Source organism: Paenibacillus sp. FSL H8-0034, assembly GCF_038000305.1.
GTDB lineage: Bacteria > Bacillota > Bacilli > Paenibacillales > NBRC-103111 > Paenibacillus_S.
Window position 1 is genome coordinate 4304504 of record NZ_JBBOBS010000001.1, and the last position, 57671, is coordinate 4362174.

Below are 57671 nucleotides of genomic sequence, written 5' to 3' on the forward strand. Positions count from 1 at the left end.
GCAGCACCTGCGCTCTTTCCAGCTTCAGTTTATTGACGTAGCTGGTAAAGGTTTCGCCTTTTTCTTTTTTAAACCATGTACTGAAATAGCTAGGATTCAAGTGGACATGCTCGGCAACCTGAGAGATGGAGCAATTTTCCAAATAATGCTCTTGTATAAAGTGCAAAGCCCTTTGAAATATCGTTTTGTTGCTGTTGGCGCTGTCCCTCCATTCATTCAATCGATCAAGGAATTCCGTACAATGCCCGTGCAGCCAGCTCTGCACCTGTCCTACAGCCTGAAGCTGCTGTACCTGCTCAAGTATTGAGTTCACAGAGTAGGTATGTGATGAAGCAGGGAACAATATTTCTGCAGTTTCTTGCAGCGCCATCACATGATGGATTGCAATTATTTTAATCTCGGATAAAGGATGATTCTGTAAGGATAAGCAGCATTCGCTCAAATAGTCCGCCAGGGAATCGGCTTCGCCGGACACAATCAGGGACATCATTTTCTTTCTGTAGCTTTCTGCTTGTTGAATGGGAGCAGAGTAGGGCTGGTTCAAAAGTCGGGAAGCATGACCAATTAAAGGGCCATACACCGCATAAGCTGATAGCAGGGCTGGAATATCAGTGCAGTTTCCTAAAGGGAAAACATGAAGTTGGACACTCAAATATGCATGTACCGTGTTGATCATGGTGGTCTTCCAAACGGATAGGTCTGTGTCGTGAGAAGTGGACAATACGAATTGATCAATGGTTAATACCATGAGTTCCCAGGGAAGGGATGTTTTCTCGATCAGCTCCTGCACAATGTTCAGAATTCCATATTGGATGAGATACACATCCTCTTCACGGTAGTTTCTGTCGGCAGGGAAATAATCTTCGACAGAAATAAGCCATAAATGACGGTTGTTGAAAGTCTTGAGCATTTGTGAGGCCGACTGCTCGTTTAATTGTAATCGGAGCAGGACGGATCTTAAAGTATTTTCCTTGGCAGTTATTAGGGCATGCCGGTTTTTTCTTTTTTCCTCCAGCCTGTCATAGGCCGATAGCAGGATGCGGGAGATGTCTTCATCCGAGCAAGGCTTCAGCAGGAAATCCAGTGCTCCATAACGCAGCGCAGATCGTGCATATGAGAAATCCTGAAAGCCGGTTATGATAACAAACATCGTATCTATTCGATTTGAAAACATCCATTCGGCCAATTCGATTCCATTCCTGACAGGCATATGAATGTCCATTAAGACAAGATCTGGCTGAAGCGCTTTAATTTTCTCCATACCCTCCTCACCATTTTCGGCTTCTCCTATCACTTCCCACCCAATGGATTCCTGTTCAATAAACATACGTAACCCCTCACGAAAATTCGGCTGGTCTTCAACGATCAGTAGGGTTCCTTTCATTCCTGTACCTCCTTTTTTATCGGTAAAAGGTAGCTGGCTGTCGTTCCTGCACCTTCCACGCTTAACAATTGCAGACCAAAGGGCGATCCGTATACCAATTCGATTCTGCGTTTAACATTCTGAATACCCAGGTGCTCACGATGATTGTCGCGGTCAGGCTGCTGCAGCTTATGAAGCAATGGTGAGGGGATCCCTTTGCCATTATCGGTAATATCAATACACAGTACATTTTCCTGCTCATAAGCATGAATCGTCAGACGCTTCTTGTCTACATTCGTTCTGAGCGTGAATGCATGTACAAATATATTTTCGATCGTTGGCTGCAGAATCAGCCGCTGAATTTCATTAGGCAATACAAGAGGGTCAATGTCCATCAACAGCTCCAGATCGGGATGAAACAGCTCCATCTGAATATTGATGTAATTATGGATTTGCTCCAGCTCTTCCTTCAGTGTAGTTGCCTGCTCGATGGGCTTTAAGGAATAACGGAGAATTGTCGACAGCGATTTGATAATTGCGGCAGTGTCACGAACATTTTGTACATACAGCTTCCAGTAAATTTCATTGAAAATGTTGTAAAGAAAATGAGGGTTCAGCTGAGCCTGAAGCGCTCTCAATTCAGCTTCCTTTTCGCGCAATTGCTTTACATAAACCTCGTTTATCAGTGTATTGATGTGGTCAATCATATCATTAAAGGATTCTCCGAGAAAAGCAAGCTCGTCTCGGGTTCTTACGACAATACGAGTCTTTAACTGGCCTGTACGGATTTTCCTCATGCTGATCACCAATTCATTTAACGGATGCAGCAGCCGGGCGCTCACAATGGACAGCAGCAAGCCGGTTAAGACAATACTGATCAGGCCTGAGAAAGCAATCATTTTGAAAATGTCAGCGTTTTTCTTTTCTATTTCCTTCAGTGACAGCCCGCTGATCAGTTTGAAATGCACTGAAGCCGATTCCTTGCGCACAAACAGGTATTTCCCTTGCCCGGTCATGGTGATGGCGGAGATATCATCGGTGAACTGGAGGGGAATTGCGGACGGATCAGGAGTATTTTGTTCGGTGAATAGCAGCCGATTTTTGCGATCCAGCAGGTAAACCTGACCAGTGGCCCCTTCAAGCTCCCGGGTCACCTCGTAAAAGAACGATTCATCCAAAACCAGAATCAGTGTGCCATAGGTCTCCTGCCAGGTGCTTTTCATTTGTCGGGCGGCCACGATCATGCTGCGGACCCCTTCAGGATCAGCGGAGCTTGCCAATTTCAATCTGAGCCAGACCAGCGCACCATTAGAGCCCTCAAGCTGCTGCTCGATATGTTGGCGTGCGGAAGGTTCAAGCATCGCAATAGCTCCATTGTTGGCGTTGTAATAATTGTCTCCGTTGAGATTGTAAATAAACATAGCCCGCAGATAGGGTGCGTCGAGTCTAGCCTGGGATACCAGATCATACATCTGCTGCAGCTCCGAGTAGGGAGGAACCTCTCTGGCAGCCGTGGAGCTGGTGAGGATCGCTGTGACCGAAGGCTGGAACACGATGGACTGGGTAATCCGCTCGACCTCCTGAATTTTCAGACTCAGTCTCTCCATGGTCTGTTCATTGGTTTTGAAGAACTGGCTTTTGATTTCATTTTGAAACAGCGCCTGGTTGGAATAGTAGATCATGGCTCCTGTAAGCAGGGAGGTGACAATAATGATCAGGGAGAAGCTGACAATCAGCTTCACAACGAGACTGCGGGTCAATGAAAAGGTAGTGGGCACGATAGAACCTCCTTGAATAAAAGCGACGGCTGCCAGTGATTATAAATAACCTTTGTCCGGGGAAATGCTGCATCAACCTAAAAAAAGTAAAGATTCATCCAATTTAAATTAAAGAAAGCGGTTTGTAAAGCGGGTACAATCTAGAAGTCAGGTGAATAAAGACTATTTTATAATCAACGGAAGGAAAGGAGTCAACAGAGAATGAACGCAGTCAAACGAATGCCCCGAATCAAGAAAAACATGCCGCTGTACATCATGTTCATTCCGGTAATTGCATATTACCTGATCTTCAGGTATTTGCCTATGGGGGGATTAATAATCGCATTTAAGGATTACAACTTTTTTGACGGCATCCTGCATAGCCCGTGGGTGGGACTGCAAAATTTCAGGATGCTGTTTAGCAATGATAAAACCCTGCACATTATCTGGAATACGTTTTGGCTCAGTTTTTTGAATCTGGGTGTTGGGTTCCCGGTTCCGATCATTTTGGCTTTGATGCTCAATGACCTGAAGCAGATGTGGTACAAGAAAGCGATCCAGACGATTGTCTATTTACCGCATTTTTTTTCATGGGTCATCGTGGGGGGGATGATTGTGACGATTTTTTCCTTGGAGTCCAGTGCCCTCAATCGCTGGGTTGCCGAGCAATTTGGAGCACCTTATCCCTTTTTGTACCAGCCTGTATCCTGGGTGACGATATTCGTTGGTTCAGGTGTATGGAAGGAAATGGGCTTCAGCACGATCATTTATTTGGCTGCACTGTCTTCCATCGACCCTGCTCTCTATGAGGCCGCAGGCATGGACGGAGCCAGCAAGTGGAAACAAACGTGGCATGTGACTTTACCGGGAATCAGCGGCACGATTATTTTACTGCTGATCCTCTCGATGGGGAGAATCCTGGAGGTAGGCTTTGATCAGGTTTACAATTTGCGCAATGCGATGGTCTCACAGATTTCCGAAGTGATAAGTACTTATATTTTTTCATTAGGTATTCAAGGTGGGCAGTTCAGTCTCACAGCGGCATTGGGATTTTTTGAATCGGTTGTTGCTTTCGTCTTTATTCTCAGTGCCAATCTCTTGGCCAAAAAATTCGACAGACAATTATTTTGAGGTGAATCATAACGATGAGTGAATCTTCAGGTGACAAAATATTACGTATGTTCAATATCCTGCTGTTGTTTGTAATCGCGATGACTTGTCTGGCTCCGGTTCTGAATGTGCTGTCCATCTCGCTCAGCGGCAAGCTGGCAGTCGAGTCCGGGAAGGTTCTGCTGTGGCCGATTGATTGGAATCTGCAGAGCTACTCATTGTTGTTTAATGGGACACGTATTGCCCGGGCCCTTTGGAATGGGATTGAGATGACGGTGGGCGGTGTGGTGTTTTCAATGGTTTTTACGATCTGTGCTGCCTATCCGCTGTCCAAAAGCTATTTCTTTGGCAGAAGAACCTATACGCTTCTGATTATCTTTACGATGGTGTTCAGTGGAGGTTTGATTCCCACCTATCTGACGCTTAAATCCCTTGGCCTGATTAACACGTATGCAGCAATCTGGCTGCCAGGCTTGATCAGTACCTATAACATGCTGATCATGCGCAGCTATTTCGAAAGCATTTCCATGGAAATCGAGGACGCGGCGCGCATTGACGGCTGCAACGAGTGGAGGCTGCTGCAGAAAATTATTCTTCCGTTGTCCATGCCGGTTATCGCCACACTTATCCTGTTTTACGGGGTCCATTATTGGAATTCTTTTATGAGTGTGCTCATTTATATCAGCTCGACGGACAAGTACACGATTACCGTATTGGTGCAGCAAATGATTCAAAGCCAATCGCTGTTGACGGAAACGGTGCAAAATGATATGCAAACAGGAGATATTGTTCCTCAGGGCATCCTATCGGCCGGAATCATTGTGCTGATCCTCCCGATGGTGGCGGTTTATCCGTTTCTGCAAAAATATTTTGTGAAAGGCGTCATGCTGGGGTCGGTAAAAGGTTGATTCGAAAAGCTGATAATGACTTGAAGGAGGTGGTGCAATCGCACCGAAGGGTCAAGGATTTTAATTAAACAGAGAAGAGGCAGCCGAACCATGAACCATTTTGATAAAAAAACAGCTTTGATGTTCAGTGTTATTCTGGCATCCATTGCTCTTGTATCCGCCTGCTCCCCAAGTGATGCTCCTGCTGGCAGCAGTGCGACCAATACCCCAACAGGTACTTCGGTCAAACGAGGTGCTCTCAGCACTACCGTGTATGATCGCGGGTTAATAGCAGCTTCCGAAGGAACGATAGAAAATAATCGCTGGACCAAATGGATTAATGAAAAAGGTCCTGCTGACGTCTCCTTCGTCGCAGTGCCGAGAACGGAATCAAAGCAAAAGCTGAATACCTTGTTTGCTTCAGGAAGCGCACCGGATCTCATATTTGAATATGAGCCGACGATCAAGGACCCCCTGTATGAGCAAAAGCAATTAATGCCGCTGGATGACATGATCAGCAAATACAGCACCGAATACAAAAAGCTGCTGGAGCAGACGCCAGCCCTGAAAAAAAGCGGGATGAAGGCCGACGGGAAAATCTATGAGTTCGGTAAATTAAATGAAGCGATGCCGCAGTATATTATGGTAATCCGTCAGGATTGGTTGAAAAAGCTAAATCTTCAGACACCAAAAACGACCGAGGAGCTTTATCAGGTGGCGAAGGCATTTGCCGAGAATGATCCGGATGGCAACGGAAAGAAGGATACCTACGGCATGAACATAGGCGTCAATCTGTATGAAATATTCGGAGCCGGATACGACAAAATTTTGACCTCGTATACCCTTAATAATGGTCAGCTGTCCAGAGAATGGAGCAATTTCAAAGGGTATGTCGAGTTTGCCAAACGATTATTCGACGAAGGCATAATAGACAAGGATTTCATTACCGACAAGAATGGGGCGAAGGCCAGACAGGATTTCCTGAATGGGAAAACCGGCATTTATTTGGTGCAGGCCAACAGCTACCAGCTATGGACACGCCTATGGATTACCGATTACGCTACACTCAAGACAAACTCACCAGGAGCGGATATTACGGTGATTCCTTACCCGAAATCTCCAAATGGCCAATTCATTCCGGGAACGGCAAACCCGGTACAAATGACGGCTGTCGTCAATAGAGAGGCCAAGGATCCGAAAGCCGTGATGGAATACATCGATTTCCTATCCAAGCCTGAGGCAGGAACTACATTAATCAGCGGACTGGAAGGCGTTCACTGGAATAAAGGTGCGAACGGCTGCCCTAACGCGATTAATCTGGACAAGAACAAGACGGAAATTGGATATTTAAGTCTCGATTTTGACATGGTTTATTCCGTAGCTCAAGGCGGGAAATGCTCTTATGTAGCCAGTAATTTCAATGTGGATAAGCCAGAAGAGAAGTTTGCCAAGGATATGTTCAAGACGAATATGAATCAGTATTACGAGCTGATTTTTGAACAGAAAGGGCAGTATCCGGCCATCACTCATGCTGAGCATTTCCCGACGGTTCCGAAGGAGCTGCTGGTTGATTCGCAAAATGCTGTGACAGAAATTTTGAATATATTGACCAAGTCGATCATAAGCGGACCTTCCTATACACCTGACAAGGCAGTGACGGATGCACAGGCTGCCTGGGATAAGTTCAGCGGTAAAAAGATTGATGAATTTTACAAAAAATGGTACACGGATAATAAGGATAACGCCTTCTTGCCTCAGGATATTTTCAATATTGTAAAGGAGCAAAGAAAGGTGCAGGAGGAGATTTTCAAGCAATAGTATTTGGTTAATCAGCTGGCATCGCCTCCAGCCTTTAAGGAGGTGGATCTGGGCAAGGTTACATTCGGAACGTCCGGTGTGAAGCAGTTCAAATTCATCCTGACGGGTACGACCAGCACAGAAGCAGCAGGAAAATACTGGATGGGTATGGATGCGATAAGTCTTACACCGCTCCCATAGTATAGATATAGTGCTGAGATGTAATTGAATAGATTAAAAGAACAAGCTAATTCAGGACAGCGTTGCTGCCCGTGAGTTAGCTTGTTTTGCATTAGATGTTCCTGGAGGTCGCCAGGTTAAGCAAAAAAACTATACTTTCGTATAATTACTGGATGGAAACCGTCGTGGTAAATTGAATGGCATGAAAGCCCATTTTCTGAGGAGTTAAGAAAACGACATCTCTCGTCTTATTCAGATGGTTGGGGTAGGTATGCTGGCAGCACAACGGCTCTAGCCGAGGAAGTAAGCGATATTAAATTGGAGGAATGATAATGATGAATTTACATGGAAAAGTAGCTTTTATATCGGGAGGAGCCCGAGGAATTGGGGCTGCGGCTGCGCTGCGGCTGGCTCAACAGGGTGCTAAGATTGCAGTGAATTATATTCAGCAGGTAGATGCTGCTCAGGAGCTCGTGGATCGGATTCGTAATGCCGGCGGGGAGGCTGAGCTGGCAAGGGCGGATGTGCGTGACCCCGAACAGGTGGAGAAGGCTGTGTCACACATCCAGACGACATTAGGAAGCATCGATATCCTGGTGAGCAACGCACACATGTCCTTCGTGATGAAGCCGCTGATGGAGATGCAATGGGGGGAATTTACCCAAAAGCTAAATGATGAGATGAAGGCAGCATTTACGTTAACGCAAGCAGTTTTACCAGGTATGATTGCTCAAAAATATGGAAGAATCATCTACATATCCAGCAATGCAGCAGATGTGGCATTACCTTATATGGCGGCACATGGTTCCGCCAAAGCGACGCTCAATGCGTTTGCAAAATATGTAGCGCTGGAAAATGCCCCATATGGTGTAACGGCGAATGTGGTCTCACCTGGACTGGTCCAGACAGATGCGTCGAGTTATACGCCGGAAGCGATCAAGCAACAAATTGCTGCCATGACACCTCTACAACGGGTGGCTGTGCCGGATGATGTGTCAGGTGCGATTACTTTTCTGGCCAGTGAGGAGAGTAGGTTCTTAACAGGTACTTGTACACATGTAAACGGCGGAATAAATATGGGGTAAGTTGGCATCGAAAAGAAAGTACCCTGTTGTAGGGATCGGGGGCAAGCTATGCATTACCGATGAAGGCGAAGCTGTGCAGTAATCTCCGCTGGTAGAAAATGAAAACGCCCTTGCCCTTGTGTGGCAAAGGCGTTTTTTGATCTTTACAGATAAATCTTCATTTCTTTGTAGGAAAGCCGTGTCTCTTCGCGTTCCAAACTATGCTTAATGCAACAAGCAGTAGAATCAACAGGAATCCTGGAAAGGACTGTGCTCCGATAAACTCCAGCAAAGCGCCACCCGCAAGGCCTCCACCAGCGATTGCCAGATTCCATACAGTAGTATTGATGGGCATTATGATATCAACACCTTCTTCTCCGCTTGCCGCAGCTTGCGCGGTTTGCAACAGCGTGGCTGCACCGCCGAAGGTAAGTCCCCAAAGAGCCACGGCCACATAAACTACGAGTGCCGATGAGCTGCCTATCCACAGTGCAACGGACACAAGCGAAAAGCCGATTAAACTGAGCAGTACCAACAGACGCAGCTTACGGTCTATTAAAAGGCCAACAATCCAGATGGAGACAAGGGCATCTAATCCAAAAACTAGCAAGACAAGATCGACACGTTCTGAGAGTCCGGAAGGCTCCAGAAACGGTGCAATGTACGTATATAAAATATTGTGTGCTAACATCCAGGTAAACACCACCATGAGAATCGGACGTATCCCCGGCAAAACAAATACCTGACCGACGGTCAATTTGTGATCTACAGGTTGTCCAGGATAATCGGGCACCTTCCACAGCACCCATACTATTAATATAAGAGTCAAAAAAGACATCAGTCCAAATATGGCTCGCCAACCGATCAGGTCACCGAGCAAGGTACCAATCGGCACTCCAAATGTAAGAGCAATTGGCGTACCTACCATCGCGACTGCCAGGGCACGCCCTTTTAAGGCATCTGGTACCATACGCCGCGCGTATCCGGCGATCATCCCCCATGCTGCGCCAGCAGCCACACCGGCAAAAAATCGAGCTGCAAGTGTCACAGCATAACTGGTCGACAAGGCAGTAATGGTGTTAAATATCAAGAATACTGCAATAATAGCGAGCAGCAGCGGACGCCGCCTAACCCCGCTTGTAGCCATGGCGAAAGGAATTGCCGCTACAAGCGAGCCAATCGCATATAGGGTTACGAGCTGCCCGGCCATCGCTTTTGTAATATCCAGTCCTTTCCCGATTAATGGCAGCAAGCCGGCTGGAATGGTTTCAGTAAGAATACAGATAAATCCTGTCATAGCTAGTGCGAACAATGCAAGCCAGGGGAGGCGAGCAGGGATATTAGCCGATTGGACCACATCTGTGGTTGATGATAATTGAGACAAATTAGTTTCCCCCTTAAGACAAATTTAATTATGGATCGGTCATTCCACATATTAAGTTTAATCACACTCTCTTGTCAAGGACTTCTGGATCGATTAGTATAAAATTAATAAAGGAGGTCATCATATGACGAGAACGGGACGTCCCCGCACATTTAATCGTGATGACGCGGTTGCTACCGCGATGCTTCTGTTTTGGGAACACGGATTTGAATCCACTTCACTTGCCCAGTTGCGTGCTGTAATGGGGGGGATATCCGCGGCAAGTTTCTACGCGGCGTTCGAATCCAAAGAAGTGCTGTTCCGCGAAGCAGTAGATCAGTATATGTCTACTTATGGACAGGTATCGGATAGTTTCAGAGATAAAAGCATGACATCAAGAGCAGCCATTGAGCAAGGATTACGGCGATCGGCACGAATGCAAACAGAAAGCTCCCACCCTCTGGGCTGTCTGTTGGTTTTATCCACTGTAAACTGTTCACCAGAGCAAAAGCACATCCAAGAGATACTAGCTAAGGAACGAGAAAAGGTTCATGGTTGGATGAAAGATTGTATAGAACGGGGAGTCGCAAATGGCGAGTTGCCTGTTTCTACAGATATCTTCATGTTGGTTACCTTATTTGAAACATTTCTTCGAGGAATCTCGCAACAAGCCCGGGACGGCGTTCCATATGAGGCCATTGATGCTGCCATAACTCAACTGATGAGCGTATGGGATGCATTGTCTGGGAAGCAAGGTAGGCAGCAGGGTGAACGCATTTAAACCCGGAGATGAAGTTTATTGATAAGGAATTCAATTTCAAAGATGCAGGGTTAGCGCTTCAATATCTTGAAAGCGGAAGTGCCAAAGGAAAGGTAGTCATTAAAATAAAGTCTGAATGGGCGATAATTAACAACTGACTTGATGCCAGGGAGCAGGTGCAGTACGATGAAATTTTTGGATAAATTAGCTGAAATATTTGCTAACGATTCCTACGATATTGAAGGGGTCTATCGTTTAATCATCCAGCCGAAAAGCATATTACGTGAATTTAGGACCGTCAAGCATGGATTTCTTTTTATCGTTCGTGGAGGAGCTAGACTACGTGTGAATGGAACGGTTTACGAATTACATCCAGGATCAGTATTTCATGCGGCTCCAGGCATGCAGTTGGACTCGCAAGTTATAGGCAAATCAGAATTAGAGTACTATTCACTTTTTTATAAATTGGATACATTAGCCGATGTCAATTGTATTCATGAATGCGACTCTCATTTCAAGCTGGAACCGGGAGCAAATCCGAGAGTGATAGAACTACTGATTATGCTGCATCAGAATGCCCACATGCATGGAGGGATTGGGAAGCTTCGTGTTAAGGAATTATTCTTAAGCATCATGTATCAAGTTCTGGTCGGTTGCAGACATCGGGAGAATGAGAGATCTCCAAGTAAAAACGTGATAGAGGAAGCCATTGCATACATTAACGGACATTATATGAATCCGCTCACACTTGACGAGTTAGCTGAGTTGCATGCGATGAATCCCAAACGCTTCTCATACTTCTTTCATAAATATACGGGGTTCCGTCCAATCGATTACGTTATCAATTATCGTATGGAAAGAGCGAGTGAATTACTACATGCAGGCAATTTCACCATCCGCGATATCGCTGTCAGTGTCGGCTATGCCAATTCGTTATATTTCAGTAGAGTATTTAAAAAGAAATTCGGTATGTCTCCCTCAGCATACACCAATAAATTAGATAATCATATTGATTGAATTTCAACAGCAAGCTTGAATTAGATAATTATACATAAGGCATTTGTGATTTGTGTATTTGCATTTGCTTCAGTCCTTGTTACATTATAAGTGATAATGATAATCATTATTGGTTAATATGGAAGCAGGAAAGGTTGGTAGAATTGACTGCAAATAGACAATTATGTATTGGATTGTCCTTGAATGCTACCTGGATGAAAGGAGAAGGCTGGCGGCACCCGGATAGCGGAGTAGAAAAAATGGGTTCAATTGACTATTACATTGATTGGGCAAAGATTGCGGAAAAGTCCAAGCTCGATTTTCTTTTCAGGGCGGATTATCTTTATGTTAGCCCGCAAATGCTGGGCGATTCCGCTAATTTCGGCAGCCCTGACCCTACTATGATGTTTGCGGCGATTGCTCGTGAAACCGAGCGGATCGGACTGGTTACGACTGTTTCTACAACTTTTAATCCGCCGTATGTTGTTGCCAGGCAGCTGCAAACCTTGCATTGGCTGAGCAATGGGCGCGCCGGCTGGAATATTGTCACTTCAATTGAAGGCGCTGAAAATTTCGGTAATTCTCCTATGCCTTCACCGCAAGAAAGATATACGAAAGCCATGGAATTTACAGATGTTGTACGCAAGCTCTGGGAAAGTTTCCCGAATGAAGCCATTATTATTGATCGCGAGTCAGGCATATTTTCTGATAAGGATAAAGTGGCTGCCGTTCATCATTCCGGTGACTATTTCAGTGTAAAGGGACCGCTTACTTTATCTTCCCATAAATCGGGAACTCTTCCTTTGTTTCAAGCCGGCGCTTCAGAGGTTGGACGAAATTTTGCTTCTTCAATAGCGGATGCTATTTTTGCGGCAATGCCGGATATTGAATCGGGCGTGGAATTGCGAAATGATCTGAGACGAAGAGCCGCAGAACATGGGCGTGATCCGAACACCATTAAAGTTTTGCCGGGTTTATATTTTTTCTTGGCCGACACTCGCGAGGAAGCCCAGGAATTGCATAACGTCGCGCATGCACATTTAAGTATTGAGCGCAGACATGCATCTCTCCGATCGGTGCTGGGTCTTGATTTAAGCGAATTCCCTTCAAATCAGCGCGTAACTGCCGATATGCTTCCCGATCCGAACCAGCCTGTCCGCAGCCGAACACATGCCGAGCTGTTGCGCCGGTATATTACGAAGCATCAGCCTACAGTGGAAGAGGTGCTGGCACGACCAGAGGTTGTCGGTTCTGCTCATTGGGTATCTGTTGGAACGGTCGAGGATGTGCTAAACGATATTATTGAGCGGTTTGAGGCTAGAGCTATTGACGGCTTTATAGCCCTTCCAGGCGGTTCAGAAAAATCCATGGAAATATTTTTTGAAAAGCTGGTGCCGCAGTTGGTTCAAAAAGGCTTGTTCAGAAGCGAATATATGGGGGAGACCTTACGTGAGCATTTAGGAATTAGGTCTTTCTCAGATTGAGTTATTAATTTTGTTGGTTTTAATTTGCGCAGGGAAACATTGGAAACCATTAAGGTATACGGTATACGTATGCCTTTTTTGCGTCTCCATTTTTTATGTCAGAAAAGAGGATGACCCGCTTATTTCCCGAAGCTGGTGATTCCACTGCAAAAGAAACCGGTTTTGTATACATTTTTGTACTTTTTTTGAATATAAACGCGGGGGGAGGGTTGCTATAATCAACTTAACAAATTGAAAGCGCACACAAAGGGGAGCAGGGTATGCAGCATTTTTCCAAAGTGCTTCATTCCGGCAGCTTGACGGCGCCGTCCAAACCCAAAGCGGAGTGGAGAGCCCGTCTGCTGAAGTGGTGGGGGTTTCGATCCTTGTATCTGATTATGCTGCCGGGCATTATATGGTATTTTCTGTTTCGTTATGTACCGATTTATGGTTTTCTGATCGCTTTTAAAGATTTTAATATTATGGAAGGCATTTTCTGTCGTGGGTAATTATTTACGGCATTGTAACCGCCTTCCTATCTCCTACATTCGGGCTGTTCAACCGCTGGCTGGCCGAAATGGGCGGGGAATCAATCGCTTTTTTGCAATCCCAGGATTGGTTTTACCGGGTAGATCAGGTACACTCCAGTAATACGGGTGGAGTGCACCTAGCGGCCGCTTTGTTAAATTAATCGGTTTTGGGAGGATTCCATTTTTTGGTAATCCGAAGGCGCGATGCCCTCCAGTTTCTTGAAACACCGGCTGAAGTAAAACGCGTCGTTAAACCCAACCAGTTCCGAGATCTCACTAATATTTTGATAGCCTTCCTTCATTAGTTCCTTGGACTTGTTAATACGAACATTGATCAAATACTCAATAGGCGAGCTTCCAGTAACCTCCTTGAAGATGACCTGTAAATAGGAATGGCTGAGCTGAATGTAATCGGATAAATCCTTAAGCTTTAATTTATCGGCATAATTTTCCAATATGTACGTAGTTACCTTCTCTACCTTCCTTATTTTGTCGTAATTTAGCGTTTGTTTAGACGAGTTCCATAAGAATAGAAGATGCAGCATTTCCATGAAATATGCTCTTTCTCGGAACACTTTACTGAACGTATTGGGTGAAACCCATTCCTTGGCCAGGCATTGAAACAAGTAGATGACTCTTGATAGAAGATAGGAATCATCGAGTGATGTAAATGATTGTAAGGGCAGGGGAATATCTTTTTTGATCCATTCTTCATCATCACCATCATTATGCGCCAGGCAGGAATATTTAAAATCAACTCCATAACACTTCATAGGGTTTTCCTTAAAGGTATGTCCCCATCTTACATCGCCAGGTTTGAAATAAATCAAATCTCCTCTGGAAACTTTTCGCTCTTCATTGCAGCCAATGACAGCTTCACCATCATACACCAGGATAAAAGAATGTGTGCGCCATACCTGTCTCTGATTTTCCCACGTAGGCGTTACGATTCTGTGTACGACTTGAATAAAATGCGGGATCATATTTTTCAAATCACCTATGTCATCATTCATACAAATCACCTTTATTCATAATTATTAACCGCCTGCAATAGCTGCCGGTCTGCAGATTCAACTTGCTGCCACAATATAATATTACAAATTAAAGTGAATAGTAAATGGTATGAACTTATTGGTCTGTGATAGGTTATTAATATGATTTTAACATATCATGAGCATAAAGGAAGGGTCTATATAAATCAACTGAAGCCAAGTGCAGCAGTGTTTTATGAGGTGCAAGTGCCGTGAAATCAAGAGAAATCAATCGAGGTATGAGCCAAATCGTTTTATCTTGGCAGCATGACCGGGCTATCTTATGGCTTTCATGCAGAGGTTAGAATATGCGTGCCTCTGGGCACGCCTGAATAGCAAAAAGCAGCAGTTGGGGAAACTGCTGCTCGCTTGCCGTTATAACGCACTATCTCAATAAAGATTTTTCCTGCTTTTTATTTGCGAGGTAAGTAAACCCCTTCTTTTTTGTTATAGCGGTCTGTGGCTTCCTGGATAACTTGATCCCCGCCTTTTTTCTTCCATTCATCAATAACCTTCGGCCAGTCGGAGATCGGTTCTTTACCATAAATCATTTTTACAATATGATCCAGAATAAGTGGTGGGAAGTTTCCGCTAAGATCCGGATTTTTTGCCTGTGCATCCAACTGCGGGTCAAATTGAATGCCATCCCGTCCTTCCTTGACCAGCTCATTTTTCATGAAATCCATAACTGCCTTACCCTTAGGGTTTAATTCAAGCGATTTCGTAAAGGTATCATCTTTTACGAACCAGAGAGTTTTTTGCCGGAATTCTTCGATGTTAATTTCGTCCGGAGTCTCGGCGATTTTGTAGCTGATATTTCCGTTATCTACTTTAAAGGTATCACCTTCGATACCATATGTGAAAAACTTCTCGGCCTCCGGGGTCAGCATCCAATCAAAAAATTGGATAATAGCTGCAGCCTTGTCAGGAGATACCTTGTTATTGATCAAATAGGTTCTGGCGATGGAATCACTAAGAGGGGAACCTCCCTTCCCGTCGGGACCTGTAGGTGCAAGGGTTTGGATAAGGTCCGAGCCCGGGATCGCGGCTTGCAGTTTTTTCACGATATTGAGTGAATCTTTTGCTCCAAGCAAATACATGCCGCTTTTCGGATTGTAGACGTTTTGAGCTAAGTTATTGCCGTTATTGCTTGGAAATTCTTTGCTAATTAAGCCTTCGTCCAGCATGGTTTTGTATACCTGTATGGCCTGCATCATAGCGTCGGTTTTAAAGAACTTGGGTAAGACTTGTCCATTCACGAACTCGAATTGTCCAGGCAATACGTCATATGCAGCAAAAAATACGTCTGATCCATTACCGAATTTATCTGTTGCCAAGAAAGGTTCGCTCGCTCCATTTTTCTTGAAAGCTCTCAACATGTTCATGTATTCATCCACGGTTTTTGGAGTTTGTAACCCGGCTTTTTCCAAGAGATCTTTGCGTATATAAGTCGAGGTCCCGTTAGGAATCGAACGAAACTCCGGGATGGCCACGATTTTCCCTTGATACTTGACACGATCCCACGCTTCTTTTGGAATTACTTTCAGCAGATTTTGACCATACTTATTGAGCAGATCGTCCAGCGGCATGAACACACCGGACTGCACGCCGCCCGCCAGATTTTTTCCGAAAATGGAATTGGCCATGACTACATCAGGAATATCGCCAGAACTGAATTTCAAAATCATTTTCTGCTCGTAGTCCTTCTGCAAAATCAGCTCAATGTTCGGATTCGTATTCGTCAATTCCTTAAGCTTTTTAACGAATTTGTCTTCGTTAATGTTGGACATGGTCTCCAGGTAAGTACCGCGACCCGTCATCGTCATCGTGAAAGTAACAGGTCCTTTAGTTGCGACAGCACTTGGCGCATTCCCGCCTTGGCCGGCACAAGCAACCAAACTTCCGAAAGCCAGAGTCGATGCTATTGCGGTAAAAGTCATTTTTTTCGTGAACATGTTCGAACCCCTTTCTTTTTATCCGAAAAATGAATGGCGTAGCTGTAAAGCGCTTGCAGAATCAATATAACGTCTATGAGTGCTTACGTACATTGTTTTTCTTTATGGCTCATGTCAAATTTTTAGGTGCTAGGATTTGATCGATCCGATCATAATGCCTTTGACAAAATATTTTTGCAGAAACGGATAGATAAGAATGATGGGAACGGAAGATACCATCACAACCGCCATCTTGATGCCGTCGGGTGTAATATCATTCATATCGACCAGCAGGCTTGCGTCCGTCATGATGTTCGAATTCGCAATAATTTCCTGTACTTTTACCTGTAAAGGATACAACTCGCGTTTGCTGATATAGAACACGGCAGCCATATAAGAATTCCAATGTCCCACGGCATAGAATAAGCCCATAGTAGCCATAACGGGCTTGGACAAAGGCAATACAATATTCCACAAAATACGCAGCTCACCGCAGCCGTCAATCCTTGCGCTGTCAATTAATTCGGAAGGGATTTGTTGAAAAAAAGATTTCGTCACAAAAAAATTAAACGCACTGATAGCTCCGGGAATGATCAGCACCCATACCGTATTGAGCAGTCCAAGCTGCTTCAACCACAAATAGTTCGGGATAAGCGGCGCATGAAAAATCATCGTAAACAGCACCAGCATCAGGACCAATTTGGCACCCTTATATTCCGTTCGGGACAATGGGTATGCCAATGAGGACGTAGCACTTAAATTAATCAGCGTACCGAATACTGTAATAAAAACGGTAATTCCGAAAGCGCGCCAGATGGTCACATTTTGCATGACATAGTCATAGCTGGCTAGTGTAAAGTCAACTGGCCAAAACAGCACCTTCCCTTGTTCGATAGCTGTGCCACCGCTGAACGATAGCGCCGCCACATTAAGCAGCGGTAAAAAAGACAGTAGGGACAACAAAGCCAATAGAACAACGTTAAAGCCATAAAAAAGACGCCGGGACCTGCTTGCTTTTCTCATAGTGAACCCCTTCTTCCCAAACTTAGTACAGACCTTCGCCAGTCGCTTTTTTGCTCAGTGCATTCCCAGTCACAAGAAGCGCCAGTCCTACAATCGATTTAAACAAACCAATAGCGGTTGTATAGCCGTATTGCTGCTGCAGCAAGCCAACCCGGTAAATATAAGTATCCAACGTATCTCCGCTGGACTGATTGAGCGAATTCAAAAACACAAATACCCGCTCAAAGCCGAAATCGAGAAAATGCCCGATTTGCAGCAAAAACATAATCGTAATTGTTGGCAGCAGCGAGGGAAGTGTGATGGAGATCGTTTGCCGCCAACGGCTGGCTCCATCGATCTCAGCAGCCTCATACTGCTCTGGGTTAATACCGGTAATAGCGGCCAAATAAATGATCGTCCCCCAACCGGTATCCCGCCAAACCCCGGACCCGACTATAATCGACTTGATGTAGCTCTCCTCACCGAGAAAATAAACACGATCAAGACCTATCCAACTTCGCAGATGATTGACAATTCCATGCTCCTGGCTGAGCAGCCCAATCGCAATTCCACTAATGATGACCCATGACAAAAAATGCGGCATATAAATGACCGTTTGTACCAATCTTTTGTAAATCATCCCTCGAAGCTCATTCAACAGCATCGCCATAAGTATCGGAGCGGGAAAAGCGAAAATCAGATCATAGGCTGCAATCAGCAGCGTATTTTCCAAGATCCGTACAAATTCCATGTAAGCAAACATTTTATCGAAATTTTTAAAACCAATCCAAGCACTTCCGGAAAATCCCTTGAAAATATTGTAGTCCTGAAATGCAATGGCCGAGCCTGCCAATGGCACATATTTGAACACTACAAAATACAAAATTCCCGGTATGGACAGTAGATAAAGCATCTTGTGCTTCCACAGGTAAAGCCCTATCATTTGAAGCGGTGACGCATTTTTGTGAACAGCCATATGTCCTCCCAAATATAAATTAATGTTTTTTCCTGTTCTCTCACTCATTCTTACGATTTCAACTTTGACAACCTATGAGGTTCCGGGATTAAATGTAGCACATAGGCCCATTTCCTATAAAAGCTTAGGCAGGAACAGAGCATTTATAGGAATGGCTCCTAATTCGACATTTGCTTCAAATCTTCAAGCTGTTTTTTTTGAAATTCATGCGCTTTGATGTTTTCCTTCTCAGGGGAGCAAATCTTTCGCAATTCAATTTCCAACTCTAACGCTTTACTTGGAAATTGTGTATACACGTTCTCCAGCTCATGAGGGTCGTTTGATAACTGAAATAACTGATGTTCGGCATCCATATTGTAGATCAGCTTCCAATCCCCTTTACGGATCATAAAGGCGCCGGACCGTACGGCGTGACCATGATACTCAGAGAAAACAATCCTCTCCGAATCGTTATTGGGGATATGTGTAAGCGGTGTGCCTCGTCTGCCGTCAGGTATTGGCACGCCTGTCGATTGAAATATTGTTGCTTGAACATCTAGCAGATCAACAGGTGTTTCCACCCGAAATCCCGTGCCAAAATCTGGGCCTGCTGCGATGCAGGGGACTCGGATTGAATCCTCGAACATGCTGCTTTTCCACCATAGACCGTATTTACCGAGCATCTCTCCATGATCGGCGGTGTAGATCAGGTTCGTATTTTCTTGCAGATCCGATTGCTCCATCGCTTCCATAATGCGGCCTAATTGCCGGTCTACAAAGCTGACACAACCGAAGTAACCTTGGCGTAGTCCCAGTATCTGTTCATCCGTGAATTGATTCGTCTCAAAATAATATCTTAAGTCAGCGGCATAGGGATGCTGTGCCGACTCACATGCGGCTCCGTATTCCGGTAGGCTGACACCTTCTTGATACATGTCCCAGAATTCGCGAGTGGTCCACAATGGAAAATGCGGCTTTGGCAGATTAATAACGAGTACCCACGGTTGTTCCAAACCCGGCGCTTTTTCTTTCAACCATGCCATTGCAATCTCCATTCTTTTCAAATCACGATCAAATGCGTTATCCTTTATTCCAAATTCGGCTGCCAGCTTGGAAACTCCTTTGCGAACAGCACCTGGTCGCCGTGGAAGCCCTCCACTTTCAAAAGCTTCATTGACAGTTTCATATTGTTCGCTAAATTCTTCGTAGATTTGGGCGGATCCCCCGACCACCACAGTATGTACCCCTTGATCGGCAAGCACTTTCCCAAATGACGGAATGCTTCGATCTAAGTTTACTTTACAGTTGCTATAGGCCTGCACCTCATGTATCCTTTTTCCTGTCACAAAAGCCGCCCTGGATGGGGTACATAAAGGAGATAAACAATAGGCGTTTGAAAAAACGGTCCCGCTTTGTGCCAGCTTCTCCATATTCGGTGTTTGTACAATAGAATGTCCATAGACAGAGCAATATTTTGGATTATGCTCGTCGGACATCAATAATATGACATTTGCCACTTTATCACCTGCATTCTATAGATTGAATAGCCTTTCGGAATTGGCTGCAAAATTTCTTTTGCTCTACGTTAAAATTTACAGTTGTCGAAATCAACGAGGGCGCCCTGTTCAATGAGCTTGTGCCGAAGCAGGCCGAAATCCATATCTGACATGCTGCAGCCGTTCTGTACGCTGATGGCCGCAGCCGTACCCGCACCCTGTCCCATCGCCATGCAGGTGGCCATGACGCGCACGGAGCCGAAACTTGGTCCATCCGCGCTAAGGCATCTCCCGGCTGTGACGAGATTGATGCTGCCCTGCGGCACAAGGCATCTGAGGGGAACATTGTACTCCTGTTTGGGGATGAAAAATTCCTTCTGATGGATGCTGTTTGTCTCATGGATATCAATAACGTGCGCGCCCTTGGCAATTGTGTCGGGGAAGGCCTTGGGATTCAGAATGTCGTCAGCCTTGAGCTCATAGATGCCGACGATGTGATAGGTTTCACGCACACCAGTCTGGATGCCCGACTTCGCAAGCCAGCAGTTTTTGAATTCAGGGAAATTCTCGCGCATGACATCGATAATCAGGTGAAGCTTTTCGCGCAGGCTGCATTCGGTACGCGTGAACCACTCGGGGTCACTCGCGTCGGTGGGCTCGCGCAGCAGGTTGATGCTAACCATGCCGTCGTGGAAAAACTTGTTGATCCAAGGGCCACCGAAGATGGGTATCTTGCCCTGATCATTGAGCTCGGCAAGTCTGCCACGAATCACATCGGAGATAGGCAGGATGCCGTTAACGGCGTCGCCGAAAATAGGAGCGAGTGCGTCAGTATCCACCCCGCCGAGTTGGAACCAGAGGGAGGCGGGCTGCAGCACATCGCCTTTAACTGTCTCAAAGCCCGCCGCACGAACAATGTCGGCGTCGCCGGTGCAGTCCACAAAAACCTTGCCCGAATAGGCCACACGGCCTGCTTTGTTCTGCACAATGACATGAGTGACACGTCCGTCGGTAACGATGCAATCGGAAAACCAGGTGTGGTAAAGCAGCGTAACGCCGCTTTCAAGCAGCAGGCGCTGTGCAGCGAGCTTTAAGAGCTCGTCATTAACAGGGTAGTTACCGCTGTCAAGCGCGACATTCGCACCGCCCAGCGCAGCTGCCTTCTGCATAAGCTCGAAGGGGATGCCGCCGATGTGCTGTTTGCTATTGATGCGAAATTCGCTGATAGGGGTGACGAGGGCACTTGTCGCCATGCCGCCGACGAAGCCGTAGCGCTCGATAAGGAGCGTTCTTGCCCCATTGCGTGCTGCTGCCACTGCGGCGATGAGGCCGGAAGGCCCGCCGCCGCAGACGATGACATCATAGCTGCCGATAACGGGAATTTCCCTGCTGTTTTCTTGTACAACCATTGTACGTTCCTCCCAATAATCAAAATAGCCTCTCGTTCGCAGCATGGGCCATCGACCAGATAACGGCCGATGACCCATGCTCGAAATAATGGACGTCCGAACCGCATATGGCCACTGCCATTACTTTAATGAACGTTTGGTCGGGTGCTGGTTGCGGGACAGGCACGTCTTCCATCCGAATTTGCCTGATTCCCGTCTTGATTTGGATGTAACCCCATACTAACCGGAGATAGATGGCAGCACCATGAAGTCTTTTTGGACGGCATGGTTTTTTTTTAGGTGTCAAAAAAGTTGTCACGTTGATCCTTAGGCAGCTTCATGGTAACGATCGTCCCCTCATTCAATCGGCTCTCAATCTCGAGACCATATGCTTCTCCAAACACCAATTGAATACGCCTGTGTACATTCATAACCCCGATACCGCCGTACTCATAAGCATTCGAGCTGGAATCGTAAGCAAGTCGATTCGAATACAGCTTGTTACGTAATTCGTTCAATCGTTCCTGCGTCATCCCTTGCCCGTTATCCTCTACCATGACATAAAAGTTATCGTTGTCCATTCGCGCATTGATCCGGATTTTGTGCTGCGGCGTGATATGTTTTCGAAAAGCATGCTCAAATACGTTCTCGATTAGTGGCTGTAGCGTGAAACGGACCATTTTTTCAAGCAATAATCCAGGAGGGATTACGACATCAATCTCGAATTCCCGTTCCAACCGATGCTTCAAAATGATCAGGTAATAACGGATATGGTTCAACTCATTAGCAACCGTAATTTCTTTGAGGTTGGTCTGAGAAGCATAGCGGAGCATGAACGCCATAGCGTCGACAATTTCACGAATTTCTTGAGTGTCGCGTATGATCGCATAACAGTTGATTGTTTCCAGTGTGTTGTACAAAAAGTGTGGATTAATCTGCAGCTGCAGTGCCTGAAATTCAGCTCGCTGCCTTTCTAACTGCTGGGTGCGCAGCGCAAGCTTGGCAGTTTGCTGGTCCAGTTCGGCTGCATACACCTTCTCAATCATTTCGGAAAGACGGTGGACCATCAGATTGTAGCTGTGAATTAGCAGCCCGATCTCATCCATGCGCTCGCCGACGGGAATTTCCCTCCATACGCCTCTTTCCGTTTGCCGCATACCTTCCTTAAGCACTTGAATCGGCTTGTTGATCGATTGTGCAAAACGATAAGCAAGCCATAGACCGGAAGCAAGCGCAAACAAACCCACGGAAATAACCACCCACCTGATGGCGGTTACAGGCTTACGCAGTTCCTCGACCGGCAGCGATATAACCAGCTTCCAACCGGAATAAGGCGAGTTTTTCCAAACAAATAATCGTTCCTCTCCAAACTCCCCCATAATCTGTGTGCCTTCGGTTTTCGCAAGTATGGGGTCAGCTATCGATGTATTCAGACGGGTCCCCAGTTTACTTGAATCGGGGTGATAGATGAGCTTTCCTTCTCCATCGACAATAAATAAATTTCCATTTTCCCCGATATCGAGCTTGACCCAAATTGTGGAAAGCTCATTAATATTCAGATCAATCGCCAGCAAACCGTTATAATCAAAAGTGGAATAACCACGAAACGGACGGACGAGCGTAACAACCGAATGGCTCAACTCGGGCTTAAGCGATGACCGTAAAATCGTCAAACGAGTCGTATCCACAATTTTCGACATCAGATTGTCGTAGTAAATGGCTGGTTGTTCAATCGGATATTCACTTGTAATATAGTTGTTTTCAAGCACATAACGTCCATGCCGACCGAGTACATAAATGGAATTAATGTGAGGATAATGCAGGAATGTGGTTCGTATTGCATTTTGTTTTATTTTATCCGCGTAATAAATATAATCGTAGCTGTTCTCTGGATTGATATCCAGAAAACGCTTCACTTCATCCTGCGAGATCAAGACATTGCTTGCCCGTTCATACGATTGCAAATAAAGCTCGGTTTGATGCGCGGTGCTCGTAATAATTTGGCTGAGTTGTTTCTCCTGTTGGCTTTCCAAAATGCGTACAGCTCCAAAATAGGAGATAAATCCAACTAATGCTAAGGACAATATAATGACAATCACAAAATATAGAAACAAACGACTGGACAGCGACAATCGATTCGCCTGACGCATTTCAATCAATCCCCAATTTGGAGCGGTACTCGGTAGGCGAGAGTGCGTACATCTTCTTAAACGACTTGGCAAAATGCGAATAATCCACGTAACCAACCTCCAAAGCAATATCCAACATCCGGTAATGGGGGATTTCAAGCAGCTTTCTCGCTTGTTCAAGCCGCTTCTTTATCCGATAGTGGACAAAGGTTTCATTGGTCATCTGCTTGAACAGCTGGCTGAAATAGGACGGATTCAAACCCAGATGATCTGCTACCTCCTCAAGCGATACCTCCTGATTGAGATGCGTATCGATATACTCCTTGGCGGCTTCGATAGGATCAATCGTTTTGCCTTTGCGTTTTTTCAGAAGCTGTTCAAATATCCCATGAACTATCGCCTCAAATTTCTCAAATGCTGGTTCTGCGTTTCCCGCTTCTTCTTCGTTCATTTGGATAGGCTCCGCAGAGAAAGGATAAATATCTTTTTCATTCAAAAATTGGATCACCCGCTGCATGCTTTCACCTAATAAAGTAACGGTCTGCTGCACATTCATATGAAGCCCGCCAACGTAACGCCGCCATTCTCCAAGAACCGTATCCAAATCCTGCTTTTGTAAATTCCATATGCCCTCTCCAATTCGCACCAGAAAAGCTTCACAATCACGAATCGAGAGTATGCTCTGATCCTTTGAACGCAATCCGTTCGTTTGAGCTATCAGCTTATCCAGTACTTTTTCCAACTCAACTTGATTGACAGGTTTTAATAAATATTCCTTAACGCCGTAGGAGACACTTTTTTGAGCATATTGAAACTCACCAAACCCGGAGATGACGACCGTCTGGATTGGCAGTTGGCTTTCTTGAATGCAGCGACACAGTTCTAAACCGTCCATATCGGACATTCGGATATCCGTCAGCACAAAATCGGGCGGCTGCTCGTCAATCATCCGCAGCGCCTCCTCAGCACTTGAAGCCAAACGAATTGTAGCTACAGGACGGCAGGTTGCTTCGACAAGTTTTTGCAGCCCTCGGCGAATGATAGGCTCATCGTCAACTATAATCATGTGGAAGTATGTCATGAATGGTTGCTCCTTTTATGTATCTCTATTGATGCTTGCTGAGTGGACGGAGGACCTAACGTGACCTCACCCTAAAAAAATGACAAGAAGCATAGAGGTTTGCCATTTTAATAAACAAGGCCACCAATTATAGTGAGATAATAAGCTTTTATTATGCATTAGTAAAGAGCAACAACTATTCAATTTTATTGAGGAGGTAGTTGTGGATATAGCGACTCCAATTTGCAGATTTATCATACTGCCACAATATAATATTACAAATTAAGGAGAATAGTACATGGTATGAACTGGTTCTGCTGTGATAGCTTATAAGTATGATTTTAATGCATGCTTTATAGTAAAAAGAAAGGGGGGGTACCAATCAGCTCAGGTCAAAATTGATGTATTGTGCAAGGGGGTAAAAAAAGGAGATGGAACAGCTCATGTGTTTCAGCAACGAAGTAGCTGTGGTTACCGGTGGCTATTCAGGAATCGGCGCAGCAGCCGTGAAAAAACTAGCAGCCAATGGAGCTATTTGTGCGATGATCGGCCGAAGTGCGGATCGAGCACAAGAATTTATGAACAGCTTGCCCGAGTTTAAAGGACAGCTTTACTTCTATCAGGCAGATGTATCCGATGTCGAACAGATTGAACATGCAGTAGAAGCGATCATTCAACAACATGGCAGTATCCATATGCTTGTGAACTCGGCTGGAACGAATATTCGTAAAGCGGCCTTGGAGTATACGCTTGCTGAATGGAAATATATCATAGACACGAACTTAACGGGTACATTCTTCGTTTCTCAGATCGTGGCGAGAGAGATGAAAAAAAATAAGGGTGGACGGATTGTTAATATCGGCTCTATGTTATCCCATTATGGCGTGCACAATGTAGCTATATACGGTGCTGCCAAAGGAGGTGTCTCACAAATAACAAGAGTTCTTTCTGTGGAGTGGGCGGAATTGGGTATTCGGGTTAATCAGGTAAGCCCAGGATATATAAAGACACCATTTGTGGACTTGTCGACTCCAGCTAACCTTGGCTACAGGGATCGAATCATCAATCGCACACCGTTACAGAGACTGGGTACACCGGAAGACGTTGCTAATATGATCGTTTTCCTGCTTTCCAATGAAACGGATTTTGTTACCGGACAAATTATTGCTGTTGATGGAGGCATATTAGGAGGTGATCCTACTTTAAATCCTTTTCAGAAAGCCTAATTAACCAATAGCTTTTGATTAAGACATTAATATTAAACAGGAGGTTTATTACGGGATGAAACAAGCTGTATTAACAGGAATCGAAGAAATGCATGTTGCAGATGCGAAACGCCCTGCACCTGTAGCTGATCAAGTATTAGTGGAAATAGAGGTATGCGGGATCTGTGGATCAGACCTTCATATTTATAAAGGGGGGCATCCCACAATCAAGCCGCCCACAATCATGGGTCATGAATTCGCCGGCAGAGTGGTTGAAATAGGACCTAATGTGAAAGCGTTTCAAATAGGAGATTACGTCGCCGGAATCCCCGGAGTAGGGTGCAGGAAATGTGAACATTGTCTTCAAGACAAATTTAATCTTTGTCGGGAATTGAAAGTGATAGGGGGCTATTTCCCAGGGGCGTTGGCCAACTTTACACTAGTTCCAGAATATAATTTGATAGCGCTTCCAGAACGATTTACGGCAACTGAAGGAGCAATGATTGAAAGTGTAGCTGTCGCTGTACACGCTGTTGGTAGAATGGAGAGTGTTACCGGAAAAACGGTGGCTGTCTTGGGAGCAGGTCCGATAGGGCTCTTAATTATTCAAGTCCTGAAAGCGTTTGGCGCCAAATTAGTTGCCACTTCTGATCCTATTGAAGGCAGACGGGAAATTGCTAGAAGGCTGGGAGCGGATATTGTTATCGATCCCGTTAAGGAGAACATTGTAGATCGTTTGAAGGATGAAGCCGGCGATATTGGACTGGATGCCGCGATTGATTGTGCCGGGTTGGAGCTAACCCTAAACCAAGCACTGAACATTACGAAACATGGCGGAGAAATAGTCATCACTGCATTATTCGCGAAAGATCCTGTGTTCCCTATGCGCCTGCTCCAAAGAGCAGAAAGGAAATTATTAGGGACTCAAATGTATGTCAGAGAAGACTTTGAAGTGGCCATCCAATTGGTGCAAGAGGGTAAAGTCAAATTTGATGATATGATCACCCACAGATTTGATTTGGATCATACACCGGAAGCCTACCAGCTTGCAGTAAGCCGTTCACCTGAGGTTGGGAAAATTGTTATTGATATTAATAAATAAGTTAACAACTATAAAGTAACTAATAGCGAGGTTGAATTGGATGAAAAATAAATCCGTTTGCTCGATATTTGCCGTACTGGCAATATTAACTGGCTCGTTAAGCGCATGCTCTCCAGTTCCAACCCAGGAAGCAGCTGATAAACCCACAGCAACTACGGGGGAAGAACCGAAACCAACTCTCAAATGGCTGGTCAGTTCCAGCTTCTATGATCTTGAGGCAGATGCGGGTGCCAAAATTACCCGGGAAGTCAGCGGCTATAACATCGAATTTCAGGTCATCTCCGGCGTTGAGCAGCTCATGCTTATTATTTCATCCGGTGAGCCTTATGACTATGTATATTTGAGTCCCGCCAATTACAATCTGATGATGAATAATAATGCTCTCATGGACATCACGGAACCGCTTGACAAGTACGGGGGTAATATCAAGAAAGCGATAACAACACTCTGGCCAGCAACTACCGTGAATGGAAAAATTTATGCTATCCCTTCTACGATAGCTCAACCTGGGTCACTGTTGAACTCGATCGTTGCCAGAGGTGACCTATTAGATACTGCAGGGATTAAGGTCCCGACTACAATTGATGGTTTTTATGAGACCTTGGTTGCGATTAAGAAAGCTTACCCGAAGATGATTCCTCTAACTACGGATGCTAAGTCGGGCTATGGCGGCTATTTTGTACCCAATCTTGCTGGCGCATTTGGTATCACGGGAACATGGCAGGATGTTAAAGGCACGATTACACCCATCATCAAGCATCCCAACCTGAAAGCGTACCTTGAGTATATGGCTAAGCTTTACAAAGAAGGCTTGTTGGATGTTGAAATGCCTGCGTTGAGCAGCAAAGATAAGGTTGCCAAATGGACTTCCGGTAAATCCGTGATGATGGTAAACGGCTGGAACGGTATTGAAACGGCTATTGGTGCGCTTCGTGAGCTTGAACCTAATATGAAAACAGCCGTTCTCCCTATAATGATTGGTAAAGATGGCACCCAGGTAGCTGAGAAGAGAAGCGGCGTTGGTGCTTTTGGCGCTATACCTGTCACCTCCAAGCATCCGGTCGACTCTATTAAAGCTCTCAATTCTATCATCGAAATGAACAATTTCACACGTATCGCTTTGGGTGATGAGGGTACACACTTTTCAATGAATAGTGATGGCAGCTATAAGCTTATTCAACCCGCTTTCAATAATGAGCGTGTAAACTCTAACGTATTTGTTTCCGGCTTCTACCGTGAAGATGTTTACCCGAAAATGTGGGAAGCACGTTTGTCCAAAAACGCTGATTTGGAAACGACCTTCAATGCCTTTAAAGCTTCTATTGCCAAAATCGGTGTTGATAATCCGGTGAGCCTGGCACCAGCAGTGACGGTAGTTGACAACATGCAAGCACTCGATACCTATGTGATGGACGCATTAAACGGTATCGTAGCTGGTGTAACTCCGGTGGACCAGCTCGATAAGGTTATTGCGTATTGGGACTCCAACGGCGGTACGAAAATTGAGAAATTTTATAATGAATGGCGTGGCAAAAAGTAATTGTTCATGGATGTATGATGAAATGGAGGAAGCTTTAACATGGCAAGCAAGGATAGAAACAAGCCGAACATCGTATTCGTTCTAACGGATGATCAGGGTTATTGGGCGATGGGATGTGCAGGGAATAGTGAAATCAGAACGCCGAATATGGATGCCCTTGCGAGTAAAGGGGTGCGCTTCGATAGCTTCTTTTGCACATCTCCTGTATGCTCCCCTTCGCGTGCTTCGCTAATGACTGGAAAAATGCCATCCACCCACGGAGTTCAGGATTGGATTAAAGTCGGTAATATGGCTTATGAAGGTGCAGTGTATGAATATATCAAAGAACATAAGGCTTATACAGACTATTTATCGGAAAATGGCTATGTATGTGCGATAACAGGCAAATGGAACTTGGGTGATAGCCTAAAACCACAGAAGGGCTTTACACACTGGTTTGTGCACAGAGCGTCAGGTTCGCCATACCACAACATTCCTATGGTAAAAGACGGTGAGATTGTTGTCAGAGAAGGATATTTGACGGATGTCATAACGGATGATGCTCTGGATTTCTTGGATGAGCAAAGCGATAAGGATACCCCCTTTTATTTAAGCGTGCATTATACGGCTCCGCATAGCCCTTATGTTGACCAGCATCCTGAGGAGCTCGTGGCCTCTTATGATGATTGCAAGTTCGAAAGCTGCCCTCAGGAGCCTGCGCACGAGTGGGGCGAGGAATACCCTATAACATTACAATACAGTGATTCCCTCGCATCATCAGAAAGAGCGCGCCCCATAGATGTGAGAGAGCATCTAAAGGGTTATTTCGCAGCTGTAACGGCAGTAGATATGAGCCTTGGCAAGATAATGGATAAACTTGAGGAGCTTAATCTTACCGAAAATACACTGGTTATCTTATCCGGCGACAACGGCTTTAATTGTGGCCATCATGGCATATGGGGGAAGGGTAATTCTACAAACCCGCATAATCTGTATGATACATCCGTAAAGGTTCCCGCGATATTCAGCCAACCGGGCAGAATACAGCAAGGAGTCGTCAGCAGCGCGCTTGTGAGCGGATATGATTTCATGCCTACTATACTGGAGTACGCCGGGATTGATTTCACCCCTGAGGAAAAAATGCCTGGGCGGAGCTTCGTTCCTATTCTGCATGGAGAATCTTATGATTACGAGGAACCCATTGTTGTATATGATGAGCTGGGCGCAGCGCGGATGATACGTACGAAAGAATGGAAATACATTCATCGCTATCCATTAGGTCCTTGCGAACTCTATGATTTAGTCAATGATCCGGGGGAAAGATACAATTTGGTTAAAGCACCAAACGCACAGCTCGGTACACTCAATCAAGAAGATTTGATTGCCAGTCTTAAATATGAGATGGAGCTGTGGTTCAACAAATACTCAGACCCTGATAAAGACGGTCGCGTTTCAGGTGTGACAGGCAGGGGACAGATTAACTATGTTGGCCTACAGGCAAAAGGCAGACCTTCATTTAGTCCTCAGGAAAAAATGAAAACCATTTTGCCACATGAAAGGTAGTATGACCATTGATTGCACATGTGAAGGGTACGAAGGTGAAACGTAATAAAACAGTTGGGTACTTGACTAAGAATTACGAGTGGTATTTATTTCTTATACCGGGTCTTGTGTTTTTGTTTCTGTTCGACATTATGCCCATGGCAAATATAACGATTGCCTTCAAAAACATTAAGGGTGTTGTGAATCTAAGCACCAGCCCTTGGGTTGGGCTTGACCATTTCTATCGTATGTTTGCGGATGAGGCATTCTTTAGAGTAGTAAGGAACACTTTAATTATAAGCCTGTACAAAATGATTTTCATACTGCCCTTGCCCTTGATGCTAGCGATATTACTCAATGAAGTGAGAATAATGGCCGTTAAAAAAGTTGTGCAGACTTTCATTTATATTCCCCATTTTTTCACATGGGTTGTGGTGTACAGCGTGTTCTACATCGTTTTTGGATCCGGAGGTGCTGTAAACACCATTATCACATCTTTGGGTGGAGATCCTGTCCTGTTTTTTTTGAAGGGGAGTTGGTTTCGGTTTTTGCTTGTCATTTCTGATGCCTGGCATTCAGTAGGGTGGGGGACCATCATGTACCTTGCGGCGATAAGTGCCATTAATAGCGAGGTCTACGAGGCAGCCATTGTGGATGGCGCCAATAAGTTCAAACAGATGTTGCATATCACGCTGCCATGCCTGTTACCCACATTTGTATTAATGGTCTCGATAAATTTGGGGCACATCATGACGTCTGGTTTTGGACAGGTATTGGTATTCTACAATTCCACCGTTTATAGTGTAGGTGATATAATTAGCACCTATGTGTATCGTACAGGTCTTGGCCAAGCGAATTTTAGCTACGCAACTGCCGTTGGCTTGTTTAATTCAGTGATTGGATTCATTCTTGTCATACTGTCGAACTGGCTTGCTAAAGTGACGACTGGTAAATCTGTTTGGTAAGGAGAAGCGAACTTGAAACTTTCAAGAGGTGAAAAGTTTTTTCAGGTAGTCAACTACATGCTGGTTATTGGTTGCGCCCTTGTTTGCCTGCTGCCTATCATGAATATATTTGCGAGGTCATTAAGTGGTATAAGCGCTGTAGCTGGCGGTAAGGTTTGGATATGGCCTGTTGATTTCCACATTGGGGGCTGGAAATATATTATTTATCGGACGAATTTCCTGACCTCACTAAAGAATTCATTTTTCATAACGATTGTGGGTACGTTTATTGCGGTTGTGACTACAATCCTGACAGCCTATACCTTATCCAAACCACATGTTAAAGGCAGGACATTTTTTGCTTACCTTTATGTGACCTTCATGATATTTAATGCGGGTATCGTACCGAATTATTTCTTGCTCAAAAGCTATGGACTACTGAATAGCATATGGGTCCTAATATTACCCGCCGTAGTGAATCCTTTTTATATGTTCGTATTGAAAACCTCATTTGAAAATATACCGGCATCTCTCGAAGAGGCGGCAAAGATCGATGGAGCGTCCAACACGCGTACCCTTATTTCCGTAGTGATTCCTGTTTCGCAGGCGGCGATTGCGACCATCATTGTTTTCTATTCAGTAAACTACTGGAATAGGTATGCGGATGCATTAATGTATATAACAAAGGACAATTTAAAACCCGTGACTTTGTTTCTGTATGAGATGATCAAGAAGTCAGGAACAGCGGAAGGTTTGGGTGAGGTAGAGCTTGCAGCAACCGTATCGCCTGATATTATGACTGCATCCGCCGTTGTTCTGACGGTCTTGCCTATCTTGTTTGTATATCCATTTATGCAAAAATATTTTGTGAAGGGTGTCATGGTGGGATCTGTAAAAGGTTAATATTATAAGTTATTTAGTTTATCACAGTAGAGGTTCAGTACAATCTAGCTGGGAGATGACTTGATTGGTTAATATGGAACGGATTCAAGGCAACTCTGACTATAATAATCCTATTTTTAACACCCCCAACAGCGTTACTAAGCCCAAATTTATTGCTCATCGAGGATACACGCCGCTTGCTCCAGAAAATTCAATTCCGGCATTTGAAGCTGCTGGTAAATTAGGGTATTGGGCAATCGAAACAGATGTATATAAAACCGTAGATGATGTTCTTGTATGCTGTCATGATTCCACGATTGATCGGACATTCAATGGTACAGGTAGTATTTCAAGTATGACTTATGAGCAATTAATGCAATGTACCATGGACACAGGCAATCAGATTGCCGATTACACAGCCGAGCAATTAAAAATACCCACCTTCAAACAATACTTGAAGATATGCAGATATTATGGTTGTGTTCCGTTCATTGAGATCAAAACTGATATTGCTGAGCATTTGGTTCCTGTTCTAAGAGAATACGGGTTGGAGCCCCATTCGGTTATTTCAAGCAGCTCCTTCAGCCATATAGCCAAGGTTAGGGATTACTCCCATCAAATATTCGTACATCATATTTTTAGCAGCATGGAAAAGTTGGAAGAAGTCGCTGGTCTAGGCAATGCAGGTTTAGCATTGAACTACACAGATATGGCATTGGTGTCTGAAGCCGATATCAAATTGCTGCATGCAAGGGGATTAAAGGTTTGTTTTCGGGCAGGAGATACAGAAGAACAGGCACAGGCTATGATTGATATAGGTGCAGATTATTTACCCACAAACACCATGTATCGTTTAACCGTAGAATAATAGTTCGCAATTACAACCAAGTAGGATGATATCGAGAGCAGTTTCATTGAATAAATGTATGGCCCAACGGAACTACCAAGCAACTACCAAGAAGCACAACAGCCAAGCGCAAGACAAGAATAAGGCAACCCTATAATCAGGGCTGCCTTATTCTTGTCTACTATTCACTTTTATTCGATTAACGGACGCGGATCTCGACTACCTCAGCCATTAATGTCCCATTGGTTTGTTCCACCACGAGTCTTAACTGATCGGTGTCCACCGCTTGCTCCAGGATGTGCGTTCTTTTGCGCTGCCTGTTGTCTTTCACTTCCAACAGAACGTTCCACTCCCCAGCTTCAAATACTTCCAGACGATAATCCTTGACCAACTCTGGTATGATATCAAACGGAGTGCGATGATGATGCAAATTAATCAGATCCTCATTTACATCGTCATTAAATGTAATATGGATTTCATTAAATTTCACGCTTTGGTTCCAATTCAATGCGACCCATTGCTCCGCTTCAATAGGCTCTGAAAGCCACATATGTGGCCCACCGTAAGGGCGTTGGTAGCCATCAATGATTTTATCAGGAGCAAAGGCCTCGGATTCATTCATTAACCGGAAGCAAAACGGTTTGCGAACTACACGTTTCATATTCCATTTGACAACGAGTTGATCTTGGTTGAGCGACTCCATGCCACGAGCTACATTCAGGCTCTTCTCATTAACGAATGAAAGGATACCGCTCATCGGCGTATGGGACAAATGCAGCGTTACATGCGGATTTTCCTTAATTACCACAAAGGCATTCTGAGCTTGATCCGGGCTCCATGGGAGGTTGAATTCAACCCACTGCTGAATTCCCTTTGTTATGGTTTGGACATCCTGCACCTGAAGCTTGTGGGGAATGTAATTCTCAGCCAGTCCTGTATTCCATACTTCGACCTCAACTGTGGTATCAGCAGAAGAATCCAGTAAAATTTGGATCTTGTCGATCCGCGGGTCAACAGGCAGCAAGAAGGCTACATCGGAACTAAGCTCAAATGGCTCATCCGCCTGCTCTACAGCAATATGTTTCACATAGCTTGATGCGGTAATTGTCCCTTGAAGTGCCAAATCTGTAGAATCTTCGTTCCGAATGCCAATGACAGAAGCATCCTCCCATAGAAGGGTCTGCTGTAATTCCTTCAAATGTTTTTCATAAACTTCGCGAGGGGTTGCCTCATGAGTAACACATAGGGCAGCCGCTGTTCCCGCTGCCTGGCCCATGGTGGCGCAGGTACCCATGACTCGTGAAGATCCGAAGGCGATGTGGGTAGCGCTAATATTCCTTCCTGCAAATAAAAGGTTACTCACATTCACTGAATACAGGGAGCGATACGGAATCTGGTAAATGCCATCAGCATGGATATGTCTGGATGTATATCCAGAGGCATACATGCCTTCAGGTGCATGAAGATCGATAGACCAACCGCCATAGGTGACACTATCGGCAAATTGCGTTTGCTGCTCAATATCGTTCTGGTTCAGCACATAATCGCCGATAAATCTACGGTATTCCCGTTTTCCCGGTGTGCTTCCTACCCATTCCAGTGTCATATTGTCAGCATCAAACTTACCTGAGTTTTTGATGTAATCCCATATCCCATAAATGACAGACCATAATTCATCACGTACCCGCTCATTATCATGCAGGGTATCGATATCCTCTTCTCCGCCCCACTCAATCCACCAATAATGGCAGCCGGAATCTCCGCTTTTCAACACTCTTTTCAAAGGGATAGGGGTTTGGGTAATATCCTTGGTAAACTTGGGAGCGACAAATTTGACGGGGATACCGGCATCCTTTGTATAAAACAGCAGTGTACTCCCCAAAGTAATGTTATCCCCAACCTCGGGAGCCCATGATTCATTATATTGGTGCTGTGCTTCACGTCCAACTTGATATTTGGCTCCAGCCAAGAAACCTATGAGCCCATCACCTGTACAATCAAGAAAGACAGGGCTTTCAAAGCGAATTTTACGTTCAGAACCCATCATCCAGCCTGTAACCGTTTTAATAGATCGGTTCGTTTCTTCACCCTCTGCTTCAATCTCATGCACATCCGTGTTCAAAAACAAAGTAATGTTCGGCTCATCACGAACCTTTTCCAATACGATAAGGTCCCAATAATACGGGTTGCCCTCGGGGTTTGTATATTGATTTTCCACAAACATTTCACCTAAAATTCCGGTCTCCCTGGCGAAGCGGTTGACGCCATGACCCGTTGCTCCAACAACCCATACCCGCATCTCGCTGCTTGAATTGCCCCCCAAAACCGGGCGATTTTGAATAAGAGACACTTTTTTGCCTAATCGTGCTGCTGCGACAGCAGCACATACTCCCGAAAGCCCACCGCCTACAACTGTAATATCTGACTGTACATGTTCAAATTTCATTGATATCGACTCCTTATTGTAAGTTAAAGTTGAATCTGTGTTTTGGCCGCACTCCCCTCAAAGATTTGGAACCCCATCCAGCTGCTGCTTTCTAAATGGGTGTTGTCTTGTTACAAAATATCATATCGAATACTATTCATACATGGATTAATCAGGTTCATATGAATTATTTCATGGTCATCCTTGAGGTTTGCTAGCATTCAAAAGAAACTGAGAAATTAAGTTATTTCTGGGCTTTTATTCATTTAAATTCTGTAAGCAAGCCTCGATTATTTATACTATAATTGGAGAAGATCTAACCGGATGCAGACAGCACCCGCATGAAATGTCGATCGTTTACAATCATTTCCTATTCTTATGCTCTGCCTGGAAATCTGTGATTTGTTCTATATATCTAATTGAATTATGAATATTAATTTATACGGAGAAGCTATAAAATAGACTCTAATAAATGGACAAACCGATAGAGTCGTTACAACTTAATTTGTGCACATACTACTTAGGAGGGATTTTTCTGGCTAGATTATGGCCGGCTTCACTTAAAAACAAACTATTTGTCGCGTTTATCTTATGTATTTTCATTCCATTGTCTGTCGGCTTCTTCTATATATTTAGTGAGATTGAGGCAACGCTGCAGGACAAGATCATAGAGAAGAGTACTTTGAATCTGAAAATGACCCGTAAAAGCTTTGACGATGTGCTCAGTATATTGACCAAAGCGTTTTATATCGTAGAGAAAGATCCGACCATCGCTGCCCAATTGCAGGACCCATCCCAATATTCCGATTTTAAACGAACCAGGGTTATAGAAGACAAGTTGGTTTCTTTGGACGACTCGCTTTTTTTATATCATTCCCCTCAAGTTTATTTCACTGTGGCCGACTTTAAGGGCAATATGTATGTATCTTACATGCCCAAGCTGGCTTTGAATTACGATAATTTTCTGCGGGATTACAGGCTGACTAACAAACCCAGCTTTATTCCCCACCAGTGGATAACCGCTGACAATAATTACGTCTCTATGGACAGGACGAATAGCCCCAACCTGTTAACGCTGCTCGGTGTGTTGTTGGACAACAACAACCGTCCGATCGGCTATGCACGGCTAAGCTTGGATTATCATTACTGGTTTCACTCGACAATTCAGAATGCGGATTCTCAGATCTATAGCATCATAGAGCGAACAGGTAAAACGGTCGTAAGCTCCTCTTCCGATTTCAAGCTGTCTCCATCGGTTATCGAGTCTTTACAAGGAGTGGTGGATCCTGAAGGCTTTTTCATTGATCGGGCATCATCAACCATAGTGCTTTATAATTACATTCCCTCCTTAGATTGGTATTTGATCAACTACATGTCACTTGATTTGCTTTTAAACGAAATATATAAAATGAAACAAAGGTATTTTGTTATTTTCTGTGTGTTTACAGTTTTATTTACGTTGATAACATTTTTGATAGCTTCTTCCATTACAAGGCCGCTCCATCAGTTAAATAAAAAGATGGTCAAGGTTGTCAACCATCGTCTTGAGATTCCATTGACGGAGACACAACGACGCGGCGAAATTCAAGAATTAACACGCACCTTTAACCAGATGATCCGAGACATGAAAGGTATGCTGCAGCAGATCAAAATGGAACAGCTTCAAAAGGAGGCCGTACGTTTCCAAATGCTGCTGTCGCAAATGAATCCCCACTTTCTGTTCAATACGTTGAATACGATCAAATTTATCGCCCTGCGAAAAAAGGATGAGGAAATTTCCGATATTTGCATATCACTCGGAAAGCTGCTCGAAACCAGTCTTAATTCGGAAATTGAACTGATTCATTTAAAAAAGGAGATCGAGCTACTGCAGGATTACGTCCATATCCAGCAATTTCGCTATAAATTTGTTTGCGATATCCGTTATGAATACAGTGCTGAATATGATTATGCGTTGGTGCCCAAGTTGAGCTTGCAGCCTTTAATTGAAAATGCGATTTATCATGGTTTCTATAATATGAAAGAAGCAGCGCAAATTATCATTCGCGTTCATGCCGATGCCATGAAGCTGACCATTGAGGTTGAAGATAACGGACGTGGCTTGCATGCAGCTCCTGCACCGACGAATAATTTGAAAAAGGGAATAGGACTTTCGAATTTACGAGAGCGCTTACAGATTTTGTTCAAGCAAGAGGCAGAGCTTTTATTAATTCCAATGGACAAAGGAACAAGAATAATGATGAAGTTCCCGCTGTTGGTGTCCAATCCATTTGAAAAGGAAGTGTAAATCGATGTGGACGGTATTGCTGGTAGAGGATGAATTGTTCATGAGGGAGTCCATTCGCGAAATTATTGCTTGGGAGCAATTTCATTTTACACTGATCGGAGAAGCCGGGGATGGGAAGGAAGCGTTGGAAATCATTGAAGCGAGCAATCCCGATCTAGTCATTACGGATATAGTTATGCCTGAGATGGATGGGCTGGAATTGTTAAAAACAGCGAGACAGCGTGGCTACGACTGTAAGTTTATTATGCTGACCTGTTTAAATGAATTCCACTATGCAAGAGAGGCGTTGGAATTTGGTGCCTCCAATTATATTTTAAAGCTTTCCATGAGTGTAAATTCGTTGCAGGAATCGCTGCTGAAAGTGCGGAAGGAATTGGAAAAGAATTCCCAATACAATGATTACGAGATTTCGAGGTACTACCTTGCGTGTTGGGAAAATATGTTTACCTCCAAACAATCCATGGAGACAGAAATTTCTTTAGTTCCTCCGGTGAGAGAACTATACCGGCAGCATTTAGTTATGGTTTGTATACTTCATGGCCAAAGGAACTACACTGAAGCAGATTTTCTCTCTCTGAAGCTGTTGGAGCACCCACAGCGGTGTGTGACTCACTTGTACACCCAGCATGGGTTAACTACAGCATTTTGCTGGTCATCTGAACCGATTTTGATCCAAAATAATGCCGCAGAGGTCGCTGAGAAAGGATTGCTTAAGCTAGTCTCGGCGAATTCTCGTGGCGATCGGATTCTTGAGCTTTGGTTGGAGCTTCTGGAGCAGATCAATGAGTATTGGTATGATACTAAAGCTCCATGCCGAACATTTTCAACTGAATTGTATTGGGAGGAAGAGTCATTATTCTTTCAGCAGTTTGAGCAGATAAAGCTGGAAGCGTGTAAAACAATGATTGATGCACTATGGAGGAAGATGAGTAAGCAGAAGCTCGTCATGATGGAAGCCAAAGAAATGATCGTACAAATTGATAACATCTTAAGTCGTCAGGCCAGGCACCATCTAGGAAATTCAGACGATTTGTATTTGGCAACCGATTCGGAGATGCTCAAGCAGAGGTTGGTCTCGAGGCTGGAGCGTTATACGAGCCTGAGGATCACTTCTATAGACAGGCAGACTGACCATAGTGAAATCAACAAACTCAAGGAGTACATGTTGAAACACTATGACGTCCCGATTACAGTCAAATCTATGGCCAAATATGTGTCCTTAGACGAAACCTATTTAAGTAATTTATTCAAACAAAAAACCGGAGAAACACTGATCAAGTATCTTCATCGGATACGTGTGGAAAAATCGCAATATTATTTGGAGCATACGGATATACCCATATATGAATTAGCTGAGAGAGTCGGATTTATAAATGCAAACTATTATAACCGGATATTCAAACGGATGATGGGATTGACACCTTCGGAATATCGCACAAATCACAGGTCTCTACAATGACCGTATTCGCACAGAATGTGTTTTGTACTATCGATCCCTTGGATATGATTCTTCATAACAACCATGCCACTTGATATCATAAGGATGTAATCGAATCCAATAAATAGGGGGATCGTATCCATGAAATTACGAAAGTTTAACAAATTCGTGTGCTTGATAGCGGCGATGTCAACAATGGCCGCATGTTCCGGGAACACCGGAACTACGACCAAATCCGGAGCCGCTGCTCCTAAGCCTGTGCAGCTAAAATTCTGGGGGGGCGTACCGCCTGAGTCCGGACCGCAGACGGTCATCGACAACTGGAACAAGGAAAATCCGAACATTCAGGTGGAATACGTGCGGTACGTCAATGATGACCCCGGTAATTTAAAGCTTGATACTGCTTTGATGACTGGGCAAGGTGTCGATTTGTATGTCAGTTATTATGTTCCACGCCTCGAAAAGCGAGTGAAGGCGGGCAATGCACAAAACCTGAGCGAAATGAAAGATTATGATATTGACGGCAAGATCGGTGCAGATGCTAAAGATTGGAAGATAGACAATAAATATTATGCCATTCCGACCAAGAAAAACAATTACTTCATGTGGTTGAATAAAGACGCTTTTGATCAAGCAGGTATTGCCATTCCAGATCAGTGGACCTGGGAAGACGTACAAGCTCACGCCAAGAAATTAAAGCAAGGAGACCGTTGGGGATTTCTGCAAACCCTGCTTGAATTTGACTATCCGATGGATGGCTCCATCGAAGCATCAGGGGGCAACGTGAAGGCAGACGGCAGCTCAAATCTGGGAGATCCATTTGCCAAACGGTATTTGGAAATTATGTACAATATGATGCATACGGATCTAAGCACTCCGACAATGGGGGAACAGATATCCAAAAAGATGCCTGTTGAAGCCGAGTTTTTAAAAGGAAACAGTGGAATATTCTATGGAGGCGATTGGATTTTTCGTTTCGCCAACAATCTGAAGGATTATCCGCGAAAATTTAAAGTCGCTTTTGCAAGCTTTCCCAAAGTAGCTCCTGATCAGCAAAGCTTTAAAGTTATGGGGGGCGTTGGCGATGCGATCTCCATCAATTCGTCTTCGACGCACAAGGAAGAGGCTTGGAAGTTCTTGAAATGGTATGCGGATGGGGGCATGCTGCCAATGGCTGCAGGCGGTCGGGTACCGGCATCCAGCGCGGTAGACCAGAATGCTGTCCTCAAGCTGTTAACATCCGGCGCAGAGGATACCTATGATCTCGACTCTTTGAAAAAAGTATTGTTTGACACGAAAAAGGATACGTTTCAATTGAAATTGGAGCAGCAGGTCATAGATGCGCGCAAAGAAGAATACCAAAAATATTTAACTAAAGCGCAGACACTTGATGCTTCAATAGAAAGAATGATTAAACGGCATATGGATTTCCTGCAGCAGAACAAAAAATAACGAAGTAGAGGAATAAGGGGAAGCGATTGGAAGAAGTGTACGCTTATCGTTTTGTGGGTTTGACCCCGAAATGAGTCAGCACATCCATCGCTTTCCCGGACTCCCCGATGGGAGGGTACATCATGAGTCGCAGTTGGATGAAAAGGCAGCAGATGATGGGTTACATGTTCATCGCTCCGAATATGATCGGCATTATTGCTTTCTTTTTTGTACCTGCCTTGTTTTCATTGGTACTTTCTTTCACCGATTGGAACTTTGCAGGCCGCAGCGTCAACTTTATTGGAATGAAAAATTATGAGCGGTTGTTTGGGGATGAAGTATTTTATATATCTCTAAAAAATACATTGCTGTTTTTGAGCGCCGTCCCCGTATCCATTGCCTTGGCCTTTATTGTTGCCCTGGCATTAAATCGAAATGTCTATCTGAAAAATATATTGCGTGCGATGTATTTTTTACCCTATATCACAAGCGGTGTTGCGGTTGGATTTGTGTGGATGCTATTGTTTGACCCCAGCCAGGGTCCCATTAATCAATTGCTGCGTTCAATTGGGATCGCCAATCCACCAGGTTGGTTCTCAACCACGGATACGCCGATGTTCGCCTTTGACTTGATTTGGATTTGGTTTCTGCTCGGCTACAATATGATCATTTTCCTGACAGCTTTGCAGGAAATTCCGAATGAATTGCTGGAGGCTGCCAGGATGGATGGCGCTGCGCCATACCAACTGGTGCTCAAAGTGATTATGCCACTGGTCAGTCCGACGACGTTTTTTCTGCTAGTGACGGGGTTTATTACTACGATAAAAACATTTGGAATCATTGAAGCTATTACACATGGAGGACCGGGAACAAGCAGCCATATTTTATCCTTATTCATTTACAAAACCGCATTCCGTTATTACGAGATGGGTTATGCTTCCGCCATATCATGGGTGCTGTTCCTGATTATGATCCTGATTACTGTGCTTCAGTGGCTCGGGCAAAAAAGGTGGGTTCATTATTAAAAGCAGCCGATTGCAAATAAACAAAATAACCGTTACTTTGGTCATGCTGGCGCTCGGTCTAACAATGATATTCCCCTTTATGTGGATGATCAGCACCTCGTTTAAAATGCCGAATGAAGTTTTTGTATATCCCGTTCAGCTGTTTCCGACAATTCCTGTAATGGAGCACCACATTGCCGTCTGGACCGGTAAGAACAGTTTCCTGCCCTATTACTTGAATTCGTTAAAAGTATCTATCATGAGTATGGTTGGAGCTACCTTACTGTCTGCTTTTGCCGCATATGGATTTGCAAGGATCGAATTCAAAGGCAGAGACACCTTGTTTTTCCTGTATTTGACCGCGATGATGATTCCGCCACAAATCTTGTTTGTGCCTAAATTTATCATGTTCGACTGGGTGGGCATCTATAATACACATTGGTCACTTATCTTGCCGGGTTGGTTCAGCATATTTGGAGTTTTCATGATGCGGCAGTTTCTATTAGGCATTCCCAAGGATCTGACGGAAGCGGCGATGATCGATGGAGCGGGCCATTTGAAAATATTTATCCGGCTTATGCTGCCGTTGATCAAGCCTGCTCTGGCTACCTTTGCGATTATCGATTTTTCATGGAATTGGAATGACTACGAGAACGCGCTTATTTTTCTGTTAGACAAGAGTCTGTACACGATACCTCTTGGATTGCAAAATTTCATTGATGAAAATTATGTGGATTACAATTTGATGATGGCAGCCGCCAGCGCGGCGATGATTCCTATGATCATCCTGTTTTTTATCGGCCAAAAATATATTATTCAAAGCGTGACGAGCAGTGCAGTAAAAGGTTAATGACAATAATTGGGGATGTCCCCTTCGTGGAGGTGCAGGAAATTTGCGATCAGAAACAGTTCAGTCAGATATTACAGTAATAGGTGGGGGATTAGCGGGTGTATGCGCCGCAATAGCTGCAGCAAGGCTTGGCAGCAAGGTAGCGTTGGTGCAAAATCGGCCTATGTTGGGCGGTAACTCAAGTAGTGAGGTTCGTGTATGGGTATGCGGCGCGACAGGACACGGCATCAATAGATACAGCCGGGAAACAGGGATTATGGGGGAGATGTTTCTCGAGAACCAGTATACAAATCCCGAAGGCAATCCTTATTATTGGGACATTGTGGTGTTGGAAAAGGTTCGCAACGAACCGAATATTCAATTGTTTCTAAACACCGATGTCCATGAGGTTGAAATGGATACAGCTGGTGAGATGCCGCATATTCAATCCGTTACAGGCTGGATGATGGGCTCTGAGCGCAAAATCCGCTTTGAAAGCCCGGTATTTCTCGATTGCAGTGGCGACGGGTTGATTGGGTTTCTTGCAGGGGCGCAATTCCAGCTTGGCCGCGAAGCCAAGCATGAATACAACGAGGAATGGGGACAGGAGCAGGCGGACGATATACAGCTGGGCAGTACCCTGCTCTTTTATACCAAGGATGTGGGCTTCCCGGTCAAGTATGTACCGCCAGGCTTCGCCAAGGATATTACTAAGACGTCGATTCCCATGCAGCGTGTTATTCAAAGCGGGGATTCAGGCTGCTTTTATTGGTGGATCGAATATGGCGGCGAGATGGATATTTGCCATGATAACGAAATTATCCGTGATGAGCTGTCGTCGGTCATTTACGGGATTTGGGATTACATTAAAAATTCGGGAAACTATCAGGCTGATAACTTGACGCTTGAATGGGTCGGTAATTTACCGGGCAAACGGGAGTACCGCAGATTTATTGGTGATTATGTATATAACCAGAACGATATTAAGGATCAAACCATATTTGAGGATTGTGTCACCTTCGGAGGCTGGTCGATCGACATTCATGATCCGAAAGGCATGTACGGTGAAGTTGGCTCGAAGCATTTTCAGCCTGACGGCATTTACCATATCCCGTTCCGCTCACTTTATTCGGTCAATGTACCGAATATGCTGTTCGCGGGACGCAATATCAGCGCGACACATGTCGCTTTTGGTGCCACACGCGTGCAAGGTACATGCGCCACAATAGGCGAAGCAGCGGGCACGGCTGCAGCGCTTTGTGTACGTAAGGGCGTAACACCACGCGAGCTGCACCGCGCGCATCTGCAGGAGCTGCAGATGACACTGCTGCGCCAGGATGCATCGGTGATCGGGCTGTCGCTGCCAATCGAAGGGAATGTAGCGACCCTGGCCCAGATATCGGCCTCTAGCACAATGGATAAGATCGCCATCGAGGCAGCGGACGCGGAATCCCCGCTTGCCACTGATATCGGATTTACATTCCCGGTAGACCCGTCGATCTCTACGATAGAGCTGCTGATGGATGTTCACTCCTCTACTGTAGTTAAGGTAGAAGTATGGGATACGGGGCGCGGTGAGAATTACATCCCGGGTACCTTACAGATTCAGGATGAGGTTAAACTGGAGCCTGGGAAGCAGCAGTGGGTACAGTTCCAGCTGCCGTGGCATCCGGATCGGGCGCAAAATGCGTTTGTCATTATCAAGGAAAATCCTAATGCTTCGGTATATTTGTCTAAGCAGCCTGTGAGCGGTGTCCTATCTTATGTACGTGAGAAAGGATTAAATGTTGAACGAGGCATTGAAGGGCTCGATCCGAATCAGCCCGTTGTGATGTGGAATATGAAAAGTGTCCAGCGTAAAGTGGTTTGCTTTCGTGCAACGACCGCAGCGTATTCACCGGAAAAAACAATTGACGGCTATCTGCGTCCTTATAGTGGCCCGCACACATGGGTTTCACAGCCGACACGATCCGACAATACGGAATGGCTGGATTTTGTTTGGGATTCCCCTATTACCGTTCAAGAGGTGCAGTTAATCTTCAATGATGATGTCAATGAAGATTTAATCAACCTGCACCATCACAAAACACCGTATGAGATTATTCCGCAATTGGTCAAGGATTTCAGCATCCAGATTAGTAACGGCGATGGCTGGTCGGAGATCTGCAGGGTAACAGGAAATCGCCACCGGATGGTCAAATGTAGTGTGGAGCCCTGCGTTACGCAAAGACTACGGGTCGTCATCGAGAGTACCAATGGTGGAGATCGGGCCGAAGTGGCCGAAGTCAGAATTTATGAGAGCAACGGTTAAGTGAAAACAATTTTTATTTTAGACAGGTTGGTATATATGGAAAATTACGATGATATCGTTTCCTGCCGAGTCCCGAAAAGGGGAGGTCTCCAACGATGATTACGGTTGTCGGAAGTATTAATATGGATATTGTTGCTTTTGTAAATAGTTATCCTCAACACGGAGATACGGTATTTGGTGATAAGCTGGAGTTTTCTCCCGGCGGGAAGGGAGCCAATCAAGCAACGGCTTGTGCAAAGCTGGGCAAAGCGGTTACGTTAATTGGTTGTGTTGGGGAAGATCCATTCGGTGATCGCCTAATCTCAACCTTACAAAGGAACAAGGTGAATGTGGATGATGTGAAACGGTCCAAGTCCACACGAACCGGAACCGTACTCGTGACCGTTGATGAATCTGCAGCAAATACGATGCTAGTGGTACAGGGTGCCAATGAACAGTTGAACATTGGTGACATAGAGAGCTGCAGAGAAATATTCAAGAAAAGCAAAGCGCTTCTAGTCCAATTGGAAATACCGGGAGAGACCGTTATTCAGGCAATGATACTTGCGCGTGAATATGGGGTCCCTATCATTCTGGATCCTGCGCCAGCACAAGGAATAACAGCAGAAGCTCTGAAATATGCCGATATTATAATCCCTAACCGTCAGGAAACCAAATACTTAACCGGTATCGATGTTAAAGATGTTCAGTCTGCTGTTGAAGCTGCCGTTTATTTGGAAAGCATCGGTGTGGAAAAATCTATTATCAAAATGGCTGAGATGGGCTCGGTTGTCTATGTTAAAGGGCAATGGGAGCACATCGAACCGATCCGCGTTATACCTGTAGATACGGTAGCTGCGGGGGATTCGTATGCAGGAGCATTGGCTTGCGCGCTTGCCGATGGGGAGAGCCTGGTAGCTGCCGCAAAGTTTGCGAGCATGGTAAGTGCACTGAAAGTGACAAGATTTGGGGCGCAGGAAGGTATCCCCACATTGGCGGAAGTACAAGATTTCTGCGCTTCGATATCAAAAGATTAGTTGGAGGCCTCTAAGAATGAGCGAAACGATGATGAACGCAGCAGTAATGGATAAACCTTTGCAGATTGCTATTAAGAAAGTGAAGAAGCCTGTCCCTGGTCCTCATGAGGCACTGGTTAAGGTTTATTGTATCGGTGTTTGCGGTTCGGATATCCACTATTATGAGCATGGCAGGATCGGTAGATACGTGGTAGATAGCCCGATTATTTTGGGTCATGAGCTTGCAGGAGTAGTTATTCAGATTGGCGATCAGGTAACGAATATCTCCATAGGTGACCGCGTAGCGGTTGAACCGGGAGTTACCTGCGGGCGTTGCAGCTTTTGCAAGTCAGGGCGATATAACCTGTGTCCAGAGGTTGTGTTTATGGCAACTCCTCCCGTGGATGGTGCTTGGGCTGAATATGTTGCGATTCGCAGCGATTTTTTATTCAAGCTTCCTGAAGAAATGAGCTATGAGCAAGGAGCCCTCTTAGAACCACTTTCCGTCGGCTTCCATGCGATGAAAAGAGGCAAGGTGGGCCCCTCAGATCGGGTTTTAATACTAGGATTGGGTCCGATCGGTTTATTGGCCATTCAAGCAGCAAGGCTGTTTGGTGTCACAGAGATTATTGCTTCAGATGTTGTACCATTCAGACGGGAGTTTGCTCTAAAGCTTGGAGCGACGGGAGTGATTAACCCACTGGAGAGCGATGTATCCGAGCAGCTGTCGTCCCTCACGGGTGGTGAAGGCGTTGATGTTATCATTGAATCATCCGGAAATAACCAAGCGATCTCGGATACGATTCGACTGGTCAATCGCGGTGGGCGGATTGTCTTTATAGGCTTGCCTACGGCTGCGCAAATTCCTATGGATATGAATATGCTAATCGATTCGGAATTGGATGCATATGGTGTATTCCGGTATGCCAATACTTATCCTGCAGCCATACAAGCGTTGAAAAAAAGCGATATCGATTTATGCCAGACCATCACACATAAGTTTGCTCTGGATGAAATTCAGGAGGCTATCGAGCTGGTAAGAACACATAAGGATACAAGTGTAAAGGTTATGATCTATCCTGCATTACAAAATGGACTATCCGCGGATTGACCCATGTGCAGAAAAGAATAAAGCTTCATTTTGGGTGTGGTATGATCTGCGGATTTCCAGCCAGTCCCTGTCAGGTACGGTTGTGAGGAACAGACTGCCGAAGCATGTAATTAGTTAACAGTCATAAGTATTCAACATAAAATGAGAAGCCACGATTGTGCGGCTTCTCATTTTATGTTGATATCGGAATATTGATCTTATTCAGCTGCATACGTGATCCATATAATCGAGATAAGTATCAAGTTCTTGGTCCGTAAGCACTTCTACAGAACACCTGCGCCAGCAAGGGATCTTGGAAAGGTATTAACTTGTAAATGGACGTATTGCAAGTATCGTAAAAAAACACAAGGTTATTCAAAATTTTAACATGTAAACGTATTCACAACCAACGTAAGATAAGTTCATTCCTATGATTTATTAACATAAATTACGACAAAACCACGATTATTCAAATTTATATTTGCTTTTTGTCTTGTTTTAATATCGTTCACTTACTATGCAGGTCCAGCTTCTGCGGCTGTCAAAACAGTTCCTGCCGGAGATGTAGCAACCTTCCGAACCTATTTGGCAAACGCACAGCCGGGTGACATTATTGAATTATCAGGCACTTTTAACGTGTCCGACGGTGCCATTAATACCTCGAATAGCGGAAGTTCAGGCAGCTACATTACCATCCGGGGGACCGGCAGCGGGGCAAACTTGAATTATACCGCTTCAGCCGGAAATGCGGCATTCGGGATCAAGCATAACTACTACAAGCTGGAAAACCTGACAATCAATTCGAACTCGAATTCAAACAAAGGGTTATTAATTGAAGCTTCCCACGGTTATGTGACGAACGTAACTGTGGAAAATACGTTGGGCGAAGGTTTCAAAATCCGCAAGAACAGCCAATACTGGTTACTTCAAAATTGCATCTCACGCTATACGGGAAAAGGGGGGAAATACGGAGAGGGCTTCTATGTGGGGGATGCTGATCAGAACTGGACAACAGCTCCAAATGCCGATGCAAGCGGGTACATCACCTTCTTGAACTGCACGGCCTTTGACCAAAACGACGGATTCGATTTTAAAGAAGGGACTCATCATATTAAAGTGATCGGAAGCACGGTTGATTTCAACAATACGGTTCCGGAGTCTACTGTAGGCGACAATGGTTTGTTTATACGAGCCAATAACGTGCAGGTCATTCAGTCGATAGTAAAAAATAACGGATCTTCCTCGGGGAAAGCTTTCCGTGGCAATAAAATTACGTCGTCGGATAGCCCCTCAACTTTTACAGAAATGACATGGAGTGGGGAGGGGAGGGGGGAACAGCATATAATAACGCTCCCAATCTAGCTCTGAATCAACCGGCCTCCGCATCGAGCCAGTGGAGTACGACCTACGTTCCGGCCAAAGCGGTGGACGGGTCAAGCTTCAGTCGTCTAGTGACGGCACAACCTTTAGCGACATTAGTAGCGGAACGACGATTGGGGCGATTAAGACCATTACCTTTGTTCCCGTAACCTCACGATATGTCCGTTTATATGTGGTTTCGGCTTCTGATGAGCCTAATATCAATGAATTTGAGGTTTATGCCAATTAGTTCGAATATGGGATACCTGAAAATACTTTTTGAAGATGCTGGAGAAATAATGAAATAGTTGGGATTCAAGTGGACTTGCTAGAAGAAGCTTTATACTAAGATCCGCATTTGTAACAGTTGCCCCTGGTCAAAACACCACGTATGATACAGCATCTTAACGATGTCTGGGGGGCTGAAAAAAATGAAACGATTGGTTGCCAAAAGCAAAAGAACTGGGTTTAGTAAGCCATTATTTAACCCCAGAGTCGTTACTCTATCAGCACGTTCAGCAGTATATAATATCGACAAGTCATCAGGAGATGTTGTCATTGTGTGCATTAGTGGCTTTCGAGGTGGAAATAGCAATGGAATGACCAGCCTAAGGGATACTTTAAGAGAAAAACTCACGGCAAAATACGGGATTAATCCGAACAATATTTTTCACATTAAATGGAACCAAGAAAATGACAGCAACCCTAGAAATATTCCTTTAATAAGTGACATAAACAAAGAAATGCTCAAACGTACTAAAAACCCAAGGTATGTCGCACTTATCGGACATTCATTTGGTGGGTGGGCCGCAAGTAGACTCTCCAGAGTGACTCTAAAAATCCCTGATTTTGTTGGTCTTGTTGATCCAGTTTACGGGTCTGCCAATACATTAAAAAAACCAGAAGATGTGCCCCGAGGAAAAAAGATTATAGAGTGGTTTCAAAATAACGGCATTACTGGATTAGCGAATTGTCCACCGTATTTAAGAGTGCCGTGTACATCCGATCGAGAAGGTTTTTCGTGTGGTTTTCAAGGTGTGCCAGGTGCAGTGCAAAGACCTGTTAAATACCTGCGAACTTGGAATGGAGCTAGAATCCCTTGCAGTAAAACCAATAATTCTCCACTTCTTGCCTATCATACGAGCATTGACGATGATCAAAGAGTTCATCATGAAATATTTAATCAAATAGATCGCGACTTAAGCAAGATTATTAAACAGAATTCAGTTCATAAAAGGTTAGTAACGGCAAAAATAAAGGTAAAGAGACGCTCTGATTTACGGTATGTGAAAGGGGATATATAAGCCGTTGCCGTTGAAAACCGAAATTTTTCTGGAAAGCACGCCACCTTTTTTAAATAAACAATTGGTTGTATGCCTATCCCATGTTATATTATTAATAATGATTCTCATTGTCATACAATTATTTGTAGGATAGGTTAGTTTTGTTTGAAAAATCTCCCGGAATTGTCGGGTGATATTCATCTGGGATCCACTGCGGTCCGTGAAATGGTAAAAAGAGAAGCTCTGACAACTTGCCATCACAGGCTGTCAGAGCTTTTTGATAGCTTTCGGCGACGAACATTGACTGAACAAGCACCCAACGTAACAACCATCTGTACCAGAGTAAATGAAGGAGGGCGGTTCTCATGTTGGAATCCCTTTTGTTTTCTAATGAATCTACAGGGAAAGAATGGCTCCTCCAAGTCCGTTTCAGCTTGACCCATGCGGTTAATAGAACCGATCATGCCCCTGGGTATGATTTGCTATTCAGCGAATGCCCGTCACATATGCTCATTACTGCGGCGAACCGGCATGGACATCTTGTCATCAACGGACTCGTATATGCTTTGTCGCCAGAGAAGGTCTATGTTATTCCTCCCGGACCAAGAGTGGAAACCGATTATTTAGCAGGCGGAGAGCAATCCTTATACCTGTTTCAGTTCGATATTACGATGCCAAACCCTACGAAGGCCCAACCGGATAATTCACGCCTGGAGCTCATGTCCGTCACGGTTCCTTCATCCGAGCGGCTGCTGGCGCTTTGCGGGAAAATCATCGATCACTGGTACACCAACGATCCCTATGACCGATTCGCCAGTCAGGGTGGTTTTCAAGATATGCTTCATTTGCTGTTGAAAAAGCCCGAACAACACGAAAATGCTATGGATCGGGTTCGCCAATATATGGAGCAGCATTATCCGGAGGCTGTTACGGTCGAAGATTTGGCGAGATTAGCGGGTATGAGCCGGTATTATTTCATGAGATCCTTTAAAGATCGCTTCGGTCAAAGCGCTATGGAGTATCTCACCCATATTCGGATCAACCGCGCAAAACAGTACTTGGAGGAAGGGGACACGCTGCGCGTAATTGCGGAAAAGGTCGGCTACAAGGAATCACAGTATTTCAGCAGCCAATTCAATAAGCACGTAGGCGTATCCCCGAGTATCTATATGGCTAATCGCAGCAACAAGATTGCTGCCTACAGCTGGCCCAACATCGGGCATTTACTGACGCTGCAGACCATTCCTTACGCCGCACCGATCGATCAGTCCTGGACAGATGAATACCGAAAAAAATATGGTTTCGACGTGAAAGTTCCTTTAAGTCACGACTATGATTTTAACCGTGAAGCGCTATGGCGTGCACGCCCGGATAAGATCGTCGCTTTGGAAGAGATGATTACGGACGATGAGAAAGTGAAGCTGCGCGAGATTGCTCCCGTCTTGTTCCTGCCTTGGCATCAAGAAACCTGGAGGGTTCATCTGCAGATGACTGCGCAATTTTTGGACCGGGAGAAGGAAGGGAACAAATGGCTGTCCCGATATGATGAGAAGGCAGCAGCAGTTCGAAAATCCGTTCCAACCATATTTAAGCAAGGTGCACTGCTTATTGTCAATTTCAGTACAAAAGGAATCAAAGTGTGGGGAAGAAGAGCCGGAACGGTCCTCTATGACGACTTGGAAATCGCCTATGCGAAAGGCGTGGAGCAGATCCGGTTTACCGAAATCGTATCAGTCGACCAGTTGGAGACTTTCAAGGCCGACTTGCTGCTCGTACATGTGATGAAGGATCCTGTGTCGGCAGAGCTATGGAAAAAAACGCAGTCGCTGGTTGCTTGGCAAAACCTCAAAGCCGTCCGAGACGGTCATGTTTACCAGACTTCAAGCCCGGCGTGGGTAGCCGAGCCGATCATGGAGTATACCGCATACCGGCATAATCATTTGCTCGATGAGCTGCAGCAGGTATTTAGTGCTCTATAAATCGAAAAATTTAGCATTTTATCGTATTCCTATCCATGCGCTGCCTGATATATAATCTCTCTATCGATAATGATAATTACTATCAATTAAGAGAGGAAACAATAAATGATACAAAGAGACTTACAAATCGCAGCATCACTTGCCGTCAAAGGACGAAGCAAACATAGAACATTTACCATGCTGTTGGCGATAATGCTGATTGTCGTACTGGTCAGCGCATGCGGAAATAAAGGTGCTTCCGAAGAAATGATCGGGACGGCTGAGCAGCAGCCCATTAAGATCAAACATGGCTTTGGCGAAACGGAAGTGCCCGTACATCCGAAGCGGATTGCGGTGTTCGGTCTCGAAGACATCATGCTATCGATGGATGTTCCGATGGTGTATGCCTATGATTTCAAGGGATATTATTTGGATGACCAAATACGGAAATTGAAAATTCCGGTATCGGAGAGCGCTGATTTCAAGCCTAATCTGGAAGCCATTCTGGAGACGGCTCCTGATTTGATTATCGTTCAGCAGTATTCCATCGATCAAAAAGTATACGACGACTTAAGCAAAATCGCCCCAACGCTAGCTTTTGCTCCGAGTGAGTGGAAGTCCTCCATCATCGAAATTGGCAAAGTTTTGGGGATTAAGGATAAAGCCCAAGCCGTAATTCAAAGTCACGAGAACATGCTGAAGCAAGCTAAAGAAAAAATCATGCAGACGGTGGGACCGGATAAAACCGTCGCCTACATCCGCCCTTCAGATAAAGATTTGCAGCTGTTTTTTCCGAGCTTCAATCTGGTTTATACCGATCTTGGTTTGAAGCCAGACGCAAGCGTCGCAACATTACAAAAGAATACGAAGGATGATTGGGGAATCAATTTGTCTCTGGAAGAGCTGCCTTCGATCACCGCGGACTATATATTCGCCATCTATGGAGGATCGATTGATACGGAAGAAGGATTTCAAAAAAAGGTGCAAGAATCCAATCAGATCGAAAAACTGCAGCTCTGGCAGTCCATTCCTGCCGTGAAAAACAATCAGTTCTTTAAAGTCTCCTCAAGGCACTGGATGTCTTCCGGCCCGATTGCGGAAAGCAGAGAGGTTGACGATGTGGTGCATGCAATTACCGGCAAACACTAGTGATTCCCACAACATACATGCTTATCCTGGGTCGCTTGTGCTGAAGCGGCCTTTTCTGTTGAATTTCATTCTGATAGTACACGATCAAGAACGGCGAACGCATCCTATTGAACAGTTGTACCAATCGATGTACGAACAATTATCAAATGTTGAAAAGAGGTCAAGATCATGTTTAGCCTAAAGAACAGCTTTATGCAAGCTTTTGTACTTATAACGATTATCGTCATTCTCTCCGCGTGCAGCAGGACATCGCAGCCTGAGACCGATGCAATGCATGCCGCAAAATCCGAAACCGGTGCGATAGCAGGAGTGAGCCCAACTAAAGTATATAAGGATGTGTTCGGCCGGGAAGTTACAATTCCAACACATGCCCAGCGGGTCGTGACGACGCAATATTTGCCCGAAATGCTGGCCTTGGGCGTCAAGCCGGTCGGTGCGGTATCGCATTTGCTTACCGGATTTGCTAAACAAAATCGCTCCGACCGTCATGGTGCAGTGGGAAGGTCAGGATGCATTCCAGCATTTCAAAGCAGTTGCCGACGTCCTGAGTCAAAATGAGAAAGCGGAAGCATGGATTCGTGCGTTCGATCAAAAGGTCAAGGATGTACGGACGAAGCTGGCCTCTCACGTGAAGGAAGGAGAAACGTTCGGTGTCGTGGTCATCGGGGGATACGAGAAAGGTCAGCTTCGGATTTACGGCGGCGGTAATGTCGGATATACCTTATTCGATGCTTTGAAATTCCCTATGACGGAGAAAGTCAAACAGGAAATGGAGAAAGGTGGCCATGAACTCGGGGTCAACATCTCGATGGAGCAGCTGCCTGAATATGCTTCGGCAGATCGATTGTTTGTGGTCAAGTTTAAAAATGATCCCGACTTTGTAAAAGAGATTGACGACAGCAAGCTATGGAACAACCTTCCCGCGGTAAAAAACAACAAAGTTTACACCGTTGACGATAAACTTTGGTTCTCTTACGACGTGATATCCATCAGCGCCCAGCTTGACGATGCCATCAAGCTCCTTAGCAAATAAAGCAAATAGGGTTAATACAGGTATCACATGGATGATGTGAAAGTTGCTTATAATCCGTAAGCCAGCCGTGTGCTGAAACGGAATTTAAGAGGTTGTCCCGTTAGCGGACAGCCTTTTTGTGTTTCTCTATGCTAGATTACACTAACCCATTCTGCCACATATGCTGCAACTTCAAGAAGAGTGGCTAGAAGTAAGCTGGAGAGACAAATTGACAATAGTTATGATAATGATTATCATTATCTGATGTAAATACTGCTGATATGTGGAAGCCCTCGAATTCGAGCTGGTCAATATTTCTCTTTATCACAATCTATTATCATATGTGGAGGTTACACCATGAATAAAAAACGCATATACCCATTGTTAGGACTGCTGTTAGGTGCTGCAATAGTAGGAGTCGGATGCTCAAGCACAACTGATAATAGCAAAGAAGGCAGCCATTCACCGTCTGCCTCTTCGGGATCGTCTGCAACAGCGAAGCCCGCTGCTGAACGTGTGATGAAGGATGCACTGGGTCACGAAGTGAGCATACCGGCAAAACCCGAGAGAATTATCGCCTCCTATCTTGAGGATCATCTAGTTGCTCTTGGAGTCAAACCGGCTGCCCAATGGTCGATCAACGGAAAGTCGGTGCAGAACTACCTTCAGAAGGAGCTGAAAGGGATTCCCACCATACCAAGCGACCTGCCATTCGAATCGGTCATGAGCTTCGCTCCGGATTTAATCCTCGTGGACAGTGCGGAGCAGGTAGCCGGGGACAAATATGCCCAATATGCTAAAATCGCACCGACATTCACCGTAGGGAGCGGCGTCAACAATGACTGGCGGCAGGAGTTCATGACTGTAGCCGAAGTATTGAATAAAAGTGAGGAAGCTAAGCAGATTTTGGTAAGCTACGATACAAAGGTGAAAGAAGCCAAGGAGAAATTGAAGCAGGAGATCGGGACCAAATCCGTGGCTGTTCTCTGGGTAACTAGCAAAAGTGTATATGTGCCTAACGAGAAGCTGTCCTGCGGTGACGTGCTGTACCGGGACCTTGGTCTTACCGTACCGGAAGAAATTAAGGAAATATCCAAGACAGCTACAGCCAACTGGAATCCTATTGCCATGGAGAAACTGGCTCAAATGAACATTGACTATATGTTTATTGTGAACAGCAAGGGAGTTTCGAATGCGGAGATCCTGAAGGACCCGGTTTGGGCCGGCATTCCGGCTGTCAAAAACGGGCAGGTATTCCAATATGACGATACTGCAAGCTGGCTGTATACAGGGATCATTGCAAATAGCCAGATGGTAGACAATGTTCTGGAACGTATCCTGAAGAAGACATAACACGATTATGAAACCTCTCTGTTGATGGTTCCCGATTATTTATGTATGGGGCTCAGTCAGTAGAATGCTGTGAAGTTTGCCAAAATCATTGCTCAGATCACCACATAGTTGTCCGATGACATCAGATTGATGAGAGGGTCTGCGTGGACAATGAACGCTCTTATACATGTTGTAACTAGTATAAGGGCGTTAGTTTGTCTATTGGGTTGTTTTCGTCCCCCGTTCTATACCAAGGACACCCCCTTCATAATCACACCCCGTTTAATCGCATCGATCAAAGTAACCATTTGTCAGCTTTGGCCATGTCGCTCCGGATTATATGACTTCCTGATTAAACGTATTGACGACATTGACAAGTCCGATGCCCATAAATTCTCCGGTTTCCGTCAAGGCTGTAATCGAATGGGGAAACTTGTATTTATCCGAGTCTCCTTAAACTTATCTTGTAGATCTCACACGATCTATTTATAATTACGATGTGGTTTGTTCTTTCCAAACCAACATACATAAACCCATCCATCCCATAGGTACATCTATCCCGCATTATGAATTTGACTTCAACAAGGAGGAATATCTTCAATGAATAAAGGACGGCATATTCGAATGGAGTCCTTGCTTATTGTTCGTTTTGTATTCCCGTTATTCATCATCCTCACTTTGTCACTGATTGTTGGGTTTTTAATATACCAACAAACTTCTTCAGTGCTGGAAGATGAGGTTAAGGCGTCCAACCGCCTATTGCTGGAACAGGGCATGAATGTGCTCGATAAAAGATGGGAAGACATCGATACGCAAATCAGGCGAATTACCAATGATTTGAAGGTGACCAGGCTGCAGCAGATCGATGATCCTTTTGGCGTCAATCTGTATCGAACTATCGAAGCAAGAGGACGGCTTCTTGAATATTATATTTCCAATGAATTGATTATGAATTATTTTATTGTATTTAAAAACAGCCAGCTCGTACTGAACAACGATTATACATCCAGATTAGACGATTTTTCCTCTGTACTTCAGTATCCGAACCAATCGGAAAATTTTTTGCAATCGTTAGTCGAGAATTATCATAATCGGGATGTTATCCCGGCAGGAAACGTCTCGCTTCATGGTACCCAGTATGAGTTGCTGACCTACCTTCGTTCTTTTGGTTTCCCCAACTACTCCAATGGGACTATCATCATGCTTATTAAAAACAACGAAATTACCAAGCTATTTAAAAGATTCGACACAGACGGCAGTTGGGTGTATATAGCAGATGAAAAGGGCGAAATCATTACGAGTGTCAAAGGGCCAAATGCCAGTCTGCCGCAGGAACGGCTTGTTTTGCCTTATAGCAGCGGGGTAATGAGCAGCAGTATCAATGGGGATGATATGATGGTCACGTATGTGACCTCTGCCTATAACGGCTGGACTTATGTAGCAGCCCAACCCTCCAAGGTGGTATTGGAAAAAATTACCTATATTAAAAATACGACGATTACCATCTTCCTTTTGTTTTTATTCAGTGGCAGCCTTATAGGCATCTATATGACTTATAGGAGCAGCATGCCTATTCGCAAGATCATACATACTCTGACTAACTACAGGATCATGCCTGACGATCCAAAGAGCGGTGCTTTCGGGATGATCAGCCAAAGCATATCCATGCTGATGACGAGCAACCAGGAGCTGCAATCAAAAATGGAGCGACAGCTGCCATTTCTGCGAGCGGCGTTCTTCGAGAGGGTGCTTAGAGGACAATTTCAATCGGATGCAGATATGGAAGCCGTTCGTACGCATGTTCGAGTGGATTGGGTGGGGGCAGCTTATCTGGTTGCAATCCTGACCTTCCCTGACAGGACGACGACAGCTGTTAATGCCGATCAAATCGAATATCTGAATCAGAAAAAACTGATTGCCAGTGAGATCGTAGTAGTGATGATCCCAGATGTTATTTTGCATGATGTGGATGTAGACAAAATTGCTTTGATCATGCAATTTACTGAGGACGAGCCTGCGAGCATATACGGGAAAGCTGCAGGGTACCTGGAGTCGGTACAGCTTCAAATCCAGGAGCAAGGCGGTATTTCGTCCATTATCTCGATAGGTAATTATTATCCACAAAGAATGGATATCACAAGATCTTTTTTTGAGGCCCAGCAAGCCCTTATCCGCAGCAAGGATAACCGCATCATCTGGTTCAAAGAAATTCTACCGAATCCAAGCAGCTATTATTATCCGGAAAATATGGAAACCCGACTGATAAACCTCGTGCGTACGGGGAATGAGGAAACGTTAACAAAGCTGCTTAGCGAGCTGCACTGGCATAATTTTGTGGACAGGAGTTTGCCTGTTCTTGTGCTTAAAGTCTTTTTGTTCGATTTTGCCGCAAGTGTATACAAGACTTCAGGTGAAATCGGCGAAGTGACAGGTGTGGAGACAGCAGCAGTAGCAGCAGCAAGTATCTTGGATAAAGTGGAAAGTATTGAGGCTCACTATATCCAGCTCAAAAATAAACTAGAAGAAATGAGCAGATCAGTTCGCCATAAGCAAAATGATCGGCAGCAGCAATGGTTTCAAGATGTTATAGCGTTTGTTGATCATCAGTATTCCGATCTGCAAATGTCTCTTGCCTTGTTGGCAGAACGCTTTAATGTGACCGAAACTTATTTGTCCAGATTGTTTAAAGAAAAAACCGGGATCAATTTCTTCGACTACCTCGAAAGCCTGCGGATCGAACAGTCCAAACAGTTGCTGATTACGACAGGGCTTACGGTTGGGGAAATCGCACTCCGTGTAGGCTATAGCTCCTCCAATACGTTCGGACGTGCCTTCAAACGGACTGTGGGTATAAGCGCACTGGCTTTTAGAAATGGAAACAGTGGGGAAATGCAAGAATAGCAGGGTCTGCAGTAATTGCACATAAGCCAAAAGCAAGTATTGCAGAGTCTGCAAATCCTTCATGTTTACACTAGTTTCCAGGCTCTGTATATTATAGATGTCCCGGGATGGATGAAAATGTTATCGCTTTCATTTTGGATTTTTTGGATTAATATTAAACGGAGGGCTTAAGATGAGCGAACCTAATATTTTATGGATTTGCACAGATCAGCAGCGTTTTGACACCTTGGGCTGTTACGGAAATTCATTTGTTAAGACGCCAAACATTGATCGCCTCGCGCAAAACGGCGTATTATTCGAAAATGCCTTCTGCCAGGCAACGGTGTGCACGCCTAGCCGAGCGAGTTTTTTGACCGGTCGTTATCCACGCACGACCCGTTGTCGGCAAAATGGACAAAACATTCCGGAGGACGAAATGCTTGTCACACGGCTGCTTGCAGACGCAGGTTATGTAGGTGGTCTGTCAGGCAAGCTCCACTTGTCCGCTTGTAATCCAAGCGTCATGCATGGAACAGAGCGCAGAATAGCAGATGGCTACTCGCAATTTCACTGGTCCCATCA

Annotated in this window: 47 protein-coding genes (2 of these 47 running past the window's edge); 34 read left to right on the forward strand and 13 right to left on the reverse strand. The window is 44.8% G+C overall.

All coding sequences use genetic code 11. From position 1 onward, the window contains the following. Both NST47_RS19450 and NST47_RS19455 read right to left on the reverse strand, forming a co-directional pair. Positions 1 to 1384 carry the 5' portion of a response regulator gene (locus tag NST47_RS19450; RefSeq protein WP_341156593.1) on the reverse strand. The gene continues 158 nt to the left of window position 1, outside the view, so 1384 of the gene's 1542 nt are visible here — the first part of the coding sequence; it begins with the start codon at positions 1382 to 1384; its stop codon lies off the left edge, out of view. Continuing rightward, positions 1381 to 3141 (reverse strand): cache domain-containing sensor histidine kinase, encoded by a 1761-nt coding sequence (locus NST47_RS19455; RefSeq protein WP_341156594.1) that lies wholly within the window; start codon positions 3139 to 3141, stop codon positions 1381 to 1383. The genes NST47_RS19450 and NST47_RS19455 overlap by 4 nt, the downstream gene beginning before the upstream one ends. A 201-nt stretch (positions 3142 to 3342) precedes the next feature. Here NST47_RS19455 and NST47_RS19460 point away from each other — a divergent pair, with 201 nt between their 5' ends. The 5 genes from NST47_RS19460 (at position 3343) to NST47_RS19480 (ending at position 8179) form a co-directional block, all read left to right on the forward strand. Continuing rightward, on the forward strand, positions 3343 to 4251 hold the full coding sequence (locus tag NST47_RS19460) for an ABC transporter permease (protein ID WP_341156595.1): 909 nt from the start codon (positions 3343 to 3345) through the stop codon (positions 4249 to 4251). A gap of 14 nt (positions 4252 to 4265) precedes the next feature. Beyond that, on the forward strand, positions 4266 to 5138 hold the full coding sequence (locus tag NST47_RS19465; RefSeq protein WP_341156596.1) for a carbohydrate ABC transporter permease: 873 nt from the start codon (positions 4266 to 4268) through the stop codon (positions 5136 to 5138). A gap of 90 nt (positions 5139 to 5228) precedes the next feature. Further along, positions 5229 to 6935 (forward strand): extracellular solute-binding protein, encoded by a 1707-nt coding sequence (locus NST47_RS19470; RefSeq protein ID WP_341156597.1) that lies wholly within the window; start codon positions 5229 to 5231, stop codon positions 6933 to 6935. A 3-nt stretch (positions 6936 to 6938) separates the two neighbouring features. Next, complete coding sequence (locus NST47_RS19475) at positions 6939 to 7115, forward strand: hypothetical protein (RefSeq protein ID WP_341156598.1); 177 nt, start codon at positions 6939 to 6941, stop codon at positions 7113 to 7115. Between the two features lie 311 nt (positions 7116 to 7426). Then, positions 7427 to 8179 carry an SDR family oxidoreductase gene (locus NST47_RS19480; protein WP_341156599.1) on the forward strand — a complete coding sequence of 251 codons (753 nt, stop codon included), beginning with the start codon at positions 7427 to 7429 and terminating at the stop codon, positions 8177 to 8179. A 157-nt stretch (positions 8180 to 8336) separates the two neighbouring features. On the opposite strand, the gene NST47_RS19485 is transcribed toward NST47_RS19480, so the two are convergent. Continuing rightward, positions 8337 to 9455, reverse strand: coding sequence for an MFS transporter (locus NST47_RS19485; RefSeq protein WP_445667472.1), 1119 nt, complete (start codon positions 9453 to 9455; stop codon positions 8337 to 8339). 211 nt (positions 9456 to 9666) lie between these two features. On the opposite strand from NST47_RS19485, the gene NST47_RS19490 reads away from it, so the two are divergent. The 4 genes from NST47_RS19490 to NST47_RS19505 all read left to right on the forward strand — a co-directional run bounded on the left by NST47_RS19490 (position 9667) and on the right by NST47_RS19505 (position 13249). Continuing rightward, on the forward strand, positions 9667 to 10302 hold the full coding sequence (locus NST47_RS19490) for a TetR/AcrR family transcriptional regulator (protein ID WP_341156601.1): 636 nt from the start codon (positions 9667 to 9669) through the stop codon (positions 10300 to 10302). A gap of 165 nt (positions 10303 to 10467) precedes the next feature. After that, entirely contained in the window at positions 10468 to 11298 is an 831-nt protein-coding gene (locus NST47_RS19495; protein ID WP_341156602.1) for a helix-turn-helix transcriptional regulator, read from the forward strand. Between the two features lie 143 nt (positions 11299 to 11441). Continuing rightward, a complete protein-coding gene (locus NST47_RS19500; RefSeq protein WP_341156603.1) occupies positions 11442 to 12761 on the forward strand; it encodes an NtaA/DmoA family FMN-dependent monooxygenase in 1320 nt (439 codons plus the stop codon). Between the two features lie 260 nt (positions 12762 to 13021). Continuing rightward, positions 13022 to 13249, forward strand: coding sequence for a hypothetical protein (locus NST47_RS19505; RefSeq protein ID WP_341156604.1), 228 nt, complete (start codon positions 13022 to 13024; stop codon positions 13247 to 13249). 173 nt (positions 13250 to 13422) lie between these two features. On the opposite strand, the gene NST47_RS19510 is transcribed toward NST47_RS19505, so the two are convergent. The 9 genes from NST47_RS19510 to NST47_RS19550 all read right to left on the reverse strand — a co-directional run bounded on the left by NST47_RS19510 (position 13423) and on the right by NST47_RS19550 (position 24286). After that, the gene (locus tag NST47_RS19510) at positions 13423 to 14283 is read right to left on the reverse strand and encodes a helix-turn-helix domain-containing protein (RefSeq protein ID WP_341156605.1); all 861 of its coding nucleotides are present in this window, start codon (positions 14281 to 14283) and stop codon (positions 13423 to 13425) included. 431 nt (positions 14284 to 14714) lie between these two features. After that, on the reverse strand, positions 14715 to 16256 hold the full coding sequence (locus tag NST47_RS19515; protein ID WP_341156606.1) for an extracellular solute-binding protein: 1542 nt from the start codon (positions 16254 to 16256) through the stop codon (positions 14715 to 14717). Positions 16257 to 16385: 129 nt separating this feature from the next. Beyond that, complete coding sequence (locus tag NST47_RS19520) at positions 16386 to 17258, reverse strand: carbohydrate ABC transporter permease (RefSeq protein ID WP_341156607.1); 873 nt, start codon at positions 17256 to 17258, stop codon at positions 16386 to 16388. A gap of 22 nt (positions 17259 to 17280) precedes the next feature. After that, positions 17281 to 18213, reverse strand: coding sequence for an ABC transporter permease (locus tag NST47_RS19525; RefSeq protein WP_341156608.1), 933 nt, complete (start codon positions 18211 to 18213; stop codon positions 17281 to 17283). A gap of 158 nt (positions 18214 to 18371) precedes the next feature. Continuing rightward, on the reverse strand, positions 18372 to 19709 hold the full coding sequence (locus NST47_RS19530; RefSeq protein ID WP_341156609.1) for a sulfatase-like hydrolase/transferase: 1338 nt from the start codon (positions 19707 to 19709) through the stop codon (positions 18372 to 18374). 68 nt (positions 19710 to 19777) lie between these two features. Next, a complete protein-coding gene (locus tag NST47_RS19535) occupies positions 19778 to 21097 on the reverse strand; it encodes an FAD-dependent oxidoreductase (RefSeq protein ID WP_341156610.1) in 1320 nt (439 codons plus the stop codon). Positions 21098 to 21116: 19 nt separating this feature from the next. Beyond that, on the reverse strand, positions 21117 to 21383 hold the full coding sequence (locus tag NST47_RS19540; protein ID WP_341156611.1) for a hypothetical protein: 267 nt from the start codon (positions 21381 to 21383) through the stop codon (positions 21117 to 21119). Then, positions 21373 to 23226, reverse strand: coding sequence for a sensor histidine kinase (locus tag NST47_RS19545; RefSeq protein ID WP_341156612.1), 1854 nt, complete (start codon positions 23224 to 23226; stop codon positions 21373 to 21375). Before NST47_RS19545 ends, NST47_RS19540 begins: the two co-directional genes overlap by 11 nt. 1 nt (position 23227) lies before the next feature. Then, positions 23228 to 24286: a response regulator gene (locus NST47_RS19550; RefSeq protein WP_341156613.1), complete on the reverse strand. Its 1059-nt coding sequence runs from the start codon at positions 24284 to 24286 to the stop codon at positions 23228 to 23230. Positions 24287 to 24696: 410 nt separating this feature from the next. Here NST47_RS19550 and NST47_RS19555 point away from each other — a divergent pair, with 410 nt between their 5' ends. From NST47_RS19555 to NST47_RS19585, 7 genes are all read left to right on the forward strand, one after another. Further along, positions 24697 to 25491, forward strand: coding sequence for an SDR family NAD(P)-dependent oxidoreductase (locus tag NST47_RS19555; RefSeq protein ID WP_341156614.1), 795 nt, complete (start codon positions 24697 to 24699; stop codon positions 25489 to 25491). A gap of 55 nt (positions 25492 to 25546) precedes the next feature. After that, on the forward strand, positions 25547 to 26572 hold the full coding sequence (locus NST47_RS19560; protein ID WP_341156615.1) for a zinc-dependent alcohol dehydrogenase: 1026 nt from the start codon (positions 25547 to 25549) through the stop codon (positions 26570 to 26572). Positions 26573 to 26612: 40 nt separating this feature from the next. Beyond that, entirely contained in the window at positions 26613 to 28112 is a 1500-nt protein-coding gene (locus tag NST47_RS19565) for a hypothetical protein (RefSeq protein ID WP_341156616.1), read from the forward strand. A gap of 39 nt (positions 28113 to 28151) precedes the next feature. Continuing rightward, a complete protein-coding gene (locus NST47_RS19570) occupies positions 28152 to 29654 on the forward strand; it encodes a sulfatase-like hydrolase/transferase (RefSeq protein ID WP_341156617.1) in 1503 nt (500 codons plus the stop codon). Positions 29655 to 29689: 35 nt separating this feature from the next. Further along, positions 29690 to 30598: an ABC transporter permease gene (locus NST47_RS19575; RefSeq protein WP_341156618.1), complete on the forward strand. Its 909-nt coding sequence runs from the start codon at positions 29690 to 29692 to the stop codon at positions 30596 to 30598. A 12-nt stretch (positions 30599 to 30610) separates the two neighbouring features. Beyond that, the gene (locus NST47_RS19580; RefSeq protein WP_341156619.1) at positions 30611 to 31480 is read left to right on the forward strand and encodes a carbohydrate ABC transporter permease; all 870 of its coding nucleotides are present in this window, start codon (positions 30611 to 30613) and stop codon (positions 31478 to 31480) included. Positions 31481 to 31553: 73 nt separating this feature from the next. Continuing rightward, the gene (locus NST47_RS19585) at positions 31554 to 32327 is read left to right on the forward strand and encodes a glycerophosphodiester phosphodiesterase (protein ID WP_341159704.1); all 774 of its coding nucleotides are present in this window, start codon (positions 31554 to 31556) and stop codon (positions 32325 to 32327) included. A gap of 178 nt (positions 32328 to 32505) precedes the next feature. Here NST47_RS19585 and NST47_RS19590 read toward each other — a convergent pair whose 3' ends face one another. Continuing rightward, entirely contained in the window at positions 32506 to 34752 is a 2247-nt protein-coding gene (locus NST47_RS19590; protein ID WP_341156620.1) for an FAD-dependent oxidoreductase, read from the reverse strand. A 451-nt stretch (positions 34753 to 35203) separates the two neighbouring features. On the opposite strand from NST47_RS19590, the gene NST47_RS19595 reads away from it, so the two are divergent. From NST47_RS19595 to NST47_RS19680, 18 genes are all read left to right on the forward strand, one after another. After that, positions 35204 to 37018 (forward strand): sensor histidine kinase, encoded by a 1815-nt coding sequence (locus tag NST47_RS19595; RefSeq protein ID WP_341156621.1) that lies wholly within the window; start codon positions 35204 to 35206, stop codon positions 37016 to 37018. A gap of 4 nt (positions 37019 to 37022) precedes the next feature. Beyond that, positions 37023 to 38477, forward strand: a complete 1455-nt coding sequence (locus tag NST47_RS19600; RefSeq protein WP_341156622.1) for a response regulator — start codon at positions 37023 to 37025, stop codon at positions 38475 to 38477. Positions 38478 to 38597: 120 nt separating this feature from the next. Further along, positions 38598 to 39908 carry an ABC transporter substrate-binding protein gene (locus tag NST47_RS19605; RefSeq protein ID WP_341156623.1) on the forward strand — a complete coding sequence of 437 codons (1311 nt, stop codon included), beginning with the start codon at positions 38598 to 38600 and terminating at the stop codon, positions 39906 to 39908. Positions 39909 to 40030: 122 nt separating this feature from the next. After that, on the forward strand, positions 40031 to 40912 hold the full coding sequence (locus NST47_RS19610) for a carbohydrate ABC transporter permease (RefSeq protein ID WP_341156624.1): 882 nt from the start codon (positions 40031 to 40033) through the stop codon (positions 40910 to 40912). Positions 40913 to 40922: 10 nt separating this feature from the next. Next, positions 40923 to 41741 carry a carbohydrate ABC transporter permease gene (locus tag NST47_RS19615; protein ID WP_341156625.1) on the forward strand — a complete coding sequence of 273 codons (819 nt, stop codon included), beginning with the start codon at positions 40923 to 40925 and terminating at the stop codon, positions 41739 to 41741. A gap of 43 nt (positions 41742 to 41784) precedes the next feature. Continuing rightward, positions 41785 to 44031 carry an FAD-dependent oxidoreductase gene (locus NST47_RS19620; RefSeq protein ID WP_341156626.1) on the forward strand — a complete coding sequence of 749 codons (2247 nt, stop codon included), beginning with the start codon at positions 41785 to 41787 and terminating at the stop codon, positions 44029 to 44031. A gap of 95 nt (positions 44032 to 44126) precedes the next feature. Then, positions 44127 to 45047: a ribokinase gene (gene rbsK / locus NST47_RS19625; protein ID WP_341156627.1), complete on the forward strand. Its 921-nt coding sequence runs from the start codon at positions 44127 to 44129 to the stop codon at positions 45045 to 45047. A 16-nt stretch (positions 45048 to 45063) separates the two neighbouring features. Then, on the forward strand, positions 45064 to 46137 hold the full coding sequence (locus NST47_RS19630) for an NAD(P)-dependent alcohol dehydrogenase (RefSeq protein WP_341156628.1): 1074 nt from the start codon (positions 45064 to 45066) through the stop codon (positions 46135 to 46137). 564 nt (positions 46138 to 46701) lie between these two features. Further along, positions 46702 to 47478 carry a hypothetical protein gene (locus tag NST47_RS19635; protein ID WP_341156629.1) on the forward strand — a complete coding sequence of 259 codons (777 nt, stop codon included), beginning with the start codon at positions 46702 to 46704 and terminating at the stop codon, positions 47476 to 47478. A 31-nt stretch (positions 47479 to 47509) separates the two neighbouring features. Further along, on the forward strand, positions 47510 to 47725 hold the full coding sequence (locus tag NST47_RS19640; protein ID WP_341156630.1) for a discoidin domain-containing protein: 216 nt from the start codon (positions 47510 to 47512) through the stop codon (positions 47723 to 47725). A gap of 181 nt (positions 47726 to 47906) precedes the next feature. Further along, complete coding sequence (locus NST47_RS19645) at positions 47907 to 48779, forward strand: hypothetical protein (protein WP_341156631.1); 873 nt, start codon at positions 47907 to 47909, stop codon at positions 48777 to 48779. A 344-nt stretch (positions 48780 to 49123) separates the two neighbouring features. After that, positions 49124 to 50737, forward strand: coding sequence for an AraC family transcriptional regulator (locus tag NST47_RS19650; RefSeq protein WP_341156632.1), 1614 nt, complete (start codon positions 49124 to 49126; stop codon positions 50735 to 50737). A gap of 105 nt (positions 50738 to 50842) precedes the next feature. Then, a complete protein-coding gene (locus tag NST47_RS19655) occupies positions 50843 to 51865 on the forward strand; it encodes an ABC transporter substrate-binding protein (protein WP_341156633.1) in 1023 nt (340 codons plus the stop codon). Between the two features lie 168 nt (positions 51866 to 52033). Continuing rightward, positions 52034 to 52423 (forward strand): hypothetical protein, encoded by a 390-nt coding sequence (locus NST47_RS19660; protein WP_341156634.1) that lies wholly within the window; start codon positions 52034 to 52036, stop codon positions 52421 to 52423. Further along, complete coding sequence (locus tag NST47_RS19665; RefSeq protein ID WP_341156635.1) at positions 52353 to 52898, forward strand: ABC transporter substrate-binding protein; 546 nt, start codon at positions 52353 to 52355, stop codon at positions 52896 to 52898. The genes NST47_RS19660 and NST47_RS19665 overlap by 71 nt, the downstream gene beginning before the upstream one ends. Before the next feature lie 336 nt (positions 52899 to 53234). After that, the gene (locus NST47_RS19670; RefSeq protein WP_341156636.1) at positions 53235 to 54230 is read left to right on the forward strand and encodes an ABC transporter substrate-binding protein; all 996 of its coding nucleotides are present in this window, start codon (positions 53235 to 53237) and stop codon (positions 54228 to 54230) included. A 579-nt stretch (positions 54231 to 54809) separates the two neighbouring features. Beyond that, a complete protein-coding gene (locus NST47_RS19675) occupies positions 54810 to 57110 on the forward strand; it encodes an AraC family transcriptional regulator (RefSeq protein ID WP_341156637.1) in 2301 nt (766 codons plus the stop codon). 172 nt (positions 57111 to 57282) lie between these two features. Beyond that, positions 57283 to 57671, forward strand: partial view of a sulfatase family protein gene (locus tag NST47_RS19680; RefSeq protein ID WP_341156638.1) — the beginning only. It continues 1060 nt past the right edge of the window; 389 of the gene's 1449 nt are visible here — the first part of the coding sequence; the start codon lies at positions 57283 to 57285; its stop codon lies beyond the right edge, outside the window.

Bases quoted from the DNA above. Each gene is read 5' to 3' on its own strand.
- NST47_RS19460 (WP_341156595.1), top strand. From the start codon at position 3,343: ATGAACGCAGTCAAACGAATGCCCCGAATCAAGAAAAACATGCCGCTG.
- NST47_RS19465 (WP_341156596.1), top strand. From the start codon at position 4,266: ATGAGTGAATCTTCAGGTGACAAAATATTACGTATGTTCAATATCCTG.
- NST47_RS19470 (WP_341156597.1), top strand. From the start codon at position 5,229: ATGAACCATTTTGATAAAAAAACAGCTTTGATGTTCAGTGTTATTCTG.
- NST47_RS19480 (WP_341156599.1), top strand. From the start codon at position 7,427: ATGATGAATTTACATGGAAAAGTAGCTTTTATATCGGGAGGAGCCCGA.
- NST47_RS19485 (WP_445667472.1), bottom strand. From the start codon at position 9,455: ATGACAGGATTTATCTGTATTCTTACTGAAACCATTCCAGCCGGCTTG.
- NST47_RS19490 (WP_341156601.1), top strand. From the start codon at position 9,667: ATGACGAGAACGGGACGTCCCCGCACATTTAATCGTGATGACGCGGTT.
- NST47_RS19495 (WP_341156602.1), top strand. From the start codon at position 10,468: ATGAAATTTTTGGATAAATTAGCTGAAATATTTGCTAACGATTCCTAC.
- NST47_RS19505 (WP_341156604.1), top strand. From the start codon at position 13,022: ATGCAGCATTTTTCCAAAGTGCTTCATTCCGGCAGCTTGACGGCGCCG.
- NST47_RS19510 (WP_341156605.1), bottom strand. From the start codon at position 14,283: ATGAATGATGACATAGGTGATTTGAAAAATATGATCCCGCATTTTATT.
- NST47_RS19515 (WP_341156606.1), bottom strand. From the start codon at position 16,256: ATGTTCACGAAAAAAATGACTTTTACCGCAATAGCATCGACTCTGGCT.
- NST47_RS19520 (WP_341156607.1), bottom strand. From the start codon at position 17,258: ATGAGAAAAGCAAGCAGGTCCCGGCGTCTTTTTTATGGCTTTAACGTT.
- NST47_RS19525 (WP_341156608.1), bottom strand. From the start codon at position 18,213: ATGGCTGTTCACAAAAATGCGTCACCGCTTCAAATGATAGGGCTTTAC.
- NST47_RS19535 (WP_341156610.1), bottom strand. From the start codon at position 21,097: ATGGTTGTACAAGAAAACAGCAGGGAAATTCCCGTTATCGGCAGCTAT.
- NST47_RS19545 (WP_341156612.1), bottom strand. From the start codon at position 23,226: ATGCGTCAGGCGAATCGATTGTCGCTGTCCAGTCGTTTGTTTCTATAT.
- NST47_RS19550 (WP_341156613.1), bottom strand. From the start codon at position 24,286: ATGACATACTTCCACATGATTATAGTTGACGATGAGCCTATCATTCGC.
- NST47_RS19555 (WP_341156614.1), top strand. From the start codon at position 24,697: ATGGAACAGCTCATGTGTTTCAGCAACGAAGTAGCTGTGGTTACCGGT.
- NST47_RS19560 (WP_341156615.1), top strand. From the start codon at position 25,547: ATGAAACAAGCTGTATTAACAGGAATCGAAGAAATGCATGTTGCAGAT.
- NST47_RS19565 (WP_341156616.1), top strand. From the start codon at position 26,613: ATGAAAAATAAATCCGTTTGCTCGATATTTGCCGTACTGGCAATATTA.
- NST47_RS19570 (WP_341156617.1), top strand. From the start codon at position 28,152: ATGGCAAGCAAGGATAGAAACAAGCCGAACATCGTATTCGTTCTAACG.
- NST47_RS19585 (WP_341159704.1), top strand. From the start codon at position 31,554: ATGGAACGGATTCAAGGCAACTCTGACTATAATAATCCTATTTTTAAC.
- NST47_RS19590 (WP_341156620.1), bottom strand. From the start codon at position 34,752: ATGAAATTTGAACATGTACAGTCAGATATTACAGTTGTAGGCGGTGGG.
- NST47_RS19595 (WP_341156621.1), top strand. From the start codon at position 35,204: ATGGACAAACCGATAGAGTCGTTACAACTTAATTTGTGCACATACTAC.
- NST47_RS19600 (WP_341156622.1), top strand. From the start codon at position 37,023: ATGTGGACGGTATTGCTGGTAGAGGATGAATTGTTCATGAGGGAGTCC.
- NST47_RS19605 (WP_341156623.1), top strand. From the start codon at position 38,598: ATGAAATTACGAAAGTTTAACAAATTCGTGTGCTTGATAGCGGCGATG.
- NST47_RS19610 (WP_341156624.1), top strand. From the start codon at position 40,031: ATGAGTCGCAGTTGGATGAAAAGGCAGCAGATGATGGGTTACATGTTC.
- rbsK (WP_341156627.1), top strand. From the start codon at position 44,127: ATGATTACGGTTGTCGGAAGTATTAATATGGATATTGTTGCTTTTGTA.
- NST47_RS19630 (WP_341156628.1), top strand. From the start codon at position 45,064: ATGAGCGAAACGATGATGAACGCAGCAGTAATGGATAAACCTTTGCAG.
- NST47_RS19645 (WP_341156631.1), top strand. From the start codon at position 47,907: ATGAAACGATTGGTTGCCAAAAGCAAAAGAACTGGGTTTAGTAAGCCA.
- NST47_RS19650 (WP_341156632.1), top strand. From the start codon at position 49,124: ATGTTGGAATCCCTTTTGTTTTCTAATGAATCTACAGGGAAAGAATGG.
- NST47_RS19655 (WP_341156633.1), top strand. From the start codon at position 50,843: ATGATACAAAGAGACTTACAAATCGCAGCATCACTTGCCGTCAAAGGA.
- NST47_RS19660 (WP_341156634.1), top strand. From the start codon at position 52,034: ATGTTTAGCCTAAAGAACAGCTTTATGCAAGCTTTTGTACTTATAACG.
- NST47_RS19665 (WP_341156635.1), top strand. From the start codon at position 52,353: ATGGTGCAGTGGGAAGGTCAGGATGCATTCCAGCATTTCAAAGCAGTT.
- NST47_RS19670 (WP_341156636.1), top strand. From the start codon at position 53,235: ATGAATAAAAAACGCATATACCCATTGTTAGGACTGCTGTTAGGTGCT.
- NST47_RS19675 (WP_341156637.1), top strand. From the start codon at position 54,810: ATGAATAAAGGACGGCATATTCGAATGGAGTCCTTGCTTATTGTTCGT.